This window comes from Symbiopectobacterium purcellii, assembly GCF_052050035.1.
In the GTDB taxonomy this organism is placed as follows: domain Bacteria; phylum Pseudomonadota; class Gammaproteobacteria; order Enterobacterales; family Enterobacteriaceae; genus Symbiopectobacterium; species Symbiopectobacterium purcellii_A.
The window spans coordinates 4,897,993-4,954,166 of record NZ_CP189882.1 but is presented as its reverse complement, the minus strand read 5'-3'; the positions used below and the strand labels follow the sequence as shown (position 1 = coordinate 4,954,166).

At 50.5% G+C, this 56,174-nt stretch carries 53 protein-coding genes, 1 tRNA gene and 19 pseudogenes (2 of these 73 only partly in view); 38 read left to right on the top strand and 35 right to left on the bottom strand.

What is annotated here, in order from left to right; all coding sequences use genetic code 11:
* From artQ to ACQGXV_RS33480, 5 genes are all read right to left on the bottom strand, one after another.
* Positions 1–398, bottom strand: the 5' portion of a protein-coding gene (gene artQ / locus ACQGXV_RS33500; RefSeq protein WP_440864424.1) for an arginine ABC transporter permease ArtQ. 319 nt of this gene lie to the left of the window's left edge; only the first 398 of its 717 coding nucleotides appear in the window; it begins with the start codon at positions 396–398; its stop codon lies off the left edge, out of view.
* A gap of 9 nt (positions 399–407) precedes the next feature.
* Positions 408–1,139 (bottom strand): arginine ABC transporter substrate-binding protein, encoded by a 732-nt coding sequence (gene artJ, locus ACQGXV_RS33495; protein WP_440867780.1) that lies wholly within the window; start codon positions 1,137–1,139, stop codon positions 408–410.
* 20 nt (positions 1,140–1,159) lie between these two features.
* On the bottom strand, positions 1,160–1,888 hold the full coding sequence (gene artP / locus ACQGXV_RS33490; protein WP_440867779.1) for an arginine ABC transporter ATP-binding protein ArtP: 729 nt from the start codon (positions 1,886–1,888) through the stop codon (positions 1,160–1,162).
* Between the two features lie 286 nt (positions 1,889–2,174).
* On the bottom strand, positions 2,175–2,666 hold the full coding sequence (locus ACQGXV_RS33485; protein ID WP_440867778.1) for a transposase: 492 nt from the start codon (positions 2,664–2,666) through the stop codon (positions 2,175–2,177).
* A 25-nt stretch (positions 2,667–2,691) separates the two neighbouring features.
* The gene (locus tag ACQGXV_RS33480; protein ID WP_440862584.1) at positions 2,692–3,057 is read right to left on the bottom strand and encodes an IS630 transposase-related protein; all 366 of its coding nucleotides are present in this window, start codon (positions 3,055–3,057) and stop codon (positions 2,692–2,694) included.
* A 36-nt stretch (positions 3,058–3,093) separates the two neighbouring features.
* On the opposite strand from ACQGXV_RS33480, the pseudogene ACQGXV_RS33475 reads away from it, so the two are divergent.
* Positions 3,094–3,849: pseudogene (locus tag ACQGXV_RS33475) on the top strand (IS5 family transposase); the annotation flags it as partial.
* Between the two features lie 84 nt (positions 3,850–3,933).
* Positions 3,934–4,584, top strand: coding sequence for a dihydrodipicolinate synthase family protein (locus tag ACQGXV_RS33470; RefSeq protein ID WP_440867777.1), 651 nt, complete (start codon positions 3,934–3,936; stop codon positions 4,582–4,584).
* A gap of 90 nt (positions 4,585–4,674) precedes the next feature.
* Here the strand turns inward: ACQGXV_RS33470 and ACQGXV_RS33465 are convergent.
* Positions 4,675–4,842: pseudogene (locus ACQGXV_RS33465) on the bottom strand (transposase); the annotation flags it as partial.
* A gap of 105 nt (positions 4,843–4,947) precedes the next feature.
* Between ACQGXV_RS33465 and ACQGXV_RS33460 the strand changes: the two are divergent.
* The 3 genes from ACQGXV_RS33460 (at position 4,948) to ACQGXV_RS33450 (ending at position 7,473) form a co-directional block, all read left to right on the top strand.
* On the top strand, positions 4,948–5,922 hold the full coding sequence (locus ACQGXV_RS33460) for an IS30 family transposase (protein ID WP_440864423.1): 975 nt from the start codon (positions 4,948–4,950) through the stop codon (positions 5,920–5,922).
* Between the two features lie 374 nt (positions 5,923–6,296).
* Positions 6,297–6,956 (top strand): epoxyqueuosine reductase QueH, encoded by a 660-nt coding sequence (locus ACQGXV_RS33455; RefSeq protein ID WP_440864422.1) that lies wholly within the window; start codon positions 6,297–6,299, stop codon positions 6,954–6,956.
* 340 nt (positions 6,957–7,296) lie between these two features.
* On the top strand, positions 7,297–7,473 hold the full coding sequence (locus ACQGXV_RS33450) for a hypothetical protein (protein ID WP_440864421.1): 177 nt from the start codon (positions 7,297–7,299) through the stop codon (positions 7,471–7,473).
* Here the strand turns inward: ACQGXV_RS33450 and ACQGXV_RS33445 are convergent.
* A complete protein-coding gene (locus ACQGXV_RS33445) occupies positions 7,391–7,909 on the bottom strand; it encodes an IS630 transposase-related protein (protein WP_440864420.1) in 519 nt (172 codons plus the stop codon). The two genes, ACQGXV_RS33450 and ACQGXV_RS33445, sit on opposite strands and share 83 nt — an antisense overlap.
* Before the next feature lie 134 nt (positions 7,910–8,043).
* On the opposite strand from ACQGXV_RS33445, the gene ACQGXV_RS33440 reads away from it, so the two are divergent.
* Positions 8,044–8,943, top strand: coding sequence for a transposase family protein (locus ACQGXV_RS33440; RefSeq protein ID WP_440864419.1), 900 nt, complete (start codon positions 8,044–8,046; stop codon positions 8,941–8,943).
* Between the two features lie 168 nt (positions 8,944–9,111).
* On the opposite strand, the pseudogene ACQGXV_RS33435 reads toward ACQGXV_RS33440, so the two are convergent.
* Positions 9,112–9,792, bottom strand: a pseudogene (locus ACQGXV_RS33435) (IS256 family transposase); the annotation flags it as partial.
* Here ACQGXV_RS33435 and ACQGXV_RS33430 point away from each other — a divergent pair.
* The 3 genes and pseudogenes from ACQGXV_RS33430 to ACQGXV_RS33420 all read left to right on the top strand — a co-directional run.
* Positions 9,779–9,931: a hypothetical protein gene (locus ACQGXV_RS33430; protein WP_440864418.1), complete on the top strand. Its 153-nt coding sequence runs from the start codon at positions 9,779–9,781 to the stop codon at positions 9,929–9,931. The pseudogene ACQGXV_RS33435 and the gene ACQGXV_RS33430 sit on opposite strands and share 14 nt — an antisense overlap.
* A 203-nt stretch (positions 9,932–10,134) precedes the next feature.
* Positions 10,135–10,800 (top strand): IS30 family transposase, encoded by a 666-nt coding sequence (locus ACQGXV_RS33425; RefSeq protein ID WP_440864417.1) that lies wholly within the window; start codon positions 10,135–10,137, stop codon positions 10,798–10,800.
* Positions 10,801–10,839: 39 nt separating this feature from the next.
* A pseudogene (locus tag ACQGXV_RS33420) lies at positions 10,840–11,688 on the top strand (ATP-dependent nuclease); the annotation flags it as partial.
* Positions 11,689–11,784: 96 nt separating this feature from the next.
* Here the strand turns inward: ACQGXV_RS33420 and cspD are convergent.
* Complete coding sequence (cspD, locus tag ACQGXV_RS33415; protein ID WP_440864416.1) at positions 11,785–12,006, bottom strand: cold shock-like protein CspD; 222 nt, start codon at positions 12,004–12,006, stop codon at positions 11,785–11,787.
* Between the two features lie 430 nt (positions 12,007–12,436).
* Between cspD and clpS the strand changes: the two genes are divergently transcribed.
* Both clpS and clpA read left to right on the top strand, forming a co-directional pair.
* Positions 12,437–12,754, top strand: a complete 318-nt coding sequence (clpS, locus tag ACQGXV_RS33410) for an ATP-dependent Clp protease adapter ClpS (protein WP_196906873.1) — start codon at positions 12,437–12,439, stop codon at positions 12,752–12,754.
* 30 nt (positions 12,755–12,784) lie between these two features.
* On the top strand, positions 12,785–15,061 hold the full coding sequence (gene clpA, locus ACQGXV_RS33405; RefSeq protein ID WP_440864415.1) for an ATP-dependent Clp protease ATP-binding subunit ClpA: 2,277 nt from the start codon (positions 12,785–12,787) through the stop codon (positions 15,059–15,061).
* A gap of 169 nt (positions 15,062–15,230) precedes the next feature.
* On the opposite strand, the gene infA is transcribed toward clpA, so the two are convergent.
* From infA to trxB, 5 genes are all read right to left on the bottom strand, one after another.
* Entirely contained in the window at positions 15,231–15,449 is a 219-nt protein-coding gene (gene infA, locus ACQGXV_RS33400) for a translation initiation factor IF-1 (RefSeq protein WP_440864414.1), read from the bottom strand.
* Positions 15,450–15,577: 128 nt separating this feature from the next.
* Positions 15,578–16,291, bottom strand: coding sequence for a leucyl/phenylalanyl-tRNA--protein transferase (gene aat / locus ACQGXV_RS33395; RefSeq protein WP_440867776.1), 714 nt, complete (start codon positions 16,289–16,291; stop codon positions 15,578–15,580).
* Positions 16,291–18,033, bottom strand: a complete 1,743-nt coding sequence (gene cydC, locus ACQGXV_RS33390) for a heme ABC transporter ATP-binding protein/permease CydC (protein ID WP_440864413.1) — start codon at positions 18,031–18,033, stop codon at positions 16,291–16,293. The genes aat and cydC overlap by 1 nt, the downstream gene beginning before the upstream one ends.
* Positions 18,034–18,052: 19 nt before the next feature.
* Entirely contained in the window at positions 18,053–19,816 is a 1,764-nt protein-coding gene (gene cydD, locus ACQGXV_RS33385) for a heme ABC transporter permease/ATP-binding protein CydD (RefSeq protein ID WP_440864412.1), read from the bottom strand.
* A gap of 236 nt (positions 19,817–20,052) precedes the next feature.
* The gene (trxB, locus tag ACQGXV_RS33380) at positions 20,053–21,012 is read right to left on the bottom strand and encodes a thioredoxin-disulfide reductase (RefSeq protein WP_440864411.1); all 960 of its coding nucleotides are present in this window, start codon (positions 21,010–21,012) and stop codon (positions 20,053–20,055) included.
* Positions 21,013–21,560: 548 nt separating this feature from the next.
* On the opposite strand from trxB, the gene lrp reads away from it, so the two are divergent.
* From lrp to serS, 5 genes are all read left to right on the top strand, one after another.
* Positions 21,561–22,055: a leucine-responsive transcriptional regulator Lrp gene (lrp, locus tag ACQGXV_RS33375; RefSeq protein WP_196906846.1), complete on the top strand. Its 495-nt coding sequence runs from the start codon at positions 21,561–21,563 to the stop codon at positions 22,053–22,055.
* A 117-nt stretch (positions 22,056–22,172) separates the two neighbouring features.
* Positions 22,173–25,607 carry a DNA translocase FtsK 4TM domain-containing protein gene (locus ACQGXV_RS33370; protein ID WP_440864410.1) on the top strand — a complete coding sequence of 1,145 codons (3,435 nt, stop codon included), beginning with the start codon at positions 22,173–22,175 and terminating at the stop codon, positions 25,605–25,607.
* A 157-nt stretch (positions 25,608–25,764) separates the two neighbouring features.
* Positions 25,765–26,376, top strand: coding sequence for an outer membrane lipoprotein chaperone LolA (gene lolA, locus ACQGXV_RS33365; protein ID WP_440864409.1), 612 nt, complete (start codon positions 25,765–25,767; stop codon positions 26,374–26,376).
* A 7-nt stretch (positions 26,377–26,383) separates the two neighbouring features.
* A complete protein-coding gene (locus ACQGXV_RS33360) occupies positions 26,384–27,727 on the top strand; it encodes a replication-associated recombination protein A (RefSeq protein WP_440864408.1) in 1,344 nt (447 codons plus the stop codon).
* Between the two features lie 97 nt (positions 27,728–27,824).
* A complete protein-coding gene (serS, locus tag ACQGXV_RS33355) occupies positions 27,825–29,120 on the top strand; it encodes a serine--tRNA ligase (RefSeq protein ID WP_440864407.1) in 1,296 nt (431 codons plus the stop codon).
* A gap of 368 nt (positions 29,121–29,488) precedes the next feature.
* Here serS and ACQGXV_RS33350 read toward each other — a convergent pair whose 3' ends face one another.
* Positions 29,489–30,463, bottom strand: a complete 975-nt coding sequence (locus tag ACQGXV_RS33350; protein WP_440864402.1) for an IS30 family transposase — start codon at positions 30,461–30,463, stop codon at positions 29,489–29,491.
* Positions 30,464–30,508: 45 nt separating this feature from the next.
* Between ACQGXV_RS33350 and ACQGXV_RS33345 the strand changes: the two are divergent.
* A pseudogene (locus ACQGXV_RS33345) lies at positions 30,509–31,741 on the top strand (IS3 family transposase).
* 18 nt (positions 31,742–31,759) lie between these two features.
* Here ACQGXV_RS33345 and ACQGXV_RS33340 read toward each other — a convergent pair.
* The 4 genes and pseudogenes from ACQGXV_RS33340 to ACQGXV_RS33325 all read right to left on the bottom strand — a co-directional run.
* A pseudogene (locus tag ACQGXV_RS33340) lies at positions 31,760–32,131 on the bottom strand (30S ribosomal protein S12 methylthiotransferase accessory factor YcaO); the annotation flags it as partial.
* A 20-nt stretch (positions 32,132–32,151) separates the two neighbouring features.
* Entirely contained in the window at positions 32,152–32,685 is a 534-nt protein-coding gene (locus ACQGXV_RS33335; RefSeq protein ID WP_440862665.1) for an IS630 family transposase, read from the bottom strand.
* Positions 32,609–32,974, bottom strand: coding sequence for an IS630 transposase-related protein (locus ACQGXV_RS33330; protein ID WP_440862584.1), 366 nt, complete (start codon positions 32,972–32,974; stop codon positions 32,609–32,611). The genes ACQGXV_RS33335 and ACQGXV_RS33330 overlap by 77 nt, the downstream gene beginning before the upstream one ends.
* A gap of 9 nt (positions 32,975–32,983) precedes the next feature.
* Positions 32,984–34,156: pseudogene (locus tag ACQGXV_RS33325) on the bottom strand (YcaO-like family protein); the annotation flags it as partial.
* 269 nt (positions 34,157–34,425) lie between these two features.
* Here ACQGXV_RS33325 and serC point away from each other — a divergent pair.
* The 5 genes from serC (at position 34,426) to ihfB (ending at position 40,000) form a co-directional block, all read left to right on the top strand.
* On the top strand, positions 34,426–35,511 hold the full coding sequence (serC, locus tag ACQGXV_RS33320) for a 3-phosphoserine/phosphohydroxythreonine transaminase (RefSeq protein WP_440864406.1): 1,086 nt from the start codon (positions 34,426–34,428) through the stop codon (positions 35,509–35,511).
* Positions 35,512–35,652: 141 nt separating this feature from the next.
* Positions 35,653–36,939: a 3-phosphoshikimate 1-carboxyvinyltransferase gene (aroA, locus tag ACQGXV_RS33315; RefSeq protein WP_440867775.1), complete on the top strand. Its 1,287-nt coding sequence runs from the start codon at positions 35,653–35,655 to the stop codon at positions 36,937–36,939.
* A 189-nt stretch (positions 36,940–37,128) separates the two neighbouring features.
* Entirely contained in the window at positions 37,129–37,818 is a 690-nt protein-coding gene (gene cmk / locus ACQGXV_RS33310; protein ID WP_440864405.1) for a (d)CMP kinase, read from the top strand.
* 123 nt (positions 37,819–37,941) lie between these two features.
* Entirely contained in the window at positions 37,942–39,615 is a 1,674-nt protein-coding gene (gene rpsA, locus ACQGXV_RS33305) for a 30S ribosomal protein S1 (protein WP_440864404.1), read from the top strand.
* Positions 39,616–39,715: 100 nt separating this feature from the next.
* Positions 39,716–40,000, top strand: coding sequence for an integration host factor subunit beta (ihfB, locus tag ACQGXV_RS33300; RefSeq protein WP_440864403.1), 285 nt, complete (start codon positions 39,716–39,718; stop codon positions 39,998–40,000).
* A 172-nt stretch (positions 40,001–40,172) separates the two neighbouring features.
* Here the strand turns inward: ihfB and ACQGXV_RS33295 are convergent.
* A pseudogene (locus ACQGXV_RS33295) lies at positions 40,173–40,460 on the bottom strand (transposase domain-containing protein); the annotation flags it as partial.
* 215 nt (positions 40,461–40,675) lie between these two features.
* Between ACQGXV_RS33295 and ACQGXV_RS33290 the strand changes: the two are divergent.
* Positions 40,676–41,650 carry an IS30 family transposase gene (locus tag ACQGXV_RS33290; protein WP_440864402.1) on the top strand — a complete coding sequence of 325 codons (975 nt, stop codon included), beginning with the start codon at positions 40,676–40,678 and terminating at the stop codon, positions 41,648–41,650.
* A gap of 56 nt (positions 41,651–41,706) precedes the next feature.
* Here ACQGXV_RS33290 and ACQGXV_RS33285 read toward each other — a convergent pair whose 3' ends face one another.
* From ACQGXV_RS33285 to ACQGXV_RS33275, 3 genes and pseudogenes are all read right to left on the bottom strand, one after another.
* Complete coding sequence (locus ACQGXV_RS33285) at positions 41,707–42,240, bottom strand: IS630 family transposase (RefSeq protein WP_440867440.1); 534 nt, start codon at positions 42,238–42,240, stop codon at positions 41,707–41,709.
* The gene (locus ACQGXV_RS33280; RefSeq protein ID WP_440862584.1) at positions 42,164–42,529 is read right to left on the bottom strand and encodes an IS630 transposase-related protein; all 366 of its coding nucleotides are present in this window, start codon (positions 42,527–42,529) and stop codon (positions 42,164–42,166) included. Before ACQGXV_RS33280 ends, ACQGXV_RS33285 begins: the two co-directional genes overlap by 77 nt.
* Positions 42,530–42,562: 33 nt before the next feature.
* A pseudogene (locus tag ACQGXV_RS33275) lies at positions 42,563–43,567 on the bottom strand (IS256 family transposase); the annotation flags it as partial.
* 217 nt (positions 43,568–43,784) lie between these two features.
* On the opposite strand from ACQGXV_RS33275, the pseudogene ACQGXV_RS33270 reads away from it, so the two are divergent.
* A pseudogene (locus tag ACQGXV_RS33270) lies at positions 43,785–44,462 on the top strand (IS256 family transposase); the annotation flags it as partial.
* Positions 44,463–44,555: 93 nt separating this feature from the next.
* On the opposite strand, the pseudogene ACQGXV_RS33265 reads toward ACQGXV_RS33270, so the two are convergent.
* Positions 44,556–44,747: pseudogene (locus tag ACQGXV_RS33265) on the bottom strand (IS5/IS1182 family transposase); the annotation flags it as partial.
* A 322-nt stretch (positions 44,748–45,069) separates the two neighbouring features.
* Here ACQGXV_RS33265 and ACQGXV_RS33260 point away from each other — a divergent pair.
* Positions 45,070–45,449 (top strand): annotated as a pseudogene (locus ACQGXV_RS33260) (transposase); the annotation flags it as partial.
* Positions 45,450–45,480: 31 nt separating this feature from the next.
* On the opposite strand, the gene ACQGXV_RS33255 reads toward ACQGXV_RS33260, so the two are convergent.
* From ACQGXV_RS33255 to ACQGXV_RS33230, 6 genes and pseudogenes are all read right to left on the bottom strand, one after another.
* Positions 45,481–45,609: a hypothetical protein gene (locus ACQGXV_RS33255; RefSeq protein WP_440864396.1), complete on the bottom strand. Its 129-nt coding sequence runs from the start codon at positions 45,607–45,609 to the stop codon at positions 45,481–45,483.
* A complete protein-coding gene (locus ACQGXV_RS33250; RefSeq protein WP_440862665.1) occupies positions 45,570–46,103 on the bottom strand; it encodes an IS630 family transposase in 534 nt (177 codons plus the stop codon). Before ACQGXV_RS33250 ends, ACQGXV_RS33255 begins: the two co-directional genes overlap by 40 nt.
* Positions 46,027–46,392, bottom strand: a complete 366-nt coding sequence (locus ACQGXV_RS33245) for an IS630 transposase-related protein (protein ID WP_440862584.1) — start codon at positions 46,390–46,392, stop codon at positions 46,027–46,029. Before ACQGXV_RS33245 ends, ACQGXV_RS33250 begins: the two co-directional genes overlap by 77 nt.
* A 170-nt stretch (positions 46,393–46,562) precedes the next feature.
* Positions 46,563–46,931, bottom strand: a complete 369-nt coding sequence (locus tag ACQGXV_RS33240; protein ID WP_440864401.1) for a SymE family type I addiction module toxin — start codon at positions 46,929–46,931, stop codon at positions 46,563–46,565.
* Between the two features lie 187 nt (positions 46,932–47,118).
* Positions 47,119–47,195 (bottom strand) — tRNA-Val (locus ACQGXV_RS33235).
* Positions 47,196–47,356: 161 nt separating this feature from the next.
* A pseudogene (locus ACQGXV_RS33230) lies at positions 47,357–47,494 on the bottom strand (LysR family transcriptional regulator); the annotation flags it as partial.
* A 36-nt stretch (positions 47,495–47,530) separates the two neighbouring features.
* On the opposite strand from ACQGXV_RS33230, the gene ACQGXV_RS33225 reads away from it, so the two are divergent.
* On the top strand, positions 47,531–47,896 hold the full coding sequence (locus ACQGXV_RS33225) for an IS630 transposase-related protein (protein ID WP_440862584.1): 366 nt from the start codon (positions 47,531–47,533) through the stop codon (positions 47,894–47,896).
* Positions 47,820–48,353, top strand: coding sequence for an IS630 family transposase (locus ACQGXV_RS33220; RefSeq protein WP_440867426.1), 534 nt, complete (start codon positions 47,820–47,822; stop codon positions 48,351–48,353). The genes ACQGXV_RS33225 and ACQGXV_RS33220 overlap by 77 nt, the downstream gene beginning before the upstream one ends.
* 8 nt (positions 48,354–48,361) lie before the next feature.
* On the opposite strand, the pseudogene ACQGXV_RS33215 reads toward ACQGXV_RS33220, so the two are convergent.
* A pseudogene (locus tag ACQGXV_RS33215) lies at positions 48,362–48,616 on the bottom strand (LysR substrate-binding domain-containing protein); the annotation flags it as partial.
* A 292-nt stretch (positions 48,617–48,908) separates the two neighbouring features.
* Here ACQGXV_RS33215 and ACQGXV_RS33210 point away from each other — a divergent pair.
* Positions 48,909–49,070, top strand: a complete 162-nt coding sequence (locus tag ACQGXV_RS33210; RefSeq protein WP_440864400.1) for a hypothetical protein — start codon at positions 48,909–48,911, stop codon at positions 49,068–49,070.
* A gap of 82 nt (positions 49,071–49,152) precedes the next feature.
* Positions 49,153–49,650 carry an IS30 family transposase gene (locus tag ACQGXV_RS33205; protein ID WP_440864399.1) on the top strand — a complete coding sequence of 166 codons (498 nt, stop codon included), beginning with the start codon at positions 49,153–49,155 and terminating at the stop codon, positions 49,648–49,650.
* 12 nt (positions 49,651–49,662) lie between these two features.
* On the opposite strand, the gene ACQGXV_RS33200 is transcribed toward ACQGXV_RS33205, so the two are convergent.
* Both ACQGXV_RS33200 and ACQGXV_RS33195 read right to left on the bottom strand, forming a co-directional pair.
* A complete protein-coding gene (locus tag ACQGXV_RS33200; protein WP_440863763.1) occupies positions 49,663–50,262 on the bottom strand; it encodes a transposase family protein in 600 nt (199 codons plus the stop codon).
* Positions 50,263–50,466: 204 nt separating this feature from the next.
* Positions 50,467–50,610, bottom strand: a complete 144-nt coding sequence (locus tag ACQGXV_RS33195; RefSeq protein ID WP_440864398.1) for a hypothetical protein — start codon at positions 50,608–50,610, stop codon at positions 50,467–50,469.
* Between the two features lie 85 nt (positions 50,611–50,695).
* On the opposite strand from ACQGXV_RS33195, the gene ACQGXV_RS33190 reads away from it, so the two are divergent.
* The 6 genes and pseudogenes from ACQGXV_RS33190 to ACQGXV_RS33165 all read left to right on the top strand — a co-directional run bounded on the left by ACQGXV_RS33190 (position 50,696) and on the right by ACQGXV_RS33165 (position 53,786).
* Positions 50,696–51,619: an IS5 family transposase gene (locus ACQGXV_RS33190; protein ID WP_440864397.1), complete on the top strand. Its 924-nt coding sequence runs from the start codon at positions 50,696–50,698 to the stop codon at positions 51,617–51,619.
* A 105-nt stretch (positions 51,620–51,724) separates the two neighbouring features.
* Positions 51,725–52,369 (top strand): annotated as a pseudogene (locus ACQGXV_RS33185) (IS256 family transposase); the annotation flags it as partial.
* Between the two features lie 93 nt (positions 52,370–52,462).
* Positions 52,463–52,840 (top strand): annotated as a pseudogene (locus ACQGXV_RS33180) (Tn3 family transposase); the annotation flags it as partial.
* A 34-nt stretch (positions 52,841–52,874) separates the two neighbouring features.
* On the top strand, positions 52,875–53,240 hold the full coding sequence (locus ACQGXV_RS33175) for an IS630 transposase-related protein (protein ID WP_440862584.1): 366 nt from the start codon (positions 52,875–52,877) through the stop codon (positions 53,238–53,240).
* A complete protein-coding gene (locus ACQGXV_RS33170; RefSeq protein ID WP_440862665.1) occupies positions 53,164–53,697 on the top strand; it encodes an IS630 family transposase in 534 nt (177 codons plus the stop codon). The genes ACQGXV_RS33175 and ACQGXV_RS33170 overlap by 77 nt, the downstream gene beginning before the upstream one ends.
* Positions 53,658–53,786: a hypothetical protein gene (locus ACQGXV_RS33165; protein WP_440864396.1), complete on the top strand. Its 129-nt coding sequence runs from the start codon at positions 53,658–53,660 to the stop codon at positions 53,784–53,786. Before ACQGXV_RS33170 ends, ACQGXV_RS33165 begins: the two co-directional genes overlap by 40 nt.
* A 31-nt stretch (positions 53,787–53,817) precedes the next feature.
* Here the strand turns inward: ACQGXV_RS33165 and ACQGXV_RS33160 are convergent.
* Positions 53,818–54,182: pseudogene (locus ACQGXV_RS33160) on the bottom strand (helix-turn-helix domain-containing protein); the annotation flags it as partial.
* 41 nt (positions 54,183–54,223) lie between these two features.
* Between ACQGXV_RS33160 and ACQGXV_RS33155 the strand changes: the two are divergent.
* Positions 54,224–54,790: pseudogene (locus ACQGXV_RS33155) on the top strand (IS256 family transposase); the annotation flags it as partial.
* A gap of 40 nt (positions 54,791–54,830) precedes the next feature.
* Here the strand turns inward: ACQGXV_RS33155 and ACQGXV_RS33150 are convergent.
* Positions 54,831–54,977, bottom strand: a complete 147-nt coding sequence (locus tag ACQGXV_RS33150) for a hypothetical protein (protein WP_440864395.1) — start codon at positions 54,975–54,977, stop codon at positions 54,831–54,833.
* A 153-nt stretch (positions 54,978–55,130) separates the two neighbouring features.
* Here ACQGXV_RS33150 and ACQGXV_RS33145 point away from each other — a divergent pair.
* Together ACQGXV_RS33145 and ACQGXV_RS33140 are read left to right on the top strand one after the other, a co-directional pair.
* Positions 55,131–55,283, top strand: a pseudogene (locus ACQGXV_RS33145) (transposase); the annotation flags it as partial.
* A 281-nt stretch (positions 55,284–55,564) separates the two neighbouring features.
* Positions 55,565–56,174, top strand: partial view of an isochorismate synthase gene (locus tag ACQGXV_RS33140; RefSeq protein WP_440864394.1) — the 5' portion only. The gene runs 560 nt beyond the window's last position; 610 of the gene's 1,170 nt are visible here — the first part of the coding sequence; its start codon is at positions 55,565–55,567; its stop codon lies off the right edge, out of view.

Below are 56,174 nucleotides of genomic sequence, written 5' to 3'. Positions count from 1 at the left end.
CCTTGAGGAACCGCTTTCAGTGCGCCGCGCAGCGTTTGAGACGCATAGGCAGCATACAACAGCGCCAACGCAATCACACCGCACAGAAATGGGCTGACTTCAAACGTCTCAATGTTTAACTTGATGGGAAGTTCTGCCCCACCAACACTCAGCGTAAAGCCATCCGCCAGTATCAGCAGCAACTGTGATGAACCAAAATAGATAAACAGCACCACCAGAATTTCCGGCAGGCCGCGTAGCAGCGTCACTAGCGCTGTGCCACTCCAGGCAACGGGCTTCCAACGCGCCATTTCCCAGACGGCAAACAGCATCGCCAGAATCAAGCCGAGTACCAGTGCACAAACAGCAAGGCCGATGGTCATGCCGGCGGCGCTTGCAAGAGGATGAAATTCAATCATTGAGTGAGATTACTGCTGAAACCATTTGTTGTAGATGAACTGATAAGTGCCATCCTGTTTGACTTTGTCCAGTGCGTCATTGAAGCGTTTGACCAGCGGATCGTTACCCTGACGCACAGCAATGCCCAAACCGATACCAAAGTAGTTTTTATCCGTCACGCTAGCGCCTACGGTAGCCAACTGGTCGTTTTGTTTCAGCCACTCATTCACCACAGCGGTGTCACCGAATACCGCGTCCAGACGGCCGCTTTTCAGATCCAAAATGGCATTCTGATAGCTGTCATAAGGCACTGTCGTCACATCTTTGTGTTGGTCCAGCAGGTATTTCTGGTGAGTAGTACCGTTCTGCACGCCGACGCGTTTACCTTTCAGGGAATTGATATCGGCCACTTTGCCTTTCTGTGCGATAAACAACGCAGAGTTGTCGTAGTAAGGCTGGCTAAAGGTCACCTGTTGCTGGCGTTCCGGCGTAATATCCATCCCGGCCATAACGGCTTCATAACGACGGAATTTAAGCCCTGGGATCAAGCTGTCAAAGGCCTGGTTGCTGAACGTACAGGTAGCGTTCATCTCTTTGCACAGCGCGTTAGCAAGATCGACGTCAAACCCTTGGATCTTGTTATCATCGCCCACGAATTCGAACGGAGGGTAAGAGGCTTCAGTCGCGAAACGGATGGTTTCTGCGGCGCTGGCGGCAACGCTGGCGCTGGCGAGGAGTGCTGCAACGAGTAATTTTTTCATTGTCATTTCCATCTTGTTCATCAATGAGAAAGATAACTGGCGAACTCAGCGGTTTGCGGCGCGGTAAAGTGGCTCGCATCACCCTGCTCGACAATACGGCCATTTTCCATGTACACCACACGGCTGGCTGTTTTACGTGCAAAATCCACTTCGTGCGTGACGATAACCTGAGTGATGCCGGTTTGCGCCAGTTCCTGAATAATACCGACCACCTGTGCTGTGATTTCAGGATCGAGTGCAGCCGTCGGTTCATCGAACAGCAGTACCTGAGGTTCCATCATCAGTGCGCGGGCAATCGCCACGCGCTGCTGTTGCCCACCGGACAAATGCAGGGGGAAACGATCGGCAAAATCGCGTAGGCGTAAACGTGTTAACAGTTTGTCTGCGCGTGCCAACGCCTCGTCTTTGCTCAGCCCCAATACCCGACAAGGTGCTTCGGTCAGGTTTTGTGTGACAGTCAGGTGTGGCCAGAGGTTGTATTGCTGAAACACCATGCCGACATTGCGGCGCAGCTCGCGAATGGCACCGTCACTCGGCGGTTGCGCAAACGTAAACTGGTTGCCTGAGATGGCAAGCGTGCCTGAACGCGGCATTTCCAGCAGGTTCAATACGCGCAGCAGCGAGCTTTTCCCCGCACCGCTTGGACCCAATAACACCAGCGTTTCGCCAGCTGGACAATCAAGGGTGACATCGAATAGCGCCTGATGCGCGCCATAGAAACAGTTAATGCTGTTTAGTTGAATACTCATGCGCAAGAATTGAATAGACATTGATGCCGCTAATGTTAACGTCGGCAGGATACTTATGCAATCGCCGTGGGTTAAAATTTGCTGATTAGCGGACTAATGGATAAATAATAGCACAAAATATCGGTTAAGCGGCGGGGTGGCTGTAATTGTCGGGACCGAAGGATAACAGACAGCAAATCTACCCGTAGCGGCGACTATCATGCTGCGGTTTAGCGCCGATAGCATCAAAAACCACAGGTTATGAATGCGTTGTAGTGACGAACTGTTGAAGTTGTTTGTGAGATAATCAATATTTTTTATATTTTTGGTTATGACGTTGGCGCCTTGAGAGTGTCGGCAAGCTTCGCCTGTGAACAAGCGCATACATAAAAGAGCGTAATAGAATGAATGCCAGTGCAATTGCTATCCTGATGTATAGCCAAGCGACATTATTTTGATAACAGCCAGCTATGCTTCTTTGCCGCATATCAGGGCATAGGATGTAATCATTTTTAAGTCGGTTGGCTATATGTTTTTTGTGAAAAGTGGCATTGTCCATCATGATTACACTGTTTTTAGGGAGTACTGGGATAAGGACTTGTGTGACCCAGGCATAGAAAACATCGCTGTTAATATTGATATCAAATAATCCGATAGCAAACAGCGTTGTGCCTAATAAAGCGCCGATAACATTTGTTCTTCCCCTAGCTCCCCAGTTCTTCAGGCCAAAACACCGTTGACCTTTTGGGGAATAGCCGTGAGTCCGTGGGGCATCGTGTGAAAAACCACTTTCATCAATAAAAACAATAGGTTTACCTTCTTTTTCATACTGTTGTTTTTTTTGTTGAAATCCCTGCCGGGCGTTTTCGTCGGCTTTCGGATGACGTAGAGTTTTTTTTATAGGTCAATCCCAGCTTTTTAAGCGCTTGCCAAATGGCCTTCTGACAAACGCCAAAACGCTCTGCACGTTCTTTTTGGTAAGCATCTGGATATTGTTCAACATCTTTTATCAACTCGGATTTATCGATCTTTCGCTGACGCGTGGTCGATGCTTTTGACTCTATTTGATTAATCCAACGCGATACAGAGGCAGGGCCAATCCGAAATTGCTTCGCTGTTTCTCGGATACTCAACCCTTCGTTTTTCCGTGTAGATATCACTTTGCGTCTAAAATCAATTGAATAGCTCATTTAAATAATGTAATCAAAATTAAGTCGTTTAGCTATACCACGGTTTTGATGATAAAGCGCGTGTTTAACCTGTCGCTCCGGGCATTACAGGGCTTTGTCGACTCGGTTTTTACACTGATGAGCCTGCCACTGCGCTGCCCGGACTACTCTCTGGTCAGTCGGCGGGCAAAAACCGTCAGTATCAGCATAAAAACGCCAACGCGTGGTGAAATCTCGCATCTGGTCATCGACAGTACCGGTCTGAAGGTCTTTGGCGAAGGTGAGTGGAAAGTCAGGCAGCATGGGGCTGACAGACGAAGAGTGTGGCGCAAGCTTCATCTGGCAGCAGACAGTGCGACGCATGAGATTATCTGTGCCGACTTATCGCTCAGCGGAACGACAGATGCGCAGGCACTGCCGTGCCTGATTAACCAAACCCACCGAAAAATCAGGGAAGTGTCAGCAGACGGTGCTTATGACGGCCGTTACTGCCACGATGCGTTGCTAAGAAAGAAAATCAGGCCCCTTATCCCGCCGCGAAGCGGAGCCAAATACTGGCCGGACAAGTACCATGAACGTAACCATGCGGTGGCGAATCAGCGTCTGAGCGGGAGTAATGATATGTGGAAAAAGAAAGTGGGTTATCACCGGCGTTCAGTGGCAGAAACAGCGATGTTCCGCATAAAAACTTTGCTGGGTGGCCATCTGAGCCTGCGTGACTATGAGGCTCAAGTAGGTGAAGCCATAGCGATGGTCAAAGCGCTGAACCGTATGACGTTGTTTGGTATGCCACACAGCGTCAGGATAGGATAACAGGTGTAGCAGAGGGAGTCATCCTGTCGGCTAATTCTGATTTATTCAACAAAGCCCGAATCTGCCGTAAACGGTTTTTTATTTTTGGGGAGTGCGGGAGAGTTTGCCAATTTTTCGCAGGAGCAACGCAAGGCCATTGCTGAATTTTGCGTAGCAAAAGTCAATGGGCGCAAACCGGTTATTATCGGGACTGCATCCTGTTCCACGACGGAAGCCATTGCATTAACGCAACATGCATCAGATATTGGTGCGGATGCGGTGATGATTGTAAATCCCTATTATGCACTGATGTCCGATGAACGCCTTTATAATCACTACAAGTCTATTGCTGATGCGGTGGCTATTCCGCAATTATTATATAACTTCCCGGCATTAACTGGACAAAACCTGTCTGTGGAATTGATTGGTCGTCTGGCAGATAACTGCGCCAATATTGTGGGCATCAAAGATACCGTGGATTGCATTAGTCATATTCGCCAGGTGATCACGGAAGTGAAAGGCCGTCATCCTAATTTTCTGGTGTTCTGCGGCTTTGATGAATACGCCCTGGATACGCTGCTGCTCGGTGGCGATGGTGTGATCCCTGCCACCTCCAATTTTGCGCCGGAAATCACCTGTGGCATCTATCAGGCCTTTTTGGATAAGGACATGGTTGCGGTGCAAGCGCTGTTGCGCCGTCTGGCCGTGTTGTCGAAGATCTATACCCTGGAAGTGCCGTTTACCGGTCTGATATAGCCAAGCGACATTATTTTGATAACAGCCAGCTATGCTTCTTTGCCGCATATCAGGGCATAGGATGTAATCATTTTTAAGTCGGTTGGCTATAACAGCCATATCGGTGTAGTAAAGCGGCCGACCACGACCTTCAGGCGAAGAACTGTCAGTCCATGCAGCGATGGCCGACTCATCAAGCCAGACCGTCAGGGAGCCGCGTTGTCTGAGTGCTTTGTTGTAGGTGGGCCAGTTGGTGATTTTAAACTTTTGCTTTGCCATGGGGAGCTGCTATCGGGAGCGATGATAGTGCTTTGATCCGGCGATCCCCTGAAAGTTCGATTTATTCAACAAAGCCCGTTCTGGCCATACTGGAGAGCCTGTTGCATGCAGGGAAAACATCTGACTCAGAAAGAACGGTTCTACATCGAAAAGCGGCGTGGTGAAGGTGTCAACCAAGCTACCATCGCCAGAGAGCTTGCTCTGCCTCGCTCGACCATCAGCAGGGAACTCAGACGCAATACCCACCCTACTTTCAATGGTGTCTACTGCTGTAGAAGGGCGGACACTCTGGCCCGGGAACGCCGTCATAAGCCTCTGCCAAACAATGCTTTTTACCCGTTGGAGCCACACATTCAGAACTTCATCAGGCAGGCGCTTTCCACGCACTCTTCACCTGAAATCATCAGTGGCCGTTTGCACCTGGAATTCGGTATATCTGTCAGCAAGAATACGCTATATCGCTATATCCTGCAGGAGAGACAGGCTGGCGGGGAGCTATATCAGCAACTTCCTCATCGGGGAAAACGTTACAGGTACAATGCCGAAAACCTCAAATCAGGCCCTATTCCCAACCGTGTTGGTATTGAGTATCGCCCAGCTCAAGCCGAGCTTAAACAGGAGCCTGGCCACTTCGAAATTGACACTATTTTTGGCAAAGACCAGAAGTCATTCTTGTTAACCATCGTAGATAAAGCATTGAAAACCGTCATCATTCGCAAACTGCCTAATAAGCGTGCGGAGACTGTGGTTGCTGCTTTCAGGGACATTGAAGCTAATACCTTTTGCAAGTTTAAGACCCTAACAGCTGATAACGGCCCTGAATTCGCTCTGCACGAGCAAATTACTCAAATCACAGGGGCGCAGGTCTACTTTGCCCATCCTTATCATTCCTGGGAGAGGGGCTTGAATGAGCACACCAACGGGCTGATACGACGTTTTTACCCAAAGGGAACAGACTTCAGTCAGGTCAGTCATCGTAAGATTGCCGAACTCGAACACATACTCAATACAAGGGGCAGAAAATCGCTGGGCTATCGTTCCCCCAATGAGGTATTTTTAACGCACTTACTGGTGGCATAAGCCTCTACCGTTTTGTTGCGTTTCGAGTGGGAATGGGGCATCCATCTCAGCGCGGCTCATGGGCAAAAATGGCGCTGTGCCCTAGCACTCGGCCCAGTAGCGAGGGTAAGAAAACAGATGGTGTTCAGGAACAATCAGGCTTGTGGACACGGTTAACTCTTCAACACAGGGGATTATCAGGGCCGGAAATTCTACCGATTTCATCAGAAAAAGGGGGGGATTTACACAGGAAATGAGACAAATCATGAAAATCGCCTTGCGCAAAAAACGCGCATCGATATTGCAAGAAAACGCACTGGGTGAGGCCGTTAGCCACCCTGCGCGTTTGCAATGCTACACTTCAGGCAAGTGTAGCCAGCCACATAACGGAATATATGACCAACACAGCATTAAAACGCCCGATACTGACGCTCCCCAACGGGGCGGACAAACTCCTGCTGCATTCGTGCTGCGCACCGTGTTCCGGGGAGGTGATGGAAGCCATTCAGGCAGCAGGGATTCACTACACCATTTTCTTCTACAACCCTAACATTCATCCGCAGAAGGAGTATCTCATCCGCAAGGAAGAGAATATTCGCTTCGCCCAGAAGCATGGGGTGCCCTTTATTGATGCCGATTACGACATGGATAACTGGTTTGAACGGGCAAAAGGGATGGAGTGGGAGCCAGAGCGCGGCGTGCGCTGCACCATGTGCTTTGATATGCGCTTCGAGCGTACCGCACTGTACGCGGCAGAAAACGGCTTTACGGTGATCAGCAGTTCGCTCGGCATCTCGCGCTGGAAAAACATGCAGCAAATTAATGACTGCGGCCAGCGGGCCGCTTCGCATTATCCGGGCATGGTGTACTGGGATTACAACTGGCGTAAAGGGGGCGGCTCGGCGCGCATGATCGAGATCAGCAAACGGGAGCAGTTTTACCAGCAAGAATACTGCGGTTGCGTGTATTCCCTGCGCGACAGCAATCTGCACCGAAAATCGCAAGGCAGACCGCTGATTAAAATCGGGAAACTGTATTACGGTAAAGGAGAGTAATCACACGGGTGATCCCTACTCTACCAGTCATTCCCGAGAAAGCAGGAATCTCCACAATTTTAGGCCAAGTCTTTTTGTTGTTGCAGTGAATGTTTCGTGCGCATTAATCCACGCGATTATTTTCACGACACATCGCACGCGCCCAACTCGGGGCGCTCAATCGCCCTCGTCTCATCCATGAGACTCGCCCCTGCGGGGCCGCTGCTGGCAGCGTTATTTTTTACGCGTTATACCTTCAAATAATTGCGCTTTACGCCATTTCTTTCGGGAATGCCCTACCGTGCGAAAGCGGTAACCCTTTACAAATCCTTCTGTCAAAGCGCCACAGCCTACGCAGATAATGCCGTGGGGAGATCTCCCCCCACCGTTACAACCGTATCGGTTTGATATCCCAGATATCGTCGGCATACTCCTGAATGGTATAGCCAACCGACTTAAAAATGATTACATCCTATGCCCTGATATGCGGCAAAGAAGCATAGCTGGCTGTTATCAAAATAATGTCGCTTGGCTATAGCCGTGAGTCCGTGGGGCATCGTGTGAAAAACCACTTTCATAAATAAAAACAATAGGTTTACCTTCTTTTTCATACTGTTGTTTTTTTTTGTTGAAATCCCTGCCGGGCGTTTTCGTCGGCTTTCGGATGACGTAGAGTTTTTTTTATAGGTCAATCCCAGCTTTTTAAGCGCTTGCCAAATGGCCTTCTGACAAACGCCAAAACGCTCTGCACGTTCTTTTTGGTAAGCATCTGGATATTGTTCAACATCTTTTATCAACTCGGATTTATCGATCTTTCGCTGACGCGTGGTCGATGCTTTTGACTCTATTTGATTAATCCAACGCGATACAGAGGCAGGGCCAATCCGAAATTGCTTCGCTGTTTCTCGGATACTCAACCCTTCGTTTTTCCGTGTAGATATCACTTTACGTCTAAAATCAATTGAATAGCTCATTTAAATAATGTAATCAAAATTAAGTCGTTTAGCTATAGAACCGTTCTTTAAACTAGTTGCTGAATAGAGACTTGCATTTTTTGTCAGGCTATTGAGAATAAAAAGAGGTTTAACTTAGAGAATAAAGGTTTGAAATGATCAACAAAGAGCGGTTGTTACGAGATAATCGTTTATGTAAAGCAATCATTGGATTATCAGTCGAAGAATTGAAAAATTTAGCCGCTGAATTTTCAGCTTGTTATTTGATTTATCGGAAAAGGAATCGAAAAGATCACGAGCGGCAGATGGGTGCAGGGCAGAAAGGATTTATCCCAACCCCATTAGATAAACTGCTTTTTATTTTATTGTATTTAAAATGTTATCCGACCTATGATTTGCAAGGACTTCTTTTTGGTTTAGATAGAACACGGGTATGTCGCTGGGTAAAAATATTATTGCCGGTTTTAGAGATGACCTTGGGGCGAGAATGTGTTTTGCCCGCTCGTCAAATTCGCTCTGCTGAGGGATTTTTTCGCGCCTTTCCTGGAGTTAAAGACGTCTTTATTGATGGGACAGAGCGACCTGTCCAAAAGCCTAAGAATCTGCGTCGGCGAAAAAAAATGTATTCGGGAAAGAAAAGACAGACCACTCGAAAAGGGCTTATTATGACTGACGAAACAAGGCAAATTGGATTTATCCCCATGAGCAAAAATGGGCGCCGTCACGATAAACGCTTACTCGATAAAGTCGATATAATTCGCCATATTCCTCCTGAGGTAACCATCTGGGCAGATACCGGTTTTCAAGGTATAGATAAACAGCATCCTAATACACAAATCCCAAAAAAAGGAACTCGAAAAAGACCTTTATCGCCTGAACAAAAACAAGAAAATAAAATAATCTCGGGCATCCGTATTACAGTTGAACACGCCATCGCGGGTATCAAGCGCCTCGGTTGCATGACCCAAATTTTACGGAATCGTAGACCCTTTATTGATGATACCTTCTTACTCCTTAGCGCCGGTCTTTGGAATTTCCATCTCAGAACAGCGTAAAATTTACTTCAATCACCGAAACACCCTTATTTCACTATTAAGCAACACGCTTTTTGTGAGTCAGATGTTTTCCCTGCATGCAACGGGATCTCCAGTAGGGCCAGAACGGTGATTTTATCCGACTCTGGCCAGTGGGTCACTTTGTTGCGTTTCGAGTGGGAATGGGGCCTTTAGCCCACGATTTTTCAGTTCTGTCATCACAGATAACCAGAACTTGGCCCCCTCAGTTTTGGCTATCCATAGCCCCAGCAGCTCTTTTTCGCCCTGGCCGTTGACGCCGAGGGCCAGATAAACAGACTTGTTGGCCACGGCTCCGCCGTCCTGGCTTTTGACAACAATACAGTCAAGGTAAACAATGGGATAAAGCGCATCCAGCGGCCGTTGCTGCCAGCGCTTAACGTCATCCATCACGGCATTGGTCACTTGAGAAATGAAGCCAGCGGAAACATCGACCCCGTAGACTTCTTTAAAGTGTGCCTGAATATCACGGGTTGATAACACTCTGGAATAGAGAGAAATAATGCGGTCATCGAAGCCGTTAAGCTGTTTTTCGTTCTTACCGATCAGTGTCGGCTCGAAGGTACTGTTGCGGTCGCGCGGAATATCGAGCTCGATCTCCCCATTTTGGCTACGTACGCTCTTGGATGTCTTGCCATTGCGTGAGTTGCCTGAATGATTACCAGCCGGGTCATGCTTAGCATACCCAAGGTGCATCTCCATCTCAGCTTCAAGAACCCGTTCCGCCAGTCTTTTAGTCAGCACCTTGAGTAGGCCTGATTCACCCAGCAGATCCTGAGGGGAGTGACAATCTTGAAGCAGTTGGTCAATAAGTTCGTTGCTGATAGGCATTTTGTTATCCGTTGAAGGTTTTCCTCAAAATGCCATTTACACAGATTATTTTACAGTCTCGGAATCTAGACCCTTTATTGATGATACCTTCTTACTCCTTAGCGCCGGTCTTTGGAATTTCCATCTCAGAACAGCGTAAAATTTACTTCAATCACCGAAACACCCTTATTTCACTATTAAGCAACACGCTTAATGGTGTCTACTGCTGTAGAAGGGCGGACACTCTGGCCTGGAAACGCCGTCATAAGCCTCTGCCAAACAATGCTTTTTACCCGTTGGAGCCACACATTCAGAACTTCATCAGGCAGGCGCTTTCCACTCACTCTTCACCTGAAATCATCAGTGGCCGTTTGCACCTGGAATTCGGTATATCTGTCAGCAAGAATACGCTATATCCTGCAGGAGAGACAGGCTGGCGGGGAGCTATATCAGCAACTTCCTCATCGGGGAAAACGTTACAGGTACAATGCCGAAAACCTCAAATCAGGCCCTATTCCCAACCGTGTTGGTATTGAGTATCGCCCAGCTCAAGCCGAGCTTAAACAGGAGCCTGGCCACTTCGAAATTGACACTATTTTTGGCAAAGACCAGAAGTCATTCTTGTTAACCATCGTAGATAAAGCATTGAAAACCGTCATCATTCGCAAACTGCCTAATAAGCGTGCGGAGACTGTGGTTGCTGCTTTCAGGGACATTGAAGCTAATACCTTTTGCAAGTTTAAGACCCTAACAGCTGATAACGGCCCTGAATTCGCTCTGCACGAGCAAATTACTCAAATCACAGGGGCGCAGGTCTACTTTGCCCATCCTTATCATTCCTGGGAGAGGGGCTTGAATGAGCACACCAACGGGCTGATACGACGTTTTTACCCAAAGGGAACAGACTTCAGTCAGGTCAGTCATCGTAAGATTGCCGAACTCGAACACATACTCAATACAAGGGGCAGAAAATCGCTGGGCTATCGTTCCCCCAATGAGGTATTTTTAACGCACTTACTGGTGGCATAAGCCTCTACCGTTTTGTTGCGTTTCGAGTGGGAATGGGGCTCGACGTTATTGCAGGCGAAAGGCGCAGTATCACTGGATTCGGAATCGCGCCCACTGTTGCTGGTAGAAGATCCTGAAACACGATTGCACCCGATCATGCTGTCGGTTGCCTGGGAGTTGCTGATGCACTTGCCCTTGCAAAAAGTCACCACCACCAATTCCGGCGATCTGCTGTCGCTGGTGCCGGTGGAGCAAGTGTGCCGCCTGGTGCGGGAGTCCTCGCGGGTGGCGACTTACCGTATCGGGAAGCAAGGGATGAACCCTGAAGACAGCCGGCGTATCGCGTTTCATATCCGCTTTAATCGCCCCTCATCGCTGTTTGCGCGCTGTTGGCTGCTGGTTGAAGGCGAAACGGAAGTGTGGATGCTCAGCGAACTCGGCCGTCAATGTGGACATCACTTCGAGGCAGAAGGGGTGCGCGTCATCGAATTTGCTCAATCAGGGCTACGACCCTTGTTGAAGTTTGCACAACGTATGGGCATCGAGTGGCATGTGCTGGTGGACGGCGATGATGCGGGTAAAAAGTACCCTGCCACGGCGCGTAGCCTGTTGACCCAACAGGGGGAAACTGACCGAGACCACATCACAATGCTTTCAGCCCCTGATATGGAACATTTTATGTATCGCAATGGCTATAAGGACGTTTTCCACCGCATTGCACAACTGCCGGAAAATGTGCCGCTCTCGGCCGCAAAAGTGATTGTCAAAGCGATCCACCGCGCCTCAAAACCGGACCTGGCCATCGAAGTGGCAATGGCTGCGGCCGAACGCGGCAATGACGCTATTCCTGTGTTGATTCGCACGCTTTTTTCACGCGTGCTCTGGTCGGCGCGTGGTCGCGCAGATTGAGCCGATTTGCGCGCAGAGATAGGTCAAAATAAAAATGCCGGTTTTAAAACCAGCATTTTGTTTTGTGGATAATGAGGAATGTTTTTCAGGCCACAGCTAGGCGACAGCCTCGACGACCAGCGGAACGATCAAACTGGCATGATTTCCTTTAGGCCCTTTATGAACATCAAATCTGACCGACTGGCCTGCCTTCAGCGTGCGATAACCGTCCATTTGAATCCTCGAGTAGTGGGCAAAGATATCCTCGCCTCCACCTTCGGGACAGATAAATCCAAAGCCTTTGGCATTATTGAACCATTTAACAGTACCTGTCTCCATGCATTTACGTCCTTCGCAAGAGTATTATCGAAACGAGAGGTTAGGTTATTTGGTCGATATGAATGCGAATTGATTAGAACCCAGTCAATTCACCTGTACACTCTAGTGAAATCGAAAAGAGCGTCAAGCCATCCCACAGGGGCAGTGCAGAGCAGTTTGTCAAAGTTTGATGCAGGTAACGCAATTGATGATTTTCATGCAGGGTTGTTGCTTCAATTCGTGTGCTGTTACCGATGACATCCGCGGACGATTTCTTGCTTCTTGGCAACACAGTGCGCGCGCAGGTGATAAAATAGAGTAAATGGCTGATGTGGGACTCTCAGCCTGGTATCGCATTAATGAAGATGGATGAATAATGAGTAACCGCAGTGTGGGGATTGAAAATATGTGGGGGCAGGCAACTCACGTTGATGTAACGTCGGAGATACGTATGGAGAGTCGTCCCTGGACGCATTCTGACAGCGTTCTGCTGGAAAAACAGCAGCAAAAACTGCAACCTCCATCGATGTATAACGTGATTTTAAACAATGATGATTACACCCCGATGGAATTTGTTATTGACGTTCTGCAAAAGTTCTTTTCTTATGATATTGAACGCGCAACGCAACTTATGCTGACGGTTCACTATGAAGGGAAGGCTGTCTGTGGTGTTTTCAGTGCCGATGTGGCTGAAACCAAGACGGTGCAAGTGAATCGCTATGCAAGGGAAAATGAGCACCCGTTGCTCTGTACGCTGGAAAGGGCCTGATATCAGGTAATTTATTGTGGGGAGGCGCCTATGCTTAATCAAGAACTGGAACTCAGTCTCAACATGGCTTTCGCCAGAGCGCGTGAGCGCCGCCACGAGTTTATGACCGTGGAGCATTTGCTACTGGCGTTGCTCAGCAACCCGGCGGCGCGCGAAGCGTTGGAAGCATGCTCGGTGGATTTGGCTGCACTGCGCCAGGAGCTGGAAACGTTCATCGAACAGACCACCCCGACGTTACCGCAAAATAATGAAGAGCGTGAAACGCAACCGACATTGAGTTTTCAGCGCGTATTGCAACGTGCTGTGTTCCACGTTCAGTCCTCTGGTCGCAGTGAAGTCTCTGGTGCTAACGTGCTGGTGGCGATATTCAGCGAGCAGGAATCACAGGCGGCTTACCTGCTGCGTAAGCATGATGTGAGTCGGCTCGATGTGGTGAACTTCATTTCCCACGGCACGCGTAAAGAAGAACCGGGCCAGGCACCTAGCTCGGAAAACCCTGTCAACGAAGAGCCGGTAGGCGGGGAGGATCGCATGGAAAACTTCACCACTAACCTCAATCAATTGGCTCGCGTTGGCGCTATTGACCCGCTGATTGGTCGTGAAAAAGAGCTGGAACGCACCATTCAGGTATTGTGCCGGCGGCGCAAAAACAATTCGCTGCTGGTCGGCGAGTCTGGTGTAGGGAAAACGGCGATTGCAGAAGGTCTGGCCTGGCGCATCGTTCAAGGCGACGTGCCGGAAGTGATGGCCGTTTGCACGCTCTATTCCCTGGATATCGGCTCGCTGCTGGCGGGTACCAAATACCGTGGCGATTTTGAAAAACGTTTCAAAGCGCTGCTCAAACAATTGGAACAGGATCAAAGCAGCATTCTGTTTATTGATGAAATACACACCATCATTGGTGCGGGTGCGGCTTCTGGTGGACAGGTTGATGCAGCAAACCTGATCAAACCGCTGCTCTCCAGCGGTAAGATTCGGGTTATCGGTTCTACCACTTACCAGGAATTCAGCACTATCTTCGAAAAAGACCGTGCCTTGGCGCGTCGTTTCCAGAAAATCGATATTACTGAACCAAGCGTCGAAGAGACCGTACAAATCATCAATGGGCTTAAACCGAAATATGAAATTCACCACGATGTTCGTTACACCGCCAAAGCCGTGCGCGCCGCCGTTGAACTGTCGGTCAAATACATCAACGATCGCCATCTGCCGGATAAAGCTATCGATGTTATTGATGAGGCGGGTGCTCGCAGCCGTTTGATGCCAGCCAGCAAACGCAAAAAAACGGTTAACGTTTCAGACATTGAGTCGGTGGTGGCGCGTATCGCCCGTATCCCTGAGAAAACCGTGTCTGCCAGCGATCGCGATGTGTTGAAAAACCTCAGCGATCGTCTGAAGATGCTGGTGTTCGGGCAGGATAAGGCCATTGAAGCGCTAAGCGAGGCTATCAAAATGAGCCGCGCTGGTTTGGGCAGTGAGCGCAAGCCTGTCGGCTCTTTCCTGTTTGCCGGGCCGACTGGGGTCGGGAAAACCGAAGTCACCGTGCAACTGGCCAAGGCGATGGACATTGAGCTTCTGCGCTTTGATATGTCGGAATACATGGAGCGCCACACGGTGAGCCGCCTGATCGGTGCGCCTCCGGGCTACGTCGGTTTCGATCAGGGCGGATTGCTGACTGACGCGGTGATCAAACATCCGCATTCGGTGTTGCTGCTTGATGAAATCGAAAAAGCGCACCCTGATGTCTTCAACCTGCTGCTACAGGTGATGGATAACGGTACGCTGACTGACAATAACGGTCGCAAGGCGGATTTCCGCAACGTGATTGTCGTCATGACCACCAATGCGGGCGTGCAAGAGACCCAGCGTAAATCGATTGGCCTGATTCAACAGGACAACAGCAGTGATGCGATGGAGGAGATTAAAAAGATCTTCACGCCAGAATTCCGCAACCGTCTGGACGGCATCATCTGGTTCAACCATCTGTCAGCGCAGATTATTCAGCAGGTGGTGGACAAGTTTGTCGTGGAACTGCAAGCGCAGTTGGACGCGAAGGGCGTGTCGTTAGAAGTCAGCGAAGATGCACGCAACTGGTTGGCGGATAAGGGCTATGACAAGGCGATGGGCGCGCGGCCTATGGTGCGTGTGATACAGGAAAACCTCAAAAAACCGCTGGCAAACGAACTGTTGTTTGGGTCGTTGGTGAACGGCGGCTCAGTGAAGGTGGAACTGGACAGCGCAACGCAAGCATTGACCTACAGCTTCCACAGTGCGCAAAAGCTAAAAACGGAAGGGACTGTGCACTGAGTGTGTCACTGAGCGGTAAAAGAAAAAAGCACTGCTTTTTTTTGGGCGTGGTGGTTAATACCACCACGTGCAACCTGTACCAAAAAGCAAAAGCCCTTGCCTGAAAAGGGAAGGGCACATAAGGCGGGTACATCCTCAGGTGTCGCGGTGTTAGCGACAGGCGAACCGATTAACGGCTACGGAAGACAATGCGGCCTTTACTCAGGTCGTACGGGGTCAGCTCTACAGTGACTTTGTCACCCGTCAGGATGCGGATATAGTTTTTACGCATTTTACCGGAGATATGAGAGGTAACCACGTGTCCGTTTTCCAACTCAACGCGGAACATGGTGTTAGGCAGTGTATCAAGCACGGTGCCTTGCATTTCAATATTGTCTTCTTTGGCCATCGAATCCTCTAGGGTTAACTACCTTAAATTTTTTAACGGGCACGATAATGCCGAAAAACCGGCATTATGTAAAGGAGCGTTGATGATCTCAGCAGCAACTTTCGGATAAGAAGGGCGTATGCGCCTGCTTATGTTTCTCCAATTGGGACCAGTGACAGTGCTTGTGGCTGCCAACTGGACGCGGCGATAGGGGCATCCTGTAATGCACGTAGCGCCGTCAGATAGGTCGGGCGCGACACTTCTGTGGCGCCCAGAGACGCCGTGTGAGCGTTTAGCACCTGGCAGTCCATTAAATGCCCGCCACAGCGAACAAAATGCGTGACGAGTGCAACCAGCGCGCATTTGGACGCGTTGTCACTGAGGCTGAACATCGATTCGCCGCAAAATAGCTTTCCTTGCGCGATGCCGTACAGCCCGCCCACCAGTTCCTTGTCGCTCCAGACTTCGATGGAGTGCGCATGCCCCTGCTCATGCAGTGCGCAATAAGCGGCAATCACCTCTGGGCTTATCCAGGTTCCTTCCTGACGCGCTTTGGCGCAGGCGTGTATTACCGCACTGAACGCGTAGTTTAGCGTGATGTGAAAAGGCTGTTTGCGCATGAACTTTCGCAGGCTGCGACTGATATGAAGCGCCTCAGGTTGCAATATGGCGCGTGGATCGGGTGACCACCACAGAATGGGATCGCCGGGTGAGTACCAGGGAAAAATACCGTCTCGATAAGCCGCCAATAATCTGCCTGGCGACAGGTCTCCACCAAAGGCCAATAAGCCGTTGGGGTCGGCCAACGCTTTTTCCACCGGAGGAAAAAGCGTGGTATTGGCAGCGAGTTGAAATAGCTGCATCATGCCTGCCGGATAGCGTGTTGATGGAACTGCCAATAGCGGCCTTGTGCTGCCAGCAGATCGGCGTGGCGACCCTGCTCAACCATGCGACCATTATCCACGATGCAAATACGATCCAGCGACGCCAAGTCGTTCAGGCGATGAGTAATGATGATAAACGTTTTTCCACGGGTGTTTTCTCGCAGCAGATGCAGAATTTTCTGCTCGGTATCGGCATCCAACCCTTCGGTCGGTTCATCTAACAGTACCAAGGGGGCTGGGTGGAGTAGGGCGCGAGCTAGCCCAAGGCGGCGCTGTTCCCCGCCAGAGAGTTGGCGTCCACCTTCACCGATCCAGGCGTTAAGGCCCTCTGGTGTTTCCAGCAGATTGCCTAATCCTACCTGTTGCAACTGTTGGCTCAGTTGGGCATCGCTGGCCTGCGGTGCGGCCAGTAGCAGATTGTCGCGCAGCGTCGCGCTAAAAATATGTATCCGCTGCGGCACCACGCTCATCATGTCTCGCAGTGCTGGTTCACTCCACTGTGCGAGCGGCAGGCCGTTTAGGGTAATGCTGCCTGCGTCGCAGTCCCAGGCGCGGGTCAGTAATTGCAATAGCGTTGATTTGCCGCACCCCGTACGCCCTAGCAGCGCAATGTGTTCGCCTGGTGCGATATCCAGTGTAATGTCCTGCAATACGGGCAGCGGTTGACCGGGATAGGTGAAACTTACCTGCTGTAATGACAGCGTTGCCGTCGTGGTTACGGCGGAAGATGGCGTTGCCGCTGTGAATACCACCGCAGGCTGCTGACGCAGAATCTGGTCAACGCGCGTGGCTGATGCGATCACCTGGCCCATGTGTTGAAACGCGCCAGTAACCGGACCTAGCGGCTCGAACGCTGCCAGTGCGGCGAATACAAACAGGGCAATCAACGCCCCTGGTTGCGTATAACCGCCAATCCCGGCCGCTGCCAGCCAGAGAATGGCGGTCACGGTAAAACCGGTGCAGAGCAGCATCAGTGCCTGCGACAGGCCCGTCAGGCGCGCCTGTCGCTGTTGTTGCGTCAGCCAGGCCTGTTCCGTGCCGGCGAGCTGATGGCGAAAGGCTGTCTGTACGCCAAACAGGGTTAATTCGGCCTGCCCTTGCAGCCAGGTGGTCAACTGCGTGCGATAACGCGAGCGCAGCAGCGTAAGGTGGGTGCCTATCGGTTTACCCGCACGATAGAACACCGGCGGGAGCAGGGCTAACAGCAGCAACATAATGGAGCCGAGGGTCAATGCCAGTGAGCTGTCCAGCCAGCTCAGCCCGTAAGTTACTACCAATATCACCACCAACGCGCTGACCAACGGCGATATCACGCGCAAATAAAGATGGTCGAGGGTGTCAACATCGGCAACCAGACGGTTGAGCAGGTCGGCCTGACGAAACCGGGCGAGCCCCCCCGGTGACAGCGGAAGCGTGCGCGAAAAGGTAAACACGCGCAGATGCTGCAACACGCGGAAGGTGGCGTCATGGCACACCAGACGCTCGGCGTAACGCCCGGCAGTACGCAGGATCGCCGCACCGCGCACGCCCGCCGCAGGCAACATATAATTAAAGGTCATCAATCCGGCAAGGCCCGCCAGTGACGCTCCCGCCAGAAACCAGCCGGAGAGTGTCAGCAGCCCAATGCTTGCCAATAATGTGATAATGGCGAGCACTACGCCAATGCTCAGCCGCCAAACGTGGCGACGATACAGCAGGAGAAAGGGTTTCAGTACCTGCAACGAACTGTTCTGCGGCATATTAGTAAGCTCCCTGACGCTGTGCCAGAAGGTCGGCAAACGGCCCTGACTGTTGACGTAGCGTGTCGTAGTCTCCCTGCTGCGCCAGTTGTCCTTTTTCAATCACCCATATGCAATCGTAATGGCGGGTGTCATCAAGGCGGTGCGTCACCAGCAAGATGGTTTGCTGGCGTGTGGCGTTTTCCAAGGCGTGCATCACGCGCTGTTCGCTGTGTGAATCCAGACTGGCGGTTGGTTCATCCAGTAGGAGCAACTGCGAGCGTTTTAACAAGGCACGGGCAACGGCAATGCGCTGCGCTTGTCCGACAGAGAGTCGCGCTGCGCCATCACCCACTACGGTATCAAGCCCCTGTGGCAACAGAGGAAGAAACTCATGCACGTAAGCGTGTTCTACTGCCTGTTGCAACGCGCTCTCAGAGGCTTGCGGGTTCCCCAACAGAATATTGCTGCGAAGTGTTTCTTCTGGTAAGTGCGGATTTTGACCTAACCAACTGATGTGTTTACGCCATGCGGTGGCATCCAGTGAATGCAGTTCCTGCCCGTTGATACACAACGAGCCGCGATAAGGTAAAAAACCAAGCAGTACATGAAGCAGCGAACTCTTTCCGGCTCCGCTCACGCCAACCAGCGCCACCCGCTGTCCCGGTTCGAGCGTAAAGGTCAGCGGTTCGGTTAACGCAGAGCCCGTGGGCGATAACACCACCAGTTGGTCCGCACGGATGGCAATGGTTTCTGAGTCAAACGGCTGAGTGCCGAGTCCGACCTCCTCAGCTTCAGCAGTAAGAAAGTTTACCAGCGATTCTGCTGCACCAACGGCCTGTGCTTTCGCGTGATAAAACGTGCCCAGATCGCGCAACGGCTGGAAAAATTCGGGGGCGAGAATCAAGACCAGAAAACCAGCAAACAGGGTGACGCCAGTGCCATAATGGCCGAAATCCAGCTCGCCAAGGTAAGAAAAGCCGAAATAGACCGCGACCACTGCGATGGAGATAGACGCAAAAAACTCCAGTACACCGGACGAAAGAAACGCCATGCGCAACACTTCCATGGTGCGACTGCGAAAATCCTCCGATGCCCGGCGAATGTCATCCACTTCGGCCGCGCCGCGATGGAACAGTCGCAACGTCTCCATGCCGCGCAACCGATCGAGAAAGTGGCCGCTCAGTCGCGCCAGTGCGAGAAAGTTGCGACGGTTGGCATCGGCGGCCCCCATGCCGACCAACGCCATAAACAATGGGATCAGCGGGGCGGTAACTAGCAAAATTAGCGCCGCCGCCCAGTTGATGGGAAACACGGCGGCCAGAATCAGCAGGGGAATCAAGGCAGCAAGGTACATTTGTGGCAGATAGCGCGCATAGTAATCCTGCATGTCTTCGACTTGTTCTAGAATGAGCGTTGCCCAACTGCCTGCTGGTTTTCCCAGCACCCAGGCGGGGCCCAGTCGCTGTAGTTTTTCCAGCACCTGATGGCGAATTTGTCGCCTTACCGCTTCGCCACAGCGAAAGCCTACCTGCTCGCGCAGAAAATGAGTGAGCGCGCGTGCGGCGAACAAACCAATGAGCAGCATAAACTCGCTGATCAGTGTCTGACGGGACAGGTGCTCAATAATCAAGCCGTGTAACAATGTTGCCAATACCCATGCCTGTGCCACGATAAGAAGGCCGCTTACCATCCCCAGCAGTAAAGAGAGGCGGAGCCAGCGTTGTGCCAGTTTGCTCTGTTGTTTTAGCCAGCGTGCAAGTTGTTGCTGTCGAGTCTGTTTCATAGAGTACCGGGCTGCGCTATAGAGAGGGGAATACCCAAAAATCCAACATTTATGCAACTGTTATATAACAAAAAGCAGGCGAGTATTCAGCGTGGCCTCATGTTACCGCGTTAGCGTGCAGGTGCAAACCAAAAGCAGGGAGAAAATGTGGGGAGAGATCAATTTTCCCAAAAGGGAGCCAAAAGAATCCCCTTATTCAGGTGGTACGATCTGAATACGGGGAGAAGGGCAGCATATTATCGGGTTGCGAGGCCATCCAGATAGCGCTCTGCATCCAGCGCGGCCATGCAGCCGGTGCCCGCCGAGGTAATGGCCTGACGGTAGATATGATCCATGACGTCGCCTGCGGCAAACACGCCAGGGATGCTGGTCTGTGTGGCATTGCCGTTGATACCGGATTGTACCTTGATGTAGCCGTTTTCCAGCGCCAGTTGGCCGTCAAAGATGGCCGTGTTAGGGCTGTGGCCGATGGCGATAAATACGCCAGCCAGCGCCAGCTCTTCGCTCTCATCTGTACGGGTGTTGCGAATACGAACGCCGGTCACGCCCATGTCATCGCCCAGCACTTCGTCCAGCGTACGATCGGTGTGCAGCACAATATTGCCGTTTTGCACTTTGTCCATCAGACGATCGATCAGGATTTTCTCTGCGCGAAAGCTGTCACGACGGTGGATTAAGTGAACTTGCTGTGCAATGTTAGACAGATAAAGTGCTTCTTCTACCGCGGTATTGCCGCCACCGACTACAGCGACGCGTTGGTTACGGTAAAAGAAACCGTCACAGGTCGCGCAGGCAGATACGCCCTTACCTTTAAAGGCCTCTTCGGAAGGCAGACCGATATAACGTGCGGAGGCACCGGTCGCCACGATCAGGGCATCACAGGTGTATTCTTCGCTGTCGCCAAACAGACGAAACGGCCGCTGTTGCAAATCAACGCGCTGAATGTGATCGAAAATGATCTCGGTGTTGAACTTTTCAGCATGAGCGTGCATGCGGTCCATCAGCAACGGCCCGGTAAGACCTTCCGCGTCACCCGGCCAATTTTCCACTTCCGTCGTGGTCGTCAACTGCCCGCCTTTTTCCATGCCGGTAATCAACACCGGATGCAGGTTGGCGCGCGCGGCGTACACCGCAGCGGTATAGCCCGCAGGGCCAGAACCCAAAATCAATAGCTTGTGGTGCTTGACGGTACCCATGTGTTCCTCTTTTTTGCAACGGTCTACTTAACGCCGATTGTAAGGAAATTACCAGACTAAAAAAAGTAGGCAGCAAAATTGTTACCTATTTGTTTAATCGGTTGTGCCGATAACCCATACAATTCACTGATAAGACAGCGTCATTTATTAGCGAAATGATTGAAAATGGTCTTACCGAGCGTACAGTAGGGTTTTATTTGGCAGTTTCTTCTGATTTTCATTGTTTTGCTTTGACAATCGGCTACCGCTTTGCGAAAACATCTAAGTAAGAGGAAACTATTTGTATGTGAATGGTTGAAAGCTCGGTTTTTCTTTATGTTGTGGCTTTTACCGTACCACCCGCTGATGGTGCATTTATAACAGGACAGACAGGGTGTTGTGAACGCAGGGATGACATCGCGGTGCGACGTGGCGGTGAAAGGAGAGTGACGTAAAGCGACCCTTGATATACAAAATAGACAGCGCGTCTTCTTTTAGGGCTGCTCTGATACATTGATGTGGGTCGGAGTGTAGCAAGGGCAAGGACGTAGTGAAGAGAGACCATAAGAATGGTAGACACGAAAAAACGACCGGGAAAAGATCTTGATCGCATCGATCGCAATATCCTGAATGAACTACAAAAAGACGGCCGAATCTCTAACGTTGAACTTTCCAAGCGCGTAGGGCTTTCTCCTACACCGTGTCTGGAACGCGTGCGCCGCCTGGAGCGTCAGGGCTTCATCAATGGCTATACCGCATTGCTGAACCCGCATTACCTCGACGCTTCACTGCTGGTGTTTGTGGAGATTACTCTGAACCGCGGTGCGCCTGATGTTTTTGAACAGTTCAACACGGCGGTGCAGAAACTGGAAGAAATTCAGGAGTGCCATCTGGTCTCCGGGGATTTCGACTATCTGCTGAAAACACGCGTGCCGGATATGTCCGCATACCGTAAGCTGCTGGGTGAAACCTTGCTGCGCTTGCCGGGTGTGAACGATACCCGTACCTATGTGGTGATGGAAGAAGTAAAACAGAGCAATCGTCTGGTGATCAGAACGCGCTAAACGCAGGGGTGCAAAGCCCGCTAATTTCAGCTACACTCCTGTGAATATATACAGTCACAGCGCCGAGTTCGCCTCGGCGTTTTGTCATGAACATGAACAGGACCCCTGGAGAGACGCTTGAGCCAGGAATACACGGAAGACAAAGACGTGGCGCTGAACAAACTCAGCGGCAGCCGTCGTTTATTGGAAGCGATTTTAATCGTTGTCGCGCTATTCGCCATTTATTTGAGCGTAGCGCTGTTAAGTTTCAGTCCGTCTGACCCGAGTTGGTCACAAACTGCCTGGCACGAGCCCATCCATAACCTGGGCGGTGGCGTCGGCGCTTGGCTGGCTGATACGCTGTTTTTCATCTTTGGCGTGCTGGCCTACGCCATTCCGCCGATCATGCTGTCGCTGTGCTGGGTAGCCTTTCGCCAGCTCGATAATCAGAGCGATGTCGATCTGTTTACCCTCTCTTTGCGCCTGATTGGCACCTTGGCGCTGATCCTCACTTCCTGTGGTCTCGCTGCGCTCAATGTGGACGATCTCTACTATTTTGCCTCTGGCGGCGTGCTGGGTAGTTTGCTGAGCAGTTCGATGGTGCCGCGCTTCAACAGTATGGGTGCCACGTTGATTCTGCTCTGCGTGTGGTCGGCGGGCTTGACGCTGTTTACCGGCTGGTCATGGCTGACCATTGCGGAAAAAATCGGCGGGGCGGTATTAGGCTGCCTGACGTTCTTCTCCAACCGTTCGCGGGCAGAAGATAACTATCTCGATGAGGAAGACGATTCACACGACGCTGTGAATCGCGAGGTTGAACAACCCGATACGCTAACCGCGTCAACGGAGTCAACAGCAGAAGACGTAGAGGCGGATGATATATTGTTGGCGCCGGCTGCACGTGAGCATGCACAGGATGACATAGCGCAAAACAGTACGTTGAGCGTTACTGACGCAACGGAGTCGCTCGCACCGATGCAGCAATCGGCTGCGGTCGATACGATGCCAGACCCAGCAGGTACGCCCAACGCCGTCAATCCGGTCACGCCAGCAACGGCCGTCAGCCCTGATCCCGTTGCGCAGGATTCACTGCCGCCTCTTTACGCGTTTGAGTTGCCACAGGCTGCTGTGCCGGAAAAGAGCGCGTTATCTGTCTTTTCGCCTTCAGGGGGACCGGATCGCGATCGCACGCCGCCGTTGGGCGCGCTGCATGAACTGGGTGTACCCACCGTGGCAACGGTCACGCCGGTGTCTAGCGATGTAGTGTCCTTTATGCCTGCCTTTACGGCTGCTGGGGAGGATAACCCTCAGGTGAAACAGGGCATGGGCCCAGAATTGCCGCGTCCGAATCCGGTGCGTATTCCTACCCGGCGTGAGCTGGCGTCTTATGGCATCAAGTTGCCATCGCAGCGTCAGGCAGAAGAGCAAGAGCGGGAAGCGCAACGGCAGATAGCGTCCCAGCCTGAAACGATCGAAAGGGTTGCGCCAGACGATGCTGACGATGACGGGGCTGCTCAAGAGGCTGCCTTGCGTCAGGCTTATCTGGAGCAACAAGAACAGCGCTACGGCGAGGACTATGCCGAACGCGAGCAGGATGAAGAGGCGCTGTTGCAGGCCCAATTGGCGCAGGCGTTTGCTCAGCAGCAACAGGCGCGTTATGACGTCAGCGCACAACCAGAAAGCCCGAACGTAACGCCGGTCGTCGAGCCCGTAGGCACAAAAGCCGCGGGCTCAGTCAGTGCGGCAGCAGCATTTATCGCCGGTGTCACTGCGGATGCGGATGAACCCGCCTTCTCTTTCTCGCAGTTTAACGATTTGGTCGATGAGTCGCCAAAAGCGCCGCTGTTTACGCTATCGCCTGAGGATGTCGCTGAACCTGAACGGGCCTCTGAGCCGCCATCGCCGACATGGCGTGCGGCAGTTGATGAGGATGAGAGCCCGGCAACACCAGTGCATCCGGTGGCGGAGCCCCAGCATGACGTGCAATCGCCGTACGCTGGCGAGGCCGAAAACGATGCCGCGCCGTCATTGATGGATAGCCTGATTCATCCGTTCCTGATGCGCAACGATCAGCCTTTGCAAAAGCCAACCACACCGCTGCCAACGTTGGAACTGCTCACGGCACCACCGGAAAGTGAAGCACCGGTTGACCATTTTGAGCTTGAACAAACGGCGCGTCTGATTGAAGCGCGTCTGGCGGATTATCGTGTTACGGCCAGTGTGGTCGGGTACGATGCCGGACCGGTGATAACGCGTTTTGAACTGGATTTGGCCCCCGGCGTGAAAGCTGCACGCATATCCAACCTGTCGCGTGACCTGGCGCGTTCGCTGTCGGTTGTGGCGGTGCGCGTGGTGGAAGTTATCCCCGGCAAACCTTATGTCGGGTTGGAACTGCCCAATAAACTTCGCCACACGGTTCATCTGCGCGAAGTGCTCGATTGCAAGGCCTTTCGTGATAACCCGTCGCCGCTGGCCGTGGTGCTGGGTAAAGACATTGCTGGTCAACCGGTAGTGGCCGATCTGGCGCGTATGCCTCACCTGCTGGTGGCCGGGACCACCGGTTCGGGTAAATCTGTCGGCGTGAACACCATGATCATCAGCATGTTGTACAAGGCGACGCCGGAAGATGTGCGCTTTATCATGATCGACCCGAAAATGCTGGAGCTATCGGTCTACGAAGGTATCCCGCATTTGCTGACTGAAGTGGTTATCGACATGAAAGACGCGGCGAATGCGTTGCGTTGGTGCGTCGGTGAAATGGATCGTCGCTATAAGCTGATGTCGGCATTGGGCGTGCGCAATCTGGAAGGCTACAACGAACGGGTGAAAGCAGCGGAAGCGATGGGACGTCCGATCCCTGACCCGTTCTGGAAACCCGGCGACAGCATGGATACCACACCGCCCGTGCTGGAGAAATTGCCCTTTATCGTGGTGATTGTGGATGAATTTGCCGACCTGATGATGGCGGTTGGCAAAAAGGTGGAAGAGTTGATCGCTCGCCTGGCGCAGAAAGCTCGCGCGGCCGGTATCCACCTGGTGCTGGCGACGCAGCGCCCCTCCGTAGATGTTATCACCGGTCTCATCAAGGCCAACATTCCGACGCGTATCGCTTTTACCGTGTCGAGCAAGATTGATTCGCGTACCATCCTCGATCAGGGCGGTGCAGAATCGCTGCTGGGGATGGGGGATATGTTGTACATGGCGCCAAACTCCTCCATTCCGGTGCGTGTGCACGGCGCATTCGTTCGCGATCAGGAAGTTCATGCCGTGGTGCTGGACTGGAAAGCGCGCGGACGTCCACAATACATTGACAATATCACCAGTGCCAGCGATGACGGTGAAGGCGGTAATCTGGAATTTGGCGGTGATGAAGATTTGGATCCGCTGTTCGATCAGGCGGTGGCCTTTGTTGTAGAAAAACGGCGAGCCTCTATTTCTGGCGTGCAACGTCAATTCCGCATCGGCTACAATCGTGCCGCACGCATTGTGGAACAGATGGAAATGCAAGGTATTGTTAGCGCGCCGGGGCATAATGGCAACCGAGACGTGTTGGCACCGCCCCCCATGGACTGATGCCATTTACAGACAATTCGTCTGCCGTATCGCGTGATTCTCTGGCAATAGTTATGGGTAGCACGGCGAGCAGTAGGACGTGCAATACGACAAGTGCAAAGTACGATAGTCAGACCGCTATGGCGGTCTTTTGAATCGACAGCAAAGGATGTAAATAATGATAACAGGCTTAGTGGCAGGCGTGCTGATCGCCGGGATGACGTCCAGCGCGGTTTATGCCGATGCGGCGAGCGATTTACAAAGCCGACTGAATAAAGTGAACAGCTTCCACGCGACGTTCACCCAAAAAGTCACTAGTGCTGAAGGGACTGCGGTGCAGGAAGGTCAGGGGGAGCTCTGGCTGAAGCGGCCAAATCTGTTCAACTGGAAAACCACTGCGCCGGACGAAAGCGTGCTGATCTCTGATGGCAAGACGCTGTGGTTCTATAACCCGTTCGTCGAACAGGTATCAGCGACCTGGTTGAAGGAAGCCACGGGTAATACGCCCTTTATGCTTATCACACGTAACGATGCCAGTGAATGGGGTCAGTATAACGTGCGCCAGAAAGGGGATGATTTTGAGTTAACGCCGAAAGCAGCCAAAGGCAATCTGAAACAGTTTGCTATTAACGTCAATGCCAGCGGCACCATCAAGAGTTTTGTCGCGACAGAGCAGGATGGACAACGCAGCAGCTATACCCTGCAAAACCAGCAAAACGGCGCTGTGGATAGCAGCAAGTTCACTTTTACGCCGCCGAAAGGCGTGACGCTGGACGATCAACGGCAGTGAGGCCATCGTGAGTAACCTGTCACTGGATTTTTCGGACAATAGCTTTCAGCCGCTTGCCGCTCGTATGCGGCCCGCTACGTTGGCGCAATATATCGGTCAACAGCATCTGCTTGGCGCCGGTAAGCCCTTGCCGCGAGCGATTGAGGCGGGGCAGTTACACTCCATGATTCTATGGGGGCCGCCCGGCACCGGAAAAACCACACTGGCAGAACTGATTGGTCACTACGGACAAGCCGACGTGGAGCGGATCTCTGCCGTAACTTCCGGCATTAAAGAAATTCGCGAAGCGATAGAGCGCGCGCGGCAGAATCGCGATGACGGGCGACGTACCATCCTGTTTGTGGATGAAGTGCATCGCTTCAACAAGAGTCAGCAGGATGCCTTTCTGCCGCATATTGAAGACGGCACCATCACCTTCATTGGCGCAACCACCGAAAACCCTTCGTTCGAGCTTAATTCGGCACTGCTGTCGCGTGCACGCGTCTATTTACTGAAGGCGCTCACCGCAGAAGACATCGAACAGGTGTTGCAGCAGGCAATGACGGATACCGCGCGCGGGTTTGGCGGACAGAACATCGTATTGCCGCCAGAGACGCAGCGATTGCTGGCGGAACTGGTGAATGGCGATGCGCGGCGCGCGTTGAACAGCCTGGGAATGATGGCGGATATGGCCGAGGTTGATGCGCAGGGCAACCGGATACTGACGCCCGAATTGCTGCACGAAGTGTCGGGCGAACGTAGTGCGCGCTTTGATAACAAAGGCGACCGCTACTATGACCTGATTTCTGCATTGCATAAATCAGTGCGTGGGTCGGCACCTGATGCCGCATTGTACTGGTATGCACGCATTATTACCGCTGGTGGCGATCCGCTCTATGTTGCACGGCGTCTGTTGGCAATAGCCTCCGAAGACGTAGGCAATGCCGATCCGCGGGGAATGCAGGTGGCGATCGCCGCCTGGGATTGCTTCACCCGCGTAGGGCCGGCAGAAGGAGAGCGTGCTATTGCGCAAGCGATAGTGTATCTGGCCTGTGCGCCCAAGAGTAATGCGGTTTACACCGCTTTTAAAGCGGCGATGCAGGATGCCAGAGAGAAACCGGATTACGACGTGCCGGAGCATTTGCGCAATGCGCCCACCAAACTGATGAAAGAGATGGGGCTGGGTGCGGAATACCGCTACGCCCATGATGAACCCAATGCCTACGCGGCGGGTGAGGACTATTTCCCGCAAGCTATGGCGCAAACGCGCTACTATCTGCCAACGTCACGTGGTCTGGAAGCCAAAATTGGTGAAAAGCTGGCCTGGTTGACTGCACAGGATCAAAATAGCCCGACAAAACGCTACCGCTGAACTAGGCGTTGCGGTAAGGTTATAAGGTTCTTTTCTACCGCGCGACGGGTGTCGCGCAACGTAAAATTTCACCAAAAAACATTAAAACAGGATTAGCATGCTCGATCCCAATTTACTGCGTAATGAGCTAGACGCAGTTGCCGAAAAGCTACTGGCTCGCAGAGGTTTTAAACTGGATGTAGACACGCTGCGTCAACAAGAAGAACGCCGCAAAGTGCTACAAGTAGAAACGGAAAGTCTGCAAGCAGAGCGTAACTCCCGATCGAAAGAGATCGGTACGGCTAAATCTCGTGGTGAAGATATCGAACCGTTGCGCCGCGAAGTGAATACCCTGGGTGAAAAGCTGGATACGGCCAAGGCCGAGCTTGATGCGTTGCAAAATGCCATTCGTGAGCTGGCGTTAACCATTCCGAATATGCCGGATGACGCCGTGCCGTTGGGCAAAGATGAGCACGATAACCAGGAAATCAGCCGCTGGGGTGAACCGCGTCAGTTTGATTTCCCAGTGCGCGATCACGTTGATTTAGGTGAACTGGCCAAAGGCGTCGATTTCGCCGCAGGCGTCAAATTGACCGGTGCGCGTTTCGTTGTTATGAAAGGGCAGATTGCTCGCCTGCACCGCGCACTGTCACAATTTATGCTGGATCTGCATACCGAACAGCACGGTTATCAGGAGGCCTACGTGCCTTATCTGGTTAACCATGCCACGCTGTACGGTACTGGTCAGTTGCCGAAGTTTGGTGAAGACCTGTTCCACACCAAACCGTTGGATGAAGAAGCAGAAAGCAGCAATTATGCTCTGATCCCGACGGCGGAAGTGCCGTTAACCAATTTGGTGCGTGATGAAATTCTGGATGAAGAAACACTGCCGATCAAAATGACGGCGCACACCCCGTGTTTCCGTTCTGAAGCCGGTTCCTACGGTCGTGATACCCGTGGCCTGATCCGTATGCACCAGTTTGACAAAGTGGAGTTGGTGCAGATTGTGCGCCCGGAAGATTCCATGGATGCGCTGGAAACGCTGACGACGCACGCGGAAACCGTGTTGCAACTGCTGCAACTGCCGTATCGCAAGGTGCTGCTGTGTACTGGTGACATGGGCTTTGGCTCAACCAAAACTTACGATCTGGAAGTGTGGCTGCCAGCGCAGAACACCTACCGTGAAATCTCTTCCTGCTCCAACATGGGGGATTTCCAGGCTCGACGCATGCAAGCGCGCTGCCGCAACAAAAGTGACAAGAAAACGCGTCTGGTGAATACGCTGAACGGTTCCGGTCTGGCCGTTGGACGTACACTGGTTGCCGTGCTGGAAAACTATCAGCAGGCGGACGGGCGCATCGCCATTCCTGATGTGCTGCGTCCTTATATGGGCGGGTTAGCGTTTATCGGTTAAACACGCTGCTCTTTCGTTATTAAAAGCGCCTTTCGGGGCGCTTTTTGCGTTATGGTGCCTCAGTATCACAAATCGTGCGGCCCGATATTGCCCACGTTGACTTTTAAACGCGCAGTGGCATGATGCGCACACACTGTATAGCCAACCGACTTAAAAATGATTACATCCTATGCCCTGATATGCGGCAAAGAAGCATAGCTGGCTGTTATCAAAATAATGTCGCTTGGCTATAGTGGTTGAATAATCAGGACACTAAACTTACATCCAAAATGGAGGTGTTTAGTGAACCATAAACGACAATTTACCCCTGAGTTTAAAAAGGAAGCCGTGCCCCATTCCCAGTCGAAACGCAACAAAACGGTAGGGCATTATGCCGCCTGTAAGTGCGTTAAAAATACCTCATTTGGAGAACGATAACCCAGCGATTTTCGGCCTCGCGTATTGAGCAGGTGTTCGAGTGCTGCAACCTTGCGATGGGTGACATAATTGAAGTCCGTTCCCTTCGGGTAAAAACGCCGTATCAGCCCGTTGGTATGCTCATTCAACCCGCGTTCCCAGGAATGATATGGCCGGGCAAAGTAGACCGGTGCCCCCATGACTTTTGTAATTTCCCCGTGCTGGGAAAATTCAGAACCGTTGTCAGCAGTCAGGGTTTTAAACTCGCAGAAGGTATTGGCAACGATGTCCCTGAAGGCCGCTACCACTGTCTCTGCTCGCTTGTTGGGCAGTTTGCGAATGATGACCAGCTTGACGGCTTTATCGACCACCGTCAGCAGGAATGATTTCTGATCTTTGCCAAAGATGGTGTCAATCTCGAAATGCCCGGGTTCCTGTTTGAGGTCAGCAACGGCCGGCCGCTGCTCAATGCCAACACGGTTGGGAATAGGACCGCGTTTGTTCTCATCGGTCTGATAGTTATACCGTTTACCCCGATGAGGGAGCTGCTGATACAGCTCACCGCCGGCCCGGCGCTCCTGCTGGATATAGCGATAGAGCGAGTTCTTGCTGACGGACAGGCCAAATTCCAGGACCAGGCGCCCACTGATGACCTCAGGTGAGGTGTGGGTAGACAGCGCCGTTCTGATAAAGTCCTGAATGTGCGGTTCAAGCTGGTTAATCACGCTGTCCGGCCGTGTTTTCTGCCGCCGCCCTCTGGCCAACGTTTCGGCCCTTCTGCAGGAATAGACCCCGTTGAAAGCGGCGTCGGTATTGCGTCTGAGTTCCCTGCTGATGGTAGAACGAGGAAGCTCCAGTTCCCGGGCGATGGTGGCCTGGTTAACCCCATCACCACGCCGTTTTTCGATGTAGAACCGCTCTTTGTGAGTCAGATGTTTTCCCTGCATGCAACGGGATCTCCAGTAGGGCCAGAACGGTGATTTTATCCGGGTCTGGCCAGTGGGTCACTTTGTTGCATTTTGACTGGGAATGGGGCCGTTGCCCTGGTAACAGAGCAGGGCTATACGATAGCCAGGGCAGCAGCATCGCTGGGCATAAGCAACAAAACCCTGCATACATGGGTCTCGCTGGCACGCGAGCAGAGCAACGGCGTACTCAGCGATGATGAACGTGCAGAGTTAAAACGGTTACAAAAGGAAAACAAAGAGTTACGTACAGAGAAGGAGATACTAAAAAAGGCGAGTGCCTTCTTCGCGAAACATATGTCGTGAGATACCGGTTCATTCTCGACAATGCCACTGACTTCAGCGTTCGTACACTCTGTCGGGTCATGCGTGTGACGGCCTCTGCCTGGTATGCATGGCGAAAAAAGCCCGCCGAACCGCTGCAAAAAGACGTGGAGGTCCGGGTCAGGTTAAAGGCGCTGTTCGCCGCCAGCAGGCAGGGAGCAGGAAGCCGGACGCTGGTCAAAAGGCTTCGTGGAGAAGGCATCATAATCAGCCGCTGGCGGGTGAGGAAACTCATGCAGGAAGAGGGGCTGGTCTGCCGACAGCGCCGGACTTATAAGGTCACGACAAAACCCCGCCCGGGTGCAGAGGTGGCCCCAAACCTGCTGAACCAGAATTTTAACCCGCCGGGGCCAAATCAGGTGTGGGCGAGTGACATCACGTATCTGAAGACCGGTGAAGGCTGGCTGTATCTGACGGCTATTATGGATTTGTACTCCCGGCAGATAGTGGGCTGGCAGGTGGACAGACGGATGACCTCATCGCTGGTCTGCGGGGCCCTGATGAAGGCATATAACCTGCGAACTCCCCCGCCGGGCCTGGTGGTGCATACGGACAGGGGGACGCAGTACACGGGACAACGCTTTCAGGCGCTGCTGAGCAGCTACAGGCTGAGGAGCAGTATGGGAGACGTGGGTGCCTGCTGGGATAATGCGGTGATGGAGCGCTTCTGGGGCAGTCTGAAACATGAATGGTTGCTGCTGGTACCCCAGCCAACACGGGCTTACATGGAGCAGTATAGCCAACCGACTTAAAAATGATTACAGCCGATGCCCTGATATGTGGCAAAGAAGCATAGCTGGCTGTTATCAAAATAATGTCGCTTAGCTATATGTGGCGACGTATATCCGCTACTACAACCTAGACAGGCATCATGCCGCTAAGGGGGATCTGTCTCCGGTGCGTTATGAACAAATGGCTGAGAAAAAAGTGTCCTGATTTACTTGACCAGTGCATCTGTAAACAGCGGTAATAGTTGCTGTGCGACGGACTGAAGACGGAGCCGTTGAAATCCTGCGTCCATTCTGCCCAGATTAAGGCCTGTTCCAGATCGCCGCCTGCCAGCGCCAGCATGGCTTTCAATTCACCGATGCGCAGCGTGAGCCAGCCGTTATCCTTGCCGGTTGCCAGCCCCAGCAGTTCGCGCACGCGGGTGAAGTCATCAAAACCTTCATCATCCAACTGAGCAATCAGATCGAGATAGGCCTGCTTTTCCCATTGACTACCGGGCAGAGAGAGGATGGTCTCGCGTAGATGAACACCCATCTTGTTGTTTGCCAGCAGCAGATCGTCTGCCGGATAAATGTCGGACATCCCCGGCACGATATAGCCAACCGACTTAATTTTGATTACACCATATGGACTGAGAACAAACTCTCTGTATCGCAACCCATCTCTCTTTTTTTGCTTTTTGCTTGTGCCCATTTATGCTCAATTGGGTTAAGATCTGGCGAATATGTAGGCAAATACTCCACCATATACCCTGCATCGATGATGACTTGTTGAATATTATGTTTTTTGTGAAAAGTGGCATTGTCCATCATGATTACACTGTTTTTAGGGAGTACTGGGATAAGGACTTGTGTGACCCAGGCATAGAAAACATCGCTGTTAATATTGATATCAAATAATCCGATAGCAAACAGCGTTGTGCCTAATAAAGCGCCGATAACATTTGTTCTTCCCCTAGCTCCCCAGTTCTTCAGGCCAAAACACCGTTGACCTTTTGGGGAATAGCCGTGAGTCCGTGGGGCATCGTGTGAAAAACCACTTTCATCAATAAAAACAATAGGTTTACCTTCTTTTTCATACTGTTGTTTTTTTTGTTGAAATCCCTGCCGGGCGTTTTCGTCGGCTTTCGGATGACGTAGAGTTTTTTTTATAGGTCAATCCCAGCTTTTTAAGCGCTTGCCAAATGGCCTTCTGACAAACGCCAAAACGCTCTGCACGTTCTTTTTGGTAAGCATCTGGATATTGTTCAACATCTTTTATCAACTCGGATTTATCGATCTTTCGCTGACGCGTGGTCGATGCTTTTGACTCTATTTGATTAATCCAACGCGATACAGAGGCAGGGCCAATCCGAAATTGCTTCGCTGTTTCTCGGATACTCAACCCTTCGTTTTTCCGTGTAGATATCACTTTACGTCTAAAATCAATTGAATAGCTCATTTAAATAATGTAATCAAAATTAAGTCGTTTAGCTATAATGCGGCAAGACAGGTGCTCGTAGTCGGCGATATACACCTCTTTGTGCTCTTTATGGAAAATGGCCATCAAGGTAGCAAATTCCTGCTCGGTGCTGCCTGTAAAGCTCCAGTCGACAAAGGGATAATCTGCGTCGGTTTTAAACAAATCCCACTAGATCAAACCACTGGAATCGATAAAGTGGGTTTCCAGATTGGCATGATCCGCCACATCGTCATTATCGAAACTTGGTGGGGTAAAGACATCAAGATCTTTCAACCCGCGTCCTTGCAGCAGTTCGGTGACGGTGCACTCCACCGCGACTCCGAAATCCGGGTGCGCACCAAAGGAGGCGAAGCAGGTGCCATTGCTGGGGTTAAACAGCACCACGCAGATCACCGGGTAATTACCGCCCAGCGACGCGTCATAGGCAAGGATCGGGAACCCTTCTTTTTCCAGCGTAGCGATGGCTTCCACTACGCCGGGATAACGTTGTAACACGCTGTCTGGGATGGTCGGCAGGCTGATGGCCTCGGCAATAATGCGGTTTTTGATGTGGCGTTCGAACACCTCAGACAACCCCTGTACACGCGCTTCATTGGCGGTGTTGCCGGCGGACATGCCGTTGGAGACGTAGAGGTTGCCGATGATATTCATCGGGATGTAGACCGTGGTGTCATCGGATTGACGGGTAAACGGCAGGGCGCAGATGCCGCATTCATCGTTGCCGGATTGCAGATCCACCAACATGCTGGCGCTCAATTAGTTGTCAGGATCGTAAAAGGCGCGCAGGTGATCATCCAGAATCCCTGGCGGCAGGCTGTCATCATCCGGCAGCGGGAACCACTGCTCGTTCGGGTAGTGTATAAAATCGCCGTTCGCGATTGACTTGCCGAGATAGAAATCGGCAAAGAAGTAGTTGGTGGAAAGACGCTCAAAATATTCACCTGAGGCTGAAGCCAGGGCGGCCTTCTTACTGGAGCCTTTGCCGTTGGTAAAGCACAGTGGGCAATCTTTGTCGCGAATATGCACGGACCAGACGTTAGGCACCGGATTCAGCCAGGAGGCTTCTTCGATGTTGAACCCCAGGTCACGGAGTTGTTGTTGAAAACGGGCGATGGAGTCTTCCAGGGCGGCGTCTTTGCCTGGGATGAACGTTTGGCTCATGATTGTCACTTTTCTCTTTTATGGGATGTGCATCATACGGATTTTTCACGGACAACTCCACGCTGTCGCCGTGCGGGTTTTATACGGGAAAGCGTAATAAGGATTGCAGCGAGAAGGAGCCAGTGATAAAAACAAATGATGACGGTTGCTGCAAAAAACCATGATGGCTGCTGCAAAAAGCCAGTGTGGTTGTTGCAAAGAATCATAATTATCGCTGTAAAACAGACGAAACGTTAAAAATAGTCGTACTAAATACGTGGTGAGGGGAAATGACACAAGTTTTCAATTTTAGCGCCGGTCCAGCCATGCTGCCTGTTGAAGTGCTGCGTCGTGCCGAGCAAGAGTTATGTAACTGGCGTGGGCTGGGAACCTCCGTAATGGAAATCAGCCACCGCAGTAAAGAGTTTATGCAGGTGGCGGCGGAAGCCGAACAGGATTTGCGGGATCTGTTAAAGATCCCCTCCAACTACAAAGTGCTGTTTTGCCAAGGCGGCGCACGCGCGCAGTTTTCTGCCGTACCGCTTAACCTGCTGGGTGACAGCGATAAAGCAGACTACATCGACGGCGGCTATTGGGCGCACAGTGCGATCAATGAAGCGGAAAAATATTGCAAAGTGAACGTTATCGACGTGAAAACCCGCATTGACGGCCTGCGTGCAGCCAAACCGATGCGTGAATGGGCACTGTCTGACGATGCGGCTTTTGTGCACTACTGCCCGAATGAAACCATTGACGGTCTGGCAATTAAGGAAACCCCTGACTTTGGCGACAAGATTGTGGTCGCTGACTTTTCCTCCAGCATCCTGTCCTGTCCGATAGATGTCAGCCGTTTCGGCGTGATTTATGCCGGTGCGCAGAAAAACATTGGCCCAGCGGGGCTGACGTTGGTGATTGTGCGCGAGGACCTGCTGGGTAAATCCCGTAGCGTGCTGCCGTCGGTACTGGATTACAAAATCCTGGCGGACAATGACTCCATGTACAACACACCGCCGACCTTTGCCTGGTACCTTTCTGGCATGGTGTTCAAATGGTTGAAAGAACATGGTGGCCTGGTGGAGATGGAAAAACGCAATCGTGAGAAAGCGGATCACCTCTACGGCGCTATCTACAGCAGCGATTTCTACCGTAACGACGTGCTGGCCGCCAACCGCTCGCGCATGAACGTGCCGTTCCTGCTCGGTGACGACGCGCTGGATAAGCTGTTCCTGGAAGAGTCCAAAGCGGCAGGGTTGCATGCGCTGAAAGGCCATCGCGTGGTGGGTGGAATGCGTGCGTCACTGTACAACGCAATGCCGCTGGAAGGCGTGCAGGCGCTGACCGCGTTTATGGCGGATTTTGAACGTCGCCACGGCTAATACCGCCGCGAGTGACGTCGTGGTTTGTCCGCGACGTTGCAGGTTGTATCGTTGCCGCTGCCCGCAAAGCGGTAACCTGTTTCCAGTAAGCCCCGGTTTGCACCGGGGTTTCTTATGTTGATGACCGGAGTTAAGAGTTACATGCAGGAATCCCTTACCCTACAGCCTATTTCCCTGATCGATGGTGTGATTAACCTTCCCGGTTCGAAAAGTGTCTCTAACCGTTCGTTGTTGCTGGCCGCATTGGCAACGGGGACGACGCGTTTGAAAAATCTGCTCGATAGCGATGACGTTCGCCATATGCTGGACGCGTTACAGGCGTTAGGCGTGCAATATCAGCTTTCGCCCAGCCGCACCGAGTGCGACGTCACCGGTATCGGTGGGCCGTTCACCGCGTCGCAACCGTTAGAACTGTTTCTCGGCAATGCGGGCACGGCGATGCGCCCGCTAGCCGCCGCGCTGTGCTTGACGCAGGGCGATATTGTCTTGACCGGCGAGCCGCGTATGAAAGAGCGACCGATCGGTCATCTGGTGGATGCGCTACGCCAAGGCGGCGCGACCATCGATTACCTTGAACAGACCAACTATCCGCCATTGCGCCTGCACGGTGGCTTCCAGGGCGGTGAGATTGCCGTGGATGGTAGCGTCTCCAGCCAGTTCCTGACCGCGTTGCTGATGACAGCGCCGTTGGCGGGTAAAGACACCCGCATCAGTATCAAAGGCGATCTGGTGTCCAAACCCTATATCGATATCACGCTGCGCATGATGAAAGATTTCGGCGTCGAGGTGCATAACGAGCATTACCAGCACTTCAGCGTACAGGGCAACCAGCAATACCGTGCGCCGGGTGAATATCTGGTCGAAGGGGATGCCTCCTCCGCGTCCTATTTTCTGGCGGCGGCGGCTATCAAAGGCGGCACGGTCCGTGTTACTGGCGTGGGACGTAACAGCGTGCAAGGCGATATCCGGTTTGCTGATGTGCTGGAAAAAATGGGTGCTATTATCCGCTGGGGCGATGACTATATCGAGTGTCAGCGCGCTGAGCTGCACGCCATTGATATGGACATGAATCATATTCCCGATGCGGCCATGACCATCGCCACGGCAGCACTGTTTGCCGAGGGGGGCACCACAACGCTGCGCAATATCTACAATTGGCGGGTAAAAGAGACCGACCGTCTTGCTGCCATGGCGACGGAACTGCGCAAAGTCGGTGCCACGGTGGAAGAGGGTAACGATTATATTCGCATTACACCTGCACCTCAGTTACGTTTTGCCGAGATTGGCACCTACAACGATCACCGTATGGCGATGTGTTTCTCACTGGTGGCATTATCGGATACGCCCGTGACCATTCTCGATCCCAAATGCACGGCAAAAACCTTTCCGGACTATTTTCAACAGCTGGCGCGTCTAAGCCACGGTTAATAACCGGACAGTGGTTGCGCTTTTCCTGTAGGGCGGGCATAAACCCGCCCTCAGTTTTGCAAGGCATCTTCTGAAATTTTATCTTTCTCCGGGTGTTAGATTAACGGTTTTGCTCGTTGGCGCGTATAATAATGAGGCACCGTAAGTCGTAACAGACCTCGCGGTTGACCCGAGTAATAGGAGAAAGAGATGGCGGTAACGGCACCGGTAATTACGGTTGATGGGCCGAGTGGCGCAGGCAAGGGAACGCTGTGCAAGGCGTTGGCAGAAACATTGCAGTGGAATTTGTTGGACTCGGGTGCGATTTATCGCGTACTCGCGTTGGCTGCCTTGCATCATCAGGTTGATATCGGTTCGGAAGAAGCGTTAGTGCCGCTGGCGTCGCACCTTGATGTACGCTTCGTTGCTGAAGACGGGCAACTGAAAGTGATTCTGGAAGGCGAGGACGTCAGTAACGAAATTCGTAATGAAACGGTCGGTAATACCGCCTCGCAGGCAGCCGCTTTTCCGCGTGTGAGAGAAGCTTTATTGCGCCGTCAGCGCGCATTTCGTGATGCGCCGGGATTGGTGGCGGACGGCCGCGATATGGGAACCGTGGTGTTCCCCGATGCACCTGTGAAGATTTTTTTGGATGCCAGCGCGGAAGAACGTGCACAACGACGCATGCTACAGTTGCAGGAAAAAGGTTTTAATGTTAACTTTGAACGTCTTTTGTCCGAGATAAAAGAACGGGATGCGCGCGATCGTAATCGTTCGGTAGCACCGCTAGTCCCTGCCGCAGATGCGCTGGTGTTGGATTCGACCGATATGTCTATTGATGATGTTATTGCGAAATCGCTCACTTATGCGCGTAAAATCCTTGCTCAATCACAGGGTTGATTGAGGCGCGGTATAGCATTGTTTTTTTAACCTTGTTGTAAGGATAACAGCAGGGCATGTGATACAACCCCATCAAGCAGGATGCCAGATGGACGTTAAATTGAAACCCTTAAGATTAACAACATGACTGAATCTTTTGCTCAACTCTTTGAAGAATCGCTGAAAGAAATCGAAACTCGTCCGGGTTCCATCGTTCGCGGAGTTGTCGTTGCTATTGATAAAGATGTCGTACTGGTTGACGCCGGTCTGAAATCTGAATCTGCCATTCCGGTAGAGCAATTCAAAAACGCACAAGGCGAACTCGAAATCCAGGTGGGTGACGAAATTGACGTTGCCCTGGACGCGGTAGAAGACGGTTTCGGCGAGACCCTGCTGTCTCGTGAAAAAGCGAAACGCCACGAAGCCTGGCTGATGCTGGAAAAAGCCTACGAAGAAGCTGCGACCGTTACAGGTGTTATCAACGGTAAAGTGAAAGGCGGCTTCACGGTTGAACTGAACGGCATCCGTGCGTTCCTGCCGGGTTCTCTGGTTGACGTTCGCCCGGTTCGCGATACGCTGCACCTGGAAGGCAAAGAGCTTGAGTTTAAAGTGATCAAGCTGGATCAGAAACGCAACAACGTTGTCGTTTCCCGCCGTGCGGTTATCGAATCCGAGAACAGCGCTGAGCGCGATCAACTGCTGGAAAACCTGCAAGAAGGCATGGAAGTTAAAGGTATCGTTAAGAACCTCACTGACTACGGTGCATTCGTTGACCTGGGTGGCGTTGATGGTCTGCTGCATATCACTGATATGGCGTGGAAACGCGTTAAGCATCCGAGCGAAATCGTCAATGTTGGCGATGAGATCACTGTAAAAGTGCTGAAGTTCGACCGCGAACGTACTCGTGTGTCTCTGGGCCTGAAACAGCTGGGCGAGGATCCGTGGGTTGCTATCGCTAAGCGCTACCCGGAAAACACCCGTCTGACCGGTCGTGTAACCAACCTGACTGATTACGGCTGCTTTGTAGAAATCGAAGAAGGCGTTGAAGGTCTGGTACACGTATCCGAAATGGATTGGACCAACAAAAACATCCATCCGTCCAAAGTGGTTAACGTGGGCGATGTGGTTGAAGTTATGGTTCTGGATATCGACGAAGAACGTCGTCGTATCTCCCTGGGCCTGAAACAATGCAAATTCAACCCGTGGCAGCTGTTCGCTGAAACCCACAACAAGGGTGACCGAGTAGAAGGTAAGATCAAGTCTATCACTGACTTCGGTATCTTCATCGGTCTGGATGGCGGTATCGATGGTCTGGTACACCTGTCTGACATCTCTTGGAACGTGGCTGGAGAAGAAGCAGTTCGCGAATACAAGAAAGGTGATGAAATCGCCGCTGTTGTTCTGCAAGTTGACGCAGAGCGCGAGCGTATCTCCCTGGGCGTTAAACAACTGGCGGAAGACCCGTTCAATAACTATCTGTCACTGAACAAAAAAGGTGCGATCGTAACGGGTAAAGTCACTGCTGTTGACGCAAAAGGTGCTACAGTTGAATTAGCCGATGGCGTTGAAGGTTACCTGCGTGCTTCTGAAGCTTCGCGTGACCGTCTAGAAGACGCTACGCTGGTTCTGAACGTTGGTGATGAAGTTGAAGCCAAATACACCGGTGTTGATCGTAAAAACCGTGTTGTAAGCCTGTCTGTACGTGCTAAAGACGAAGCGGATGAGAAAGACGCTATCGCTACCGTAAACAACAAACAGGAAGAAGGTAACTTCTCCAGCGCAATGGCTGAAGCGTTCAAAGCAGCTAAAGGCGAGTAATAGGGTGGGATGAGTCGGCCATGTGGCTGGCTCATTCTGTTACGGTAGTAAGTCAATCGTGGCTATCCAATATTGATATAACCACGCACTTGGAGGAATTATGACCAAGTCTGAACTGATCGAAAGACTTGCTGGACAGCAATCTCATATCCCGGCCAAGGTGGTTGAGGATGCAGTGAAAGAGATGCTAGAGCGGATGGCGGCAACGCTGGCTGATGGTGATCGCATTGAGATCCGAGGGTTCGGGAGTTTTTCACTTCACTACCGTGCACCACGCGTTGGGCGCAATCCGAAAACCGGTGAAAAGGTGGAGCTGGAAGGTAAATACGTTCCTCACTTCAAACCGGGTAAAGAACTGCGCGATCGTGCAAATATTTATGGCTAATACGCCGAGATAATTTGTACGGAACACCGTGGTATTACTTGCAATAGACTGTAATGTCCAGCTTTTCCAAAAGGCACCTGTTAAAGGGTGCCTTTTTTATTGCCGCTAAACTTAACTATCTTGCAATCGTTGCCAATATTGCGTAAGCGTCACATATAGACCGTATTGACGCCTATACAGATTTAAGATCGGTTTTCCACGGCAGAAGATCCCGGATCCGGTTCACCGGCCAGTCCTGGATATGCCCCAGCACATAGCGCAACCACGCTTCCGGTTCCACACCGTTCAGCCGGCAGGTGCCGATCAGCGAGTACAGCACGGCAGCACGCCCACCGCCCGCGTCTGAACCGGCGAACAGCCAGTTTTTCCGGTCCAGGGCAACACCGCGCAGTGCGTTCTCCGCGATGTTGTTGTCGATTTCCGCCCAGCCGTTGCTGCAGTACAGGTTCAGCGCATCCCACTAAACTAGTTGCTGAATAGAGACTTGCATTTTTTGTCAGGCTATTGAGAATAAAAAGAGGTTTAACTTAGAGAATAAAGGTTTGAAATGATCAACAAAGAGCGGTTGTTACGAGATATAGCCAAGGCCCCATTCCCAGTCAAAATGCAACAAAGTGACCCACTGGCCAGACCCGGATAAAATCACCGTTCTGGCCCTACTGGAGATCCCGTTGCATGCAGGGAAAACATCTGACTCACAAAGAGCGGTTCTACATCGAAAAACGGCGTGGTGATGGGGTTAACCAGGCCACCATCGCCCGGGAACTGGAGCTTCCTCGTTCTACCATCAGCAGGGAACTCAGACGCAATACCGACGCCGCTTTCAACGGGGTCTATTCCTGCAGAAGGGCCGAAACGTTGGCCAGAGGGCGGCGGCAGAAAACACGGCCGGACAGCGTGATTAACCAGCTTGAACCGCACATTCAGGACTTTATCAGAACGGCGCTGTCTACCCACACCTCACCTGAGGTCATCAGTGGGCGCCTGGTCCTGGAATTTGGCCTGTCCGTCAGCAAGAACTCGCTCTATCGCTATATCCAGCAGGAGCGCCGGGCCGGCGGTGAGCTGTATCAGCAGCTCCCTCATCGGGGTAAACGGTATAACTATCAGACCGATGAGAACAAACGCGGTCCTATTCCCAACCGTGTTGGCATTGAGCAGCGGCCGGCCGTTGCTGACCTCAAGCAGGAACCCGGGCATTTCGAGATTGACACCATCTTTGGCAAAGATCAGAAATCATTCCTGCTGACGGTGGTCGATAAAGCCGTCAAGCTGGTCATCATTCGCAAACTGCCCAACAAGCGAGCAGAGACAGTGGTAGCGGCCTTCAGGGACATCGTTGCCAATACCTTCTGCGAGTTTAAAACCCTGACTGCTGACAACGGTTCTGAATTTTCCCAGCACGGGGAAATTACAAAAGTCATGGGGGCACCGGTCTACTTTGCCCGGCCATATCATTCCTGGGAACGCGGGTTGAATGAGCATACCAACGGGCTGATACGGCGTTTTTACCCGAAGGGAACGGACTTCAATTATGTCACCCATCGCAAGGTTGCAGCACTCGAACACCTGCTCAATACGCGAGGCCGAAAATCGCTGGGTTATCGTTCTCCAAATGAGGTATTTTTAACGCACTTACAGGCGGCATAATGCCCTACCGTTTTGTTGCGTTTCGACTGGGAATGGGGCAAGCGACTTAATTTTGATTACACCATATGGACTGAGAACAAACTCTCTGTATCGCAACCCATCTCTCTTTTTTTGCTTTTTGCTTGTGCCCATTTATGCTCAATTGGGTTAAGATCTGGCGAATATGTAGGCAAATACTCCACCATATACCCTGCATCGATGATGACTTGTTGAATATTATGTTTTTTGTGAAAAGTGGCATTGTCCATCATGATTACACTGTTTTTAGGGAGTACTGGGATAAGGACTTGTGTGACCCAGGCATAGAAAACATCGCTGTTAATATTGATATCAAATAATCCGATAGCAAACAGCGTTGTGCCTAATAAAGCGCCGATAACATTTGTTCTTCCCCTAGCTCCCCAGTTCTTCAGGCCAAAACACCGTTGACCTTTTGGGGAATAGCCGTGAGTCCGTGGGGCATAGTGTGAAAAACCACTTTCATCAATAAAAACAATAGGTTTACCTTCTTTTTCATACTGTTGTTTTTTTTGTTGAAATCCCTGCCGGGCGTTTTCGTCGGCTTTCGGATGACGTAGAGTTTTTTTTATAGGTCAATCCCAGCTTTTTAAGCGCTTGCCAAATGGCCTTCTGACAAACGCCAAAACGCTCTGCACGTTCTTTTTGGTAAGCATCTGGATATTGTTCAACATCTTTTATCAACTCGGATTTATCGATCTTTCGCTGACGCGTGGTCGATGCTTTTGACTCTATTTGATTAATCCAACGCGATACAGAGGCAGGGCCAATCCGAAATTGCTTCGCTGTTTCTCGGATACTCAACCCTTCGTTTTTCCGTGTAGATATCACTTTACGTCTAAAATCAATTGAATAGCTCATTTAAATAATGTAATCAAAATTAAGTCGTTTAGCTATAACCTTGCGGATCTCCGGCGGAAAGTCAAAAATGACGATGAGACGTTCCCAATTATTTCTCCACGACGGGCTGATCGTCGGGAACTGCTCATCCCATTTGGCCGCGAAGGCATCCAGGGCCTCTTCAGCGCCCTCTAGCGTTGCGGAACTATAGATGGTGCGCAGGTCAGCAGCAACGGCCTTACGCTCTTTCCAGCCGACGTAGCGCAGCGAGTTCCGCACCTGATGCACAATGCAGAGCTGTACCCGCGTATGCGGGTAAACAGCTTCAATGGCATCAGGAAAGCCTTTCAGGCCATCGCAGCAGGCGACGAAGATGTCCTTTAGCCCACGATTTTTCAGTTCTGTCATCACAGATAACCAGAACTTGGCCCCCTCAGTTTTGGCTATCCATAGCCCCAGCAGCTCTTTTTCGCCCTGGCCGTTGACGCCGAGGGCCAGATAAACAGACTTGTTGGCCACGGCTCCGCCGTCCTGGCTTTTGACAACAATACAGTCAAGGTAAACAATGGGATAAAGCGCATCCAGCGGCCGTTGCTGCCAGCGCTTAACTTCATCCATCACAGCATTGGTCACTTGAGAAATGAAGCCAGCGGAAACATCGACCCCGTAGACTTCTTTAAAGTGTGCCTGAATATCACTGGTTGATAACCCTCTGGAATAGAGAGAAATAATGCGGTCATCGAAGCCGTTAAGCTGTTTTTCGTGCTTACCGATCAGTGTCGGCTCGAAGGTACTGTTGCGGTCGCGCGGAATATCGAGCTCGATCTCCCCATTTTGGCTACGTACGCTCTTGGATGTCTTGCCATTGCGGGATTTGCCTGAATGATTACCTGCCGGGTCATGCTTAGCATACCCAAGGTGCATCTCCATCTCAGCTTCAAGAACCCGTTCCGCCAGTCTTTTAGTCAGCACCTTGAGTAGGCCTGATTCACCCAGCAGATCCTGAGGGGAGTGACAATCTTGAAGCAGTTGGTCAATAAGTTCGTTGCTGATAGGCATTTTGTTATCCTTTGAAGGTTTTCCTCAAAATGCCATTTACACAGATTATTTTACAGTCTCGAACAAAAACAAGAAAATAAAATAATCTCGGGCATCCGTATTACATTTGAACACGCCATCGCGGGTATCAAGCGCCTCGGTTGCATGACCCAAATTTTACGGAATCGTAGACCCTTTATTGATGATACCTTCTTACTCCTTAGCGCCGGTCTTTGGAATTTCCATCTCAGAACAGCGTAAAATTTACTTCAATCACCGAAACACCCTTATTTCACTATTAAGCAACACGCTTATTGTTTACCTTGACTGTATTGTGGTCAAAAGCCAGGACGGCGGAGCCGTGACCAACAAGTCTGTTTACTTGGCTCTAGGCATCAACGGCCAGGGCGAAAAAGAGCTGCTGGGGCTATGGATAGCCAAAACCGATGGGGCCAAGTTCTGGTTATCTGTAATGACAGAACTGAAAAATCGTGGGCTACAGGACATCTTCATCGCCTGCTGCGATGGCCTGAAGGGCTTTCCTGATGCCATTGAAGCTGTTTACCCGCATACGCGGGTACAGCTCTGCATCGTGCATCAGATGCGGAACTCGCTGCGCTACGTCGGCTGGAAAGAGCGTAAAGCCGTTGCTGCTGACCTCCGCACTATCTATAGTTCCGCAACGCTAGAGGGCGCTGAAGAGGCCCTGGATGCCTTCGCGGCCAAATGGGATGAGCAGTTCCCGACGATCAGCCCATCGTGGAGAAATAATTGGGAACGTCTCATCGTCATTTTTGATTTTCCGCCGGAGATTCGCAAGGTTATCTACACCACCAACGCGATAGAGTCGTTAAATGCTTCATTGCGCAAGATAACGAAAACGCGACGAATATTTCCAACGGATGACTCGGTGCTAGGCTGTGTCTCTTAATTGCACGATAGATGATAAATCGGGCTTTGTTGAATAAATCAGAATTAGCCGACAGGATGACTCCCTCTGCTACACCTGTTATCCGATCCTGACGCTGTGTGGCATACCCAACAACGTCATACGATTCAGCGCTTTGACCATCGCCATGGCTTCACCCACCTGAGCATCGTAGTCACGCAGGCTCAGGTGGCCACCCAGCAAAGTTTTTATGCGGAACATCGCTGTTTCTGCCACTGAACGCCGGTGATAACACACTTTCTTTTTCCACATATAGCCAAGCGACATTATTTTGATAACAGCCAGCTATGCTTCCTTGCCGCATATCAGGGCATAGGATGTAATCATTTTTAAGTCGGTTGGCTATACAACCTCAATCTCTAAAGGCCGGAGCGGGTATGCCTCCATGATGTCAGCCCATGCCCTGTTGCGCTGAAACAGCGTCTTCATGGGGCGGGGCTGTATGCCGGTATCATCCGTGCGGGTCATCGGAGAGCATCTCCGCTTCGGTTTCGTACAGGTTGTAGTGGCATACTGAATTTGGCCACATAAGTAGAGGTGATATGCTTACCTCATAATTTTTATAGGTGCCAAAATGAGTAAAATAATTACTGCTGAATTTAAATGTGAAACCGCCAAATTAGTCCTTGACCAAAATTATACCTACCAGGAAGCCGCGAAAGCCATGAACGTCAGTCTTTCAGCGATTAGCCGGTGGGTAAGAGCACTTCGTTTAGAACGTCAAGGGAAAACATCGCCTGGTCTGCCATTAACACCTGAACAAATTGAGTTCAGAGAAATGAAGAAAAAAATCCACCGACTGGAAATGGAGAATGCCATCTTAAAAAAGGCTACTGCGCTCTTAATGTCCGACTCACTGAAAAATTCTCGGTAGTTGAAAAGCTAAGAGCGCTTTATCCAGTGAAATCGTTGTGTCGTATTTTTAATGTTCACCGAAGCAGTTATCGCTATTGGGGGTTCTAAGCCGGAAACGCCGAAATTTCCGTTACCCCAGCTTCAGCCCGGCAACCAGCGTATCCAGGTCAATAATCTCATCGCTTCTCTGGAAGGTATAGCCAAGCGACTTAATTTTGATTACACCATATGGACTGAGAACAAACTCTCTGTATCGCAACCCATCTCTCTTTTTTTGCTTTTTGCTTGTGCCCATTTATGCTCAATTGGGTTAAGATCTGGCGAATATGTAGGCAAATACTCCACCATATACCCTGCATCGATGATGACTTGTTGAATATTATGTTTTTTGTGAAAAGTGGCATTGTCCATCATGATTACACTGTTTTTAGGGAGTACTGGGATAAGGACTTGTGTGACCCAGGCATAGAAAACATCGCTGTTAATATTGATATCAAATAATCCGATAGCAAACAGCGTTGTGCCTAATAAAGCGCCGATAACATTTGTTCTTCCCCTAGCTCCCCAGTTCTTCAGGCCAAAACACCGTTGACCTTTTGGGGAATAGCCGTGAGTCCGTGGGGCATCGTGTGAAAAACCACTTTCATCAATAAAAACAATAGGTTTACCTTCTTTTTCATACTGTTGTTTTTTTTGTTGAAATCCCTGCCGGGCGTTTTCGTCGGCTTTCGGATGACGTAGAGTTTTTTTTATAGGTCAATCCCAGCTTTTTAAGCGCTTGCCAAATGGCCTTCTGACAAACGCCAAAACGCTCTGCACGTTCTTTTTGGTAAGCATCTGGATATTGTTCAACATCTTTTATCAACTCGGATTTATCGATCTTTCGCTGACGCGTGGTCGATGCTTTTGACTCTATTTGATTAATCCAACGCGATACAGAGGCAGGGCCAATCCGAAATTGCTTCGCTGTTTCTCGGATACTCAACCCTTCGTTTTTCCGTGTAGATATCACTTTACGTCTAAAATCAATTGAATAGCTCATTTAAATAATGTAATCAAAATTAAGTCGTTTAGCTATATCTAGCCTTGCATAATATCTCGGCTAAATGGACCCTACCAATCAGAGACTGGAAACCGGCTATGAGCCAATTCATGTTGATGTATGGAGATCGGATTTCCGGTTAAGCGATGGAGCCATTTACACGAAATTCTTTACAGACTCCAGTGGAAGAATTTTAACTCCTTCCTAGAGAGCTTTTTTGACTTGTCATAAAAATAGCAGTCCCACATTCTATCCGTCTTGCTTACCATCCGCTTAACCGTCCGCTGTGTCTGCTGAATAAGTGCTTGCACCTCGTCGCTGTCAGGTATCAAAACAATGCAGCCCTCAGCGATACGCACCGTTACGCCAGTGCCAGCGTCAAATCCGGGCTCTCTGAGCCACTTGCCGAACAGGTTTATCGCCGGAATGGATGTATCGCCTTTTTTGCAGGTGGTGTCCCGTGATGCAGCGGCGCTCGGTTTTGGAAATGTGTGGTTCTGGACGATAGCTGAGATACCCACTTTGTTTTCAGTGTCCATAACGATGAACCACTTTCGAGCTTTAAACCGCAAAAGGAATTTCGCAAGCAGGCGCTACGCACAAGCTTAGTAGGGGAGGCATCAAACAAATTTGGATACGTGCATATCTCGAAAATCTGACATAAAAAAGGTATAAGAATTTTTTCAAAGCATTATAGACATTACTGTCCGTCTATAAAAAAAGAATTGGTACGACCAAGTGGACTCGAACCACCGACCCCCACCATGTCAAGGTGGTGCTCTAACCAACTGAGCTATGGTCGTACTGTATGCAGTATCAATCAATTGGTTGATTAGATACATTTTTTGGCAACCCCGCTGTGGGAGTGGGCGCTATTATGGCGTTGACCTCCCGTGATGGCAAGTGCTTTATTACCGCTTTTTTACCGAGTGCTGAATGTTTGTGCTGCGAGCGTCCCCGTAGGTCATTTATTCTGATAGCGTATCGCGTCGATAAACAGGGCAAATGCCGTAGGGTGCTGCTTGCGTGTCGGATAATAAAGGTATTAGCCGGGAAACTGTGAGCACCATTCCTCCAGTACTCGCGTCAGGGTGCCCGCTTTATAGCTAAACGACTTAATTTTGATTACATTATTTAAATGAGCTATTCAATTGATTTTAGACGTAAAGTGATATCTACACGGAAAAACGAAGGGTTGAGTATCCGAGAAACAGCGAAGCAATTTCGGATTGGCCCTGCCTCTGTATCGCGTTGGATTAATCAAATAGAGTCAAAAGCATCGACCACGCGTCAGCGAAAGATCGATAAATCCGAGTTGATAAAAGATGTTGAACAATATCCAGATGCTTACCAAAAAGAACGTGCAGAGCGTTTTGGCGTTTGTCAGAAGGCCATTTGGCAAGCGCTTAAAAAGCTGGGATTGACCTATAAAAAAAACTCTACGTCATCCGAAAGCCGACGAAAACGCCCGGCAGGGATTTCAACAAAAAAAACAACAGTATGAAAAAGAAGGTAAATCTATTGTTTTTATTGATGAAAGTGGTTTTTCACACGATGCCCCACGGACTCACGGCTATTCCCCAAAAGGTCAACGGTGTTTTGGCCTGAAGAACTGGGGAGCTAGGGGAAGAACAAATGTTATCGGCGCTTTATTAGGCACAACGCTGTTTGCTATCGGATTATTTGATATCAATATTAACAGCGATGTTTTCTATGCCTGGGTCACACAAGTCCTTATCCCAGTACTCCCTAAAAACAGTGTAATCATGATGGACAATGCCACTTTTCACAAAAAACATAATATTCAACAAGTCATCATCGATGCAGGGTATATGGTGGAGTATTTGCCTACATATTCGCCAGATCTTAACCCAATTGAGCATAAATGGGCACAAGCAAAAAGCAAAAAAAGAGAGATGGGTTGCGATACAGAGAGTTTGTTCTCAGTCCATATGGTGTAATCAAAATTAAGTCGCTTGGCTATAAGTTCCTGGCAAACCGCATCCTCTGGCACATAGGCTAGGCCGAAACCGTGGCATGCGGCATCAATGCGCTGGCGCAAGCTGTTAAATGTTAACTGTCCATCCACGCGCACCCGCATTTCGCGACCGGCATGTGCAAACTCCCAGGCATACAATCCACCCAACGTAGGCAAACGCATATTAATGCAACGGTGTTGCTGCAACGCCTGAGGCCCCATTCCCACTCGAAACGCAACAAAGTGACCCACTTGCCAGAGTCGGATAAAATCACCGTTCTGGCCATACTGGAGAGCCTGTTGCATGCAGGGAAAACATCTGACTCAGAAAGAACGGTTCTAAATCGAAAAGCGGCGTGGTGAAGGTGTCAACCAAGCTACCATCGCCAGAGAGCGTGCTCTGCCTCGCTCGACCATCAGCAGGGAACTCAGACGCAATACCGACCCTACTTTCAATGGTGTCTACTGCTGTAGAAGGGCGGACACTCTGGCCCGGGAACGCAGTCATAAGCCTCTGCCAAACAATGCTTTTTACCCGTTGGAGCCACACATTCAGAACTTCATCAGTCAGGCGCTTTCCACTCACTCTTCACCTGAAATCATCAGTGGCCGTTTGCACCTGGAATTCGGTATATCTGTCAGCAAGAATACGCTATATCGCTATATCCTGCAGGAGAGACAGGCTGGCGGGGAGCTATAGCCAACCGACTTAAAAATGATTACATCCTATGCCCTGATATGCGGCAAAGAAGCATAGCTGGCTGTTATCAAAATAATGTCGCTTGGCTATATATCAGCAACTTCCTCATCGGGGAAAACGTTACAGGTACAATGCCGAAAACCTCAAATCATGCCCTATTCCCAACCGTGTTGGTATTGAGTATCGCCCAGCTCAAGCCGAGCTTAAACAGGAGCCTGGCCACTTCGAAATTGACACTATTTTTGGCAAAGACCAGAAGTCATTCTTGTTAACCATCGTAGATAACGCATTGAAAACCGTCATCATTCGCAAACTGCCTAATAAGCGTGCGGAGACTGTGGTTGCTGCTTTCAGGGACATTGAAGCTAATACCTTTTGCAAGTTTAAGACCCTAACAGCTGATAACGGCCCTGAATTCGCTCTGCACGAGCAAATTACTCAAATCACAGGGGCGCAGGTCTACTTTGCCCATCCTTATCATTCCTGGGAGAGGGGCTTGAATGAGCACACCAACGGGCTGATACGACGTTTTTACCCAAAAAGCGTGTTGCTTAATAGTGAAATAAGGGTGTTTCGGTGATTGAAGTAAATTTTACGCTGTTCTGAGATGGAAATTCCAAAGACCGGCGCTAAGGAGTAAGAAGGTATCATCAATAAAGGGTCTACGATTCCGTAAAATTTGGGTCATGCAACCGAGGCGCTTGATACCCGCGATGGCGTGTTCAACTGTAATACGGATGCCCGAGATTATTTTATTTTCTTGTTTTTGTTCAGGCGATAAAGGTCTTTTTCGAGTTCCTTTTTTTGGGATTTGTGTATTAGGATGCTGTTTATCTATACCTTGAAAACCGGTATCTGCCCAGATGGTTACCTCAGGAGGAATATGGCGAATTATATCGACTTTATCGAGTAAGCGTTTATCGTGACGGCGCCCATTTTTGCTCATGGGGATAAATCCAATTTGCCTTGTTTCGTCAGTCATAATAAGCCCTTTTCGAGTGGTCTGTCTTTTCTTTCCCGAATACATTTTTTTTCGCCGACGCAGATTCTTAGGCTTTTGGACAGGTCGCTCTGTCCCATCAATAAAGACGTCTTTAACTCCAGGAAAGGCGCGAAAAAATTCCTCAGCAGAGCGAATTTGACGAGCGGGCAAAACACATTCTCGCCCCAAGGTCATCTCTAAAACCGGCAATAATATTTTTACCCAGCGACATACCCGTGTTCTATCTAAACCAGGCTTTGTTGAATAATTTAACCGTTTGATTTACATCTTCTTTAGTTAGAATGCATTTACAGAGAATGTATTTTGTTAGAACGACAAATCAAATAGTTAGCACAATAAAAAGCATTCCGAGAGGAAAAATCAGTCGTTGAAATTTTATAATGCTTATATAAATCAGTATCTTAAATTATTCAACAAAGCCTCTAAACCAAAAAGAAGTCCTTGCAAATCATAGGTCGGATAACATTTTAAATACAATAAAATAAAAAGCAGTTTATCTAATGGGGTTGGGATAAATCCTTTCTGCCCTGCACCCATCTGCCGCTCGGCTTTGTTGAATAAATCGAACTTTCAGGGGATCGCCGGATCAAAGCACTATCATCGCTCCCGATAGCAGCTCCCCATGGCAAAGCAAAAGTTTAAAATCACCAACTGGCCCACCTACAACAAAGCACTCAGACAACGCGGCTCCCTGACGGTCTGGCTTGATGAGTCGGCCATCGCTGCATGGACTGACAGTTCTTCGCCTGAAGGTCGTGGTCGGCCGCTTTACTACACCGATATGGCTGTTACCACGGTTTTGATGATAAAGCGCGTGTTTAACCTGTCGCTCCGGGCATTACAGGGCTTTGTCGACTCGGTTTTTACACTGATGAGCCTGCCACTGCGCTGCCCGGACTACTCTCTGGTCAGTCGGCGGGCAAAAACCGTCAGTATCAGCATAAAAACGCCAACGCGTGGTGAAATATCGCATCTGGTCATCGACAGTACCGGTCTGAAGGTCTTTGGCGAAGGTGAATGGAAAGTCAGGCAGCATGGGGCTGACAGACGAAGAGTGTGGCGCAAGCTTCATCTGGCAGCAGACAGTGCGACGCATGAGATTATCTGTGCCGACTTATCGCTCAGCGGAACGACAGATGCGCAGGCACTGCCGTGCCTGATTAACCAAACCCACCGAAAAATCAGGGAAGTGTCAGCAGACGGTGCTTATGACGGCCGTTACTGCCACGATGCGTTGCTAAGAAAGAAAATCAGGCCCCTTATCCCGCCGCGAAGCGGAGCCAAATACTGGCCGGACAAGTACCATGAACGTAACCATGCGGTGGCGAATCAGCGTCTGAGCGGGAGTAATGATATGTGGAAAAAGAAAGTGGGTTATCACCGGCGTTCAGTGGCAGAAACAGCGATGTTCCGCATAAAAACTTTGCTGGGTGGCCATCTGAGCCTGCGTGACTATGAGGCTCAAGTAGGTGAAGCCATAGCGATGGTCAAAGCGCTGAACCGTATGACGTTGTTTGGTATGCCACACAGCGTCAGGATAGGATAACAGGTGTAGCAGAGGGAGTCATCCTGTCGGCTAATTCTGATTTATTGAGAGTGTAAAAAGATCTGTGTAAATGGCATTTTGAGGAAAACCTTCAGAGGACAAAAAATGCCTATCAGCAACGAACTTATTGACCAACTGCTTCAGGATTGCCACTCCCCTCAGGAGCTTCTGGGTGAATCAGGCCTACTCAAGGAACTGACTAAAAGACTGGCGGAACGGGTTCTTCAAGCTGAGATGGAGATACACCTTGGGTATGCTAAGCATGACCCGGCTGGTAATAATTCACGCAACTCCCGCAATGGCAAGACATCCAAGAGCGTACGTAGTCAAAATGGGGCGCTCGAGCTCGATATTCCGCGCGACCGCAACAGTACCTTCGAGCCTACACTGATCGGTAAGCACGAAAAGCAGCTTAACGGCTTCGATGACCGCATTATTTCTCTCTATTCCAGAGGGCTATCAACCCGTGATATTCAGGCTCACTTTAAAGAAGTCTACGGGGTCGATGTTTCCGCTGGCTTCATTTCTCAAGTGACCAATGCCGTGATGGATGACGTTAAGCGCTGGCAGCAACGGCCGCTGGATGCGTTTTATCCCATTGTTTACCTTGACTGTATTGTGGTCAAAAGCCAGGACGGCTGAGCCGTGACCAACAAGTCTGTTTACTTGGCTCTAGGCATCAACGGCCAGGGCGAAAAAGAGCTGCTGGGGCTATGGATAGCCAAAACCGAGGGGGCCAAGTTCTGGTTATAGCCAAGCGACATTATTTTGATAACAGCCAGCTATGCTTCTTTGCCGCATATCAGGGCATAGGATGTAATCATTTTTAAGTCGGTTGGCTATACCTCAGAGGTGAAACCTACGGCCATCACCGGCGACATGCACAGCATCAACAAAGCCAACTTTGCGATCCTGCACTGGTTTGGCCTGCGCTTTGAACCTCATTTCACGGATCTGAACCGGCAGTTGCAGGAACTGTACTGTATCAGAGCTCCATCGGCCTATAAAAAATGCTTGTTCCAGCCTGCCGGACAGATTGACCGGGACCTTATCATCCGCGAAAAAAACAGTCTCTATCGTATTGTCGCCACGCTGGGGCTGAAAGAAATGACGCAGGGGACGCTGGTCCGCAAACTGTGCACGTACACCACGGCCAATCCGACCCGGCAGGCCCTCTTTGAATATGACCGGTTGGTACGCAGCATCTACACGCTGAAGTATAGCTAAACGACTTAATTTTGATTACATTATTTAAATGAGCTATTCAATTGATTTTAGACGTAAAGTGATATCTACACGGAAAAACGAAGGGTTGAGTATCCGAGAAACAGCGAAGCAATTTCGGATTGGCCCTGCCTCTGTATCGCGTTGGATTAATCAAATAGAGTCAAAAGCATCGACCACGCGTCAGCGAAAGATCGATAAATCCGAGTTGATAAAAGATGTTGAACAATATCCAGATGCTTACCAAAAAGAACGTGCAGAGCGTTTTGGCGTTTGTCAGAAGGCCATTTGGCAAGCGCTTAAAAAGCTGGGATTGACCTATAAAAAAAACTCTACGTCATCCGAAAGCCGACGAAAACGCCCGGCAGGGATTTCAACAAAAAAAACAACAGTATGAAAAAGAAGGTAAACCTATTGTTTTTATTGATGAAAGTGGTTTTTCACACGATGCCCCACGGACTCACGGCTATTCCCCAAAAGGTCAACGGTGTTTTGGCCTGAAGAACTGGGGAGCTAGGGGAAGAACAAATGTTATCGGCGCTTTATTAGGCACAACGCTGTTTGCTATCGGATTATTTGATATCAATATTAACAGCGATGTTTTCTATGCCTGGGTCACACAAGTCCTTATCCCAGTACTCCCTAAAAACAGTGTAATCATGATGGACAATGCCACTTTTCACAAAAAACATAATATTCAACAAGTCATCATCGATGCAGGGTATATGGTGGAGTATTTGCCTACATATTCGCCAGATCTTAACCCAATTGAGCATAAATGGGCACAAGCAAAAAGCAAAAAAAGAGAGATGGGTTGCGATACAGAGAGTTTGTTCTCAGTCCATATGGTGTAATCAAAATTAAGTCGCTTGGCTATACCTTCCAGAGAAGCGATGAGATTATTGACCTGGATACGCTGGTTGCCGGGCTGAAGCTGGGGTAACGGAAATTTCGGCGTTTCCGGCTTAGAACCCCCAATAGCGATAACTGCTTCGGTGAACATTAAAAATACGACACAACGATTTCACTGGATAAAGCGCTCTTAGCTTTTCAACTACCGAGAATTTTTCAGTGAGTCGGACATTAAGAGCGCAGTAGCCTTTTTTAAGATGGCATTCTCCATTTCCAGTCGGTGGATTTTTTTCTTCATTTCTCTGAACTCAATTTGTTCAGGTGTTAATGGCAGACCAGGCGATGTTTTCCCTTGACGTTCTAAACGAAGGGCTCTTACCCACCGGCTAATCGCTGAAAGACTGACGTTCATGGCTTTCGCGGCTTCCTGGTAGGTATAGCCAACCGACTTAAAAATGATTACAGCCGATGCCCTGATATGTGGCAAAGAAGCATAGCTGGCTGTTATCAAAATAATGTCGCTTAGCTATATCTGTAATGACAGAACTGAAAAATCGTGGGCTACAGGACATCTTCATCGCCTGCTGCGATGGCCTGAAGGGCTTTCCTGATGCCATTGAAGCTGTTTACCCGCATAGGGTACAGCTCTGCATCGTGCATCAGGTGCGGAACTCGCTGCGCTACGTCGGCTGGAAAGAGCGTAAAGCCGTTGCTGCTGACCTCCGCACTATCTATAGTTCCGCAACGCTAGAGGGCGCTGAAGAGGCCCTGGATGCCTTCGCGGCCAAATGGGATGAACAGTTCCCGACGATCAGCCCATCGTGGAGAAATAATTGGGAACGTCTCATCGTCATTTTTGATTTTCCGCCGGAGATTCGCAAGGTTATCTACACCACCAACGCGATAGAGTCGTTAAATGCTTCATTGCGCAAGATAACGAAAACGCGACGAATATTTCCAACGGATGACTCGGTGCTAAAATTATTCTATCTAGCCTTGCATAATATCTCGGCTAAATGGACCCTACCAATCAGAGACTGGAAACCGGCTATGAGCCAATTCATGTTGATGTATGGAGATCGGATTTCCGGTTAAGCGATGGAGCCATTTACACGAAATTCTTTACAGACTCGATTTATTCAACAAAGCCCTGCCGCTCGTGATCTTTTCGATTCTTTTTCCGATAAATCAAATAACAAGCTGAAAATTCAGCGGCTAAATTTTTCAATTCTTCGACTGATAATCCAATGATTGCTTTACATAAACGATTATCTCGTAACAACCGCTCTTTGTTGATTATTTCAAACCTTTATTCTCTAAGTTAAACCTCTTTTTATTCTCAATAGCCTGACAAAAAATGCAAGTCTCTATTCAGCAACTAGTTTTATGAAGGTTTTCCTCAAAATGCCATTTACACAGATCTTTTTACACTCTCGCTTATCGCCGTTGCAACGTTGTAGAAAGATGTTTTGGCCGTTTAAAGGAATATAGACGGATTGCCACACGTTATGAAAAAACGGCAAGAAACTATCTAGCAATGGTGAAACTGGGCTGCATCCGCTTGTTTTACGCCCGGTTACGTAATTAAGGGACACAGCCTAATAACCCCCGTATTGCTCAACTTTACTTGTTGATAATGATTATCAATTGAGTTAGCGTGGGAACCCTGCAACCTACCATGCAGGCCGGAGGCCCGGGGGAGTGTGATTGGGTAGATGGGACGGATTTTAAATTAAAAATCGTTTTATTGATGATTGATATTTATAAATTACGTGAAGGTGTGCGCGAAATAACGATCCGTTTCACAAGATGTGAGTATCCGCATGGGATCAATCAGGCGTGTTTAATTTCATCATTTAAGGTGACACGATGTTGGATGCTATTGTAACCCAGACCAGTAACCCGCCAGAAACACCGGTAGATTTCTCTTATTACTCCACACACCGGTGTGTGATCGCTTCGGGCATTTTTGAACGGATTTCACAACCTGCACAAACCGACGGTGATAATGGCAAATCCCTGTGGCAAAAGGTACAAGCGACCATGGCGCGAGCACGGGCGCAAGGTGTGTCCGCGCCACTTGTGGTTGGCGCTATTCCTTTTGATACCTGCCGTCCATCCTGCTTGTTCATTCCGCTGCACTACCATTTCACCTCCAGACAGGCTGATACCTCGCTTGCATTGAGCAACCGTGCGAGCCCCATCGCTACGATCACCCAGGTGAACAGCATGCCTGACGTCCGGCATTTTCAATCTGCCGTAGGGGCTGCACTACGTTGCGTGTGTCAGGGGGAAATCCGCAAAGTGGTATTGTCGCGTCTGCTTGATGTGGAGGTCGCACAGCCAATAGATTGCTCGGCAGTCATGAACAATTTGCGGGTGCAAAATCCCCATGCTTATCACTTTTCTCTGCCTCTACCGGAGGGAGGGATTTTAGTCGGTGCCAGTCCAGAATTGTTGATTCGCAAAAATGCGCGGC

What these genes read in the sequence shown, in the direction of transcription:
- ACQGXV_RS33240 (WP_440864401.1), bottom strand. Translation starts at nt 46,931, where the DNA reads ATGGACACTGAAAACAAAGTGGGTATCTCAGCTATCGTCCAGAACCAC.
- rpsA (WP_440864404.1), top strand. Translation starts at nt 37,942, where the DNA reads ATGACTGAATCTTTTGCTCAACTCTTTGAAGAATCGCTGAAAGAAATC.
- ACQGXV_RS33330 (WP_440862584.1), bottom strand. Translation starts at nt 32,974, where the DNA reads ATGAGCTATTCAATTGATTTTAGACGTAAAGTGATATCTACACGGAAA.
- ACQGXV_RS33480 (WP_440862584.1), bottom strand. Translation starts at nt 3,057, where the DNA reads ATGAGCTATTCAATTGATTTTAGACGCAAAGTGATATCTACACGGAAA.
- cydD (WP_440864412.1), bottom strand. Translation starts at nt 19,816, where the DNA reads ATGAAACAGACTCGACAGCAACAACTTGCACGCTGGCTAAAACAACAG.
- ACQGXV_RS33280 (WP_440862584.1), bottom strand. Translation starts at nt 42,529, where the DNA reads ATGAGCTATTCAATTGATTTTAGACGTAAAGTGATATCTACACGGAAA.
- artJ (WP_440867780.1), bottom strand. Translation starts at nt 1,139, where the DNA reads ATGAAAAAATTACTCGTTGCAGCACTCCTCGCCAGCGCCAGCGTTGCC.
- serS (WP_440864407.1), top strand. Translation starts at nt 27,825, where the DNA reads ATGCTCGATCCCAATTTACTGCGTAATGAGCTAGACGCAGTTGCCGAA.
- ihfB (WP_440864403.1), top strand. Translation starts at nt 39,716, where the DNA reads ATGACCAAGTCTGAACTGATCGAAAGACTTGCTGGACAGCAATCTCAT.
- ACQGXV_RS33460 (WP_440864423.1), top strand. Translation starts at nt 4,948, where the DNA reads ATGCAGGGAAAACATCTGACTCAGAAAGAACGGTTCTACATCGAAAAG.
- ACQGXV_RS33195 (WP_440864398.1), bottom strand. Translation starts at nt 50,610, where the DNA reads ATGGGTGCAGGGCAGAAAGGATTTATCCCAACCCCATTAGATAAACTG.
- ACQGXV_RS33350 (WP_440864402.1), bottom strand. Translation starts at nt 30,463, where the DNA reads ATGCAGGGAAAACATCTGACTCACAAAGAGCGGTTCTACATCGAAAAA.
- ACQGXV_RS33190 (WP_440864397.1), top strand. Translation starts at nt 50,696, where the DNA reads ATGGCAAAGCAAAAGTTTAAAATCACCAACTGGCCCACCTACAACAAA.
- artP (WP_440867779.1), bottom strand. Translation starts at nt 1,888, where the DNA reads ATGAGTATTCAACTAAACAGCATTAACTGTTTCTATGGCGCGCATCAG.
- clpS (WP_196906873.1), top strand. Translation starts at nt 12,437, where the DNA reads ATGGAGAGTCGTCCCTGGACGCATTCTGACAGCGTTCTGCTGGAAAAA.
- ACQGXV_RS33445 (WP_440864420.1), bottom strand. Translation starts at nt 7,909, where the DNA reads ATGAGCTATTCAATTGATTTTAGACGTAAAGTGATATCTACACGGAAA.
- ACQGXV_RS33290 (WP_440864402.1), top strand. Translation starts at nt 40,676, where the DNA reads ATGCAGGGAAAACATCTGACTCACAAAGAGCGGTTCTACATCGAAAAA.
- clpA (WP_440864415.1), top strand. Translation starts at nt 12,785, where the DNA reads ATGCTTAATCAAGAACTGGAACTCAGTCTCAACATGGCTTTCGCCAGA.
- lolA (WP_440864409.1), top strand. Translation starts at nt 25,765, where the DNA reads ATGATAACAGGCTTAGTGGCAGGCGTGCTGATCGCCGGGATGACGTCC.
- lrp (WP_196906846.1), top strand. Translation starts at nt 21,561, where the DNA reads ATGGTAGACACGAAAAAACGACCGGGAAAAGATCTTGATCGCATCGAT.
- ACQGXV_RS33440 (WP_440864419.1), top strand. Translation starts at nt 8,044, where the DNA reads ATGATCAACAAAGAGCGGTTGTTACGAGATAATCGTTTATGTAAAGCA.
- ACQGXV_RS33225 (WP_440862584.1), top strand. Translation starts at nt 47,531, where the DNA reads ATGAGCTATTCAATTGATTTTAGACGTAAAGTGATATCTACACGGAAA.
- ACQGXV_RS33450 (WP_440864421.1), top strand. Translation starts at nt 7,297, where the DNA reads ATGCCGTGGGGAGATCTCCCCCCACCGTTACAACCGTATCGGTTTGAT.
- aat (WP_440867776.1), bottom strand. Translation starts at nt 16,291, where the DNA reads ATGCAGCTATTTCAACTCGCTGCCAATACCACGCTTTTTCCTCCGGTG.
- infA (WP_440864414.1), bottom strand. Translation starts at nt 15,449, where the DNA reads ATGGCCAAAGAAGACAATATTGAAATGCAAGGCACCGTGCTTGATACA.
- ACQGXV_RS33175 (WP_440862584.1), top strand. Translation starts at nt 52,875, where the DNA reads ATGAGCTATTCAATTGATTTTAGACGTAAAGTGATATCTACACGGAAA.
- cspD (WP_440864416.1), bottom strand. Translation starts at nt 12,006, where the DNA reads ATGGAGACAGGTACTGTTAAATGGTTCAATAATGCCAAAGGCTTTGGA.
- ACQGXV_RS33455 (WP_440864422.1), top strand. Translation starts at nt 6,297, where the DNA reads ATGACCAACACAGCATTAAAACGCCCGATACTGACGCTCCCCAACGGG.
- serC (WP_440864406.1), top strand. Translation starts at nt 34,426, where the DNA reads ATGACACAAGTTTTCAATTTTAGCGCCGGTCCAGCCATGCTGCCTGTT.
- aroA (WP_440867775.1), top strand. Translation starts at nt 35,653, where the DNA reads ATGCAGGAATCCCTTACCCTACAGCCTATTTCCCTGATCGATGGTGTG.
- ACQGXV_RS33245 (WP_440862584.1), bottom strand. Translation starts at nt 46,392, where the DNA reads ATGAGCTATTCAATTGATTTTAGACGTAAAGTGATATCTACACGGAAA.
- trxB (WP_440864411.1), bottom strand. Translation starts at nt 21,012, where the DNA reads ATGGGTACCGTCAAGCACCACAAGCTATTGATTTTGGGTTCTGGCCCT.
- cmk (WP_440864405.1), top strand. Translation starts at nt 37,129, where the DNA reads ATGGCGGTAACGGCACCGGTAATTACGGTTGATGGGCCGAGTGGCGCA.